We start from the raw sequence: 57224 nt of genomic DNA, 5'->3' as shown, positions 1-57224 counted from the left end.
ATGCTCGACGGCGATAGCCAGGTTGCGTGCCGCAGTCGTTCAGCGTCGTTCGCTTCGCCCCAACCGCAATTCGCTGTCGCGTGCCGATCCTGTCGTCGGGACGAGCGCGCCAGCAAGCTAGGGAACCTTATCTCTACGGCGCGATTTCCCGCTCAAACTCGGCTGTCGCACAACGCGTGGCTGCGGCCGCGGGGCGCTGCAGCAGCATCGCGGGGAGCTGACATTCTCACTTCGCAAACTGAGACAACTTTGCAATGGCCTATGGCCGTCATGCTTGCGATGCTGCGCAATTATCCGCTGGCGGCGCGCAAGCATGTGAGGCCCGATGAGTTGCGCGACACTTGCGTCGGAAGGGATTTACCCGCGGGAGGCCACTTAGTGCGCACCCGAATCTCGCCCTAGCACTGGTTCCCGACGGCATTATGTGCGTTCCAAAGCTCGTTACGGATCGCTACGTCAACGACGGTGTGCCGTTGGTCGCGACAGCAAGTTCCCGCTCGATCAAACTGGGCGGAATCTCATAGAGCGCTCCCTTGCCTCGATGGTCTCATCTTTGATGTTGCTCGATGCTCAGGAGCCTCGCTCGCAAAGCATCCACAGCGTCAGGTCTCGAATCTGATCGGTCGTGACGCGCTCGTGCAGGATCAGCGTGCGTAGATAAACGGCGCCGATCAGGCAATGAAGTAGGGGCATTGGATCCGCCCCCTGCGACCACTCGCCCATTCTTGCGGCGCGGTCGAAAATCTGCTGAACCGCCGAAAAGCGATTCGTCCACAACCTGCGCAGTTCGCCCGTCACGGCCGCGTCGTTGTACGTGGCCAGCACGAACTGAATGGCAGACCTGCCCACACCCGTTCGCAAGTAGCGCGCGGTTGCCGACAGCAGTGCGACGAGATCCGCGTGAAGCGAGCCCCGATCCGGTATCGCGATGTGCTCGGCAAAAAGCTCGAAGACGGCCTCCATCATCAGCCCTTCCTTGCTCTTCCAGCGGCGATAGATCGAACTCTCATGCACGCCCGCGAGCGCTGCGATGGCACCGATGTTGAGCCCCTCGAAACCGGCTGCCTGCAATTGGGCAATCGTTGCGGAGATCACGGCTTCACGGACACGTGCGCTGCGGCCGCCAAGGCGGCGACGTGGCGACGGCGATTCTTGTTCGGCTGACTTTGGCATGAGCAGATTTTACACATCGTTTCATCGACTGCCTGCCTCGTCACGGCAGTCCGGCCGCGACTACGACCACTCGACGGTCGACAGGCATGCGGTAAACACTAACGCAAGTTTACTTGCGTTAGTGGCGCGAGTCGGGAAACATGGCAACTCGTTCACCCGCGCTACGGAGGTTCAAGTGAAAGCAGTGACGTTTTTCAAGTCAGGTACAGAGGTGGCTTGCGAGGACATCCTCAGAATGGAAGTTAAAAGGGCGCGCTACATGATGGCCTTGCTCATGGAGAAACTGGGGGCGGACGGCATGGTCAGCCTGTTCGCGAAGGAGATCGCGGAGCATGAATCGAACGAGAAGGATTGGTCGCTGCGTGCGAGTGGTCGCTTCAGTTCGTCGGTTGCCGAAGCGCACGTCGCGGTGGGCACCAGCGCAGAATTCGTGAGTTGGTTCTGGGCGGGGTACGGCGGGCCGAACAGCCCGGCAATGCTCCGGGCCCACCCTGAGCATCTCGGTGCGCTACCACTCTCGGATGGGCGTGTCGGCATTCTGGAAGTACCCGGCCATACAAAGTCGCCGGCCCTCCTGAAGCTCCGCCATCTGGATGACTGGAGTGGAATCCCGATCGAACTGGCGCCCGATATGCCGCATCGGATGATGGGGCGCGTCGAGACGCCCGATGGCATGACCGTTGGTTACTTGCTGCACCAATTCAGGGACACGCTTCCAGGGTTCGATGCACGGTTGGAGATCTTCTGGCCATCGACCGCGCCCGAGGAACTCATTCATGGCCACTCGGACCACCTGATGGTCGAGTGGTGCAACTGGTTCGAGCTCTATGCCCTTTCGCGGACGCAAGCAAACGACTTGATGCCGTTGGCGCTTTCCGTGAATACATAACCGGCCCGTCGGTTCGCGTACTTCGCGCAGGCAAGTGCGGCGCGGGCCGCTTGTGCGGAGCGTCAAGCAGCGGAAACACGCTACTGTTTTGCCACGTCATCGAAGCCGTGGACCGATTGCGGCCGATGTGCGCTCAAATTTGCGATTCGAGCCCGTGGCAATGTCGCGAGGGACATCAATCCCGGACCGGCGGAGGTTCAAGAAAAACCAACGCCCCGGCGTGCACGCCTGGCAAGACTCCGAGGACAGAAGCCAAAACGGCCATCGGTCCGGTTTCATTTGATCGCCATACGTCGAGCGCCGCATAGAGGCAGACTCTTAATCAATTATTTTGTAGTCCTGCATGACTGGAGGAGACATTAAAACGTGAGCAAGATGCAAAAAATCCGCCCGATGCTGCTGATCCCTATCTCGATCGCAGTACTGGGCTTACCGCCAAAAGTGCATGCGCAAAGTAACGTCACACTGTATGGTGTCGTGGACTCCGGCGTGATGTACACGAGCCGCACCTTCGACGCTGGAGCGGGGGCGAGCGGCCCGCATCAGGTATCAGCAACGGATGGCGGGATCTCGGGTTCTCACTTCGGTATCACCGGTGCCGAGGATTTGGGAGCAGGTACAAAGGCGATCTTTACACTGGAAAGCGGCTTTACTACGAACAACGGGGCGCTGGGCAACTCAAACGGGAATCTCTTCGGGCGGCAAGCCTTCGTTGGTCTCTCCGGACACTTCGGTACCGTCAAGGCCGGCCTGCAATACTCGCCGTTCGGACTTGCGATCGTCGATACGGACGCGCGGCATGCGTCGTTCTTCGGGAGTCAGGCCGGGATTTACATGGGCAACTTTTTTGCGACCGGAATTTTCGTCGCCAATGCCGTGTCCTATACGAGCCCGACAATCGCCGGCATACAGGCGAGTGCATTGCTTGCACTGGGTGGCGATCCAAAGGGATTTCAGGCGGGGCGCCAATTTGCGGCTCGCGTGAGATACGAATGGAAAGATCTGGTCGTGAACGCGGCCCTGTTCAGTGGAAATCCCGGCGGGTCAGCCAGCATTTCTACGCCATTCCCGTCAACGATCGAATTCAGCGGTCGAATGATCGGCGCGAGCTATAGGTGGGGAGGCGCAACCTTCAAGGGATCGTACACAAGCTACAAGATCGCCGGTTCCTTCAATGAGAAAGTGTACGCTGCGGGCGGCGAATATCTGATCACGCCGACACTGTCCACCGACGTAGGCGTTTGGTACATGCGGGACAGCAACGACTCGGCGAATCACTCTTTTCTGACGTCTGCCGGGCTGGACTACTTTCTGTCGAAACGAACGACCTTGTACGGCTCCGCGGCATGCGTGAACAACCACGGGTTGATGCACACCGGGTTCACCGTGAATGGTGCGCTGTATGAGCCAACCGGTAGCAGTGTGGGCATCGTCGTTGGCGTTCGTCACCTCTTCTAGCGCGCCCGAGAAACATATGCCGTGAAAACGCCGTCAGTGTTAGTTGCTGGCGGCGATTTCACGGATGCTTCCTGGCATTGGGGGGCGGTGTTCAAGCACGATGCGCGGACACCGCGAGTCCACGGGATCGGTGCTTCAAAGCGCGAGGACCACGAATGTGGCCCTCGCATTGAATCAGTGGCCGGTTGCGAAATGACGTGCGGTCAATGAGCGCTTTCCCCGACCGGCACCTGCAAAACGGTTCCGTGGTTGGTGCCGAAACCGATTCGTGCAAAACCATCGCGTTCGCACCAGCCCCGGAAAATGACGGTATCGCCGTCGTCGAGGAACGTGCGGCTTTCACCATTGCCGATATCCACGGGTTGCACGCCGCCTGCCGTGAGTTCGATCAACGCACCGGCTTCGCCCGATGACGGGCCGGAGATGGTGCCGCTTCCTAGCAGGTCACCCGGCTGGAGGTTGCAGCCCCCCATTGTGTGGTGCGCGATCATCTGCCCCAGCGTCCAGTACTGGTGCCGGAAACTGGTGCGCGTCAACGTACGCGGTTGCAGCCCTTGCGTGAGCTGACGCGCGCTGAGGATCGACACCTCGAGCTGGATGTCGAACGCCCCGGCCGTGCTGTTGTCGCCTGAAGACAGGTAATCGAGTGGCTGCGGGCGTTCGGCGACGCGTGACCACGTGGTGCGGTAAGGCAACAATGCTTCGAGGGTTACCAGCCAGGGCGATATCGTCGTCGCGAAATTTTTCGCGAGGAATGGCCCGAGCGGCTGCATTTCCCACGACTGGATGTCGCGCGCGGACCAATCGTTCAGCAGGCAGAGTCCGAAAATGTGCCGTTGAGCCTCACGCAGCGGGATTGAAGTACCGCGTGGATTGCCGACCCCGATCACTGCGCCCAGTTCCAGCTCGTAGTCGAGCCGGCGACATGCATCGTGAACGGGAGAGGCGGACGGATTCGGGCGATATTGTCCCTTTGGCCGGTAGACCTGCTGACCGCTGACGCCAATCGACGACACGCGGCCATGATAAGCGATGGGTAACCAGTCGAAATTCGGGCTGATCGCCATGCCGAGCGGGCGGCTGCAGTTCACCGCATGATCGAGAGAGGTGTAGAAATCGGTGTAGTCGCCGATGCGCACGGGTACGGCGTACTCGGCTTCCGCTTGTGATACCAGCGTCTTCCGTACGCCCGGCTCATGCGGACTACCGGCCCGAAGCAGTTCGAAGAGTGAGTGGCGCAGTGCCTGCCAGGCAGCCGGCCCCATATCGAGCAGTGCATTCAGCGTGGTTGCTGTTGCCGCTCGCGCGGCCTCGACTGCCAGACCGTCCATGCAGCCCGCCTGCTGTAGCGCAGCGAGGTCAACGATCTGGTCGCCGATCGCGATCCCGCCACGCCAGGTCTCGCCGCCGCCTCGGCGGCGAAACACGCCGATTGGCAAATTCTGCAACGGAAAGTCGGTCCCCGCCACGTTGGCCGCTTCGAGCCAGCTGCGTTGAGTGACGTCGTGTGTGTGATTCAGTTCCATTGAGGCTCCTCGCCTATACGGTTCGATGCAGGTCGCAAGCTGTTGCATTGAGGGCGTCGTCGAAGATCGCGACTGCGCGAGTCCAGCCAGCGGAGGCACCCCGGATTTTGTGCGGGAAGCACGAGATGAAGAAGCCGTGAGGTGGCAGCACCTCGAGATTGTGGAGTTTTTCCAGATGGCAATAGCCGATCTTGCGGCCGGCCTTATGTCCTTCCCAGATCAGCGATGCATCACGCGTTTCGGCATATTTTTTTGCGGTATGTACGAATGGTGCGTCCCAACTCCACGCGTCGGTGCCAGTCAGGCGAACCCCTCGCTCGAGCAGGTACATGGTTGCGTCGAAGCCCATGCCGCAACCCGAGGAAACATAGTCGGGTTGTCCATAGCGCTTGCCTGCACGCGTGTTGATGACGACGATATCAAGCGGCTTGAGATCGTGGCCGATGCGCGCAAGCTCGAATTCGACGTCAGTAGCGGTCACGACGTAGCCATCGTCGAAGCCAGTGAAATCAAGCTTCACGCCGGGTTGGAAGCACCAATCGAGCGGGACTTCGTCGATGGTTGTCGAACGCTGCCGCTCGCCCTTCGAATCGTTCATCGTGCTGTGGAAGTGGTACGGCGCATCCAGATGAGTACCGTTGTGTGTGCTCAACTGAATGTGTTCGATGGCCCAGCCTTCGTTGTCAGGCAGGTCGGTTTCCTGTAGGCCGGGAAAGAAGGCCGTAACGGCTTTGGCCGTATTCCGGTGCGTCAGATACTGAATCTTGGGGCCGTAACCCGGTGGATCGGAAATGACGTCGTTTTCCAGATAGATCGAAAGATCGACGAAGCGTCGTGACATGTGCGGTTGCTCCTGGTTTGGGGGACTTACCACCGACGCCGCATAGCACCGTTCATGTTATGCAGACTGTACGATCGTACAGTCAGTATTGTGTTGGTGTAAACTGGCGGCGCGTAATGAACGGAATGGCATTCGCGGTAATCGAGTCACAGGACAGCGGAGACACCATGCAATCGAAGGAAGTCACGGGACGGGCGACCGGCGTCCGGCGCGGGAAGGGAGCGCAACAGGCGGTCGAGACGAGCAAGCGCGAGCGGGTGCTCGACGTGGCAGAGCGGCTGTTCGCCGAAGGCGGTTTCGATGGCGTTTCGATGCGGGATATTGCGTCGGCGGCAGAGGTTGGGCTGCCGCTGATCGTGTATCACTTCGAGACGAAGATGGGCCTGTACCGCGCCCTGTTCGAGCGCCGCAAGACGGTGCTCGACACCCGGTTGGCTTTGCTTCGTGAACCAGTCGCCGAAGGTGAAGACCCGCTTGAGCATATCGTGCGAGCCTTCGTGCTCCCGGTGATGCAAATCCAGAATACCGAGTCCGGACTTGCGTATGCCAAACTCGTTGCGCGCGAAGCTTCCGATCCACGCGAGGCCGAGCGCGGCATCGTTGCTGAATATTTCGATCCGTTTGCTGCGGAATTCATCAAGGAAATCAGGAGAACGCTGCCAGGCCAAAGCGCCAACTATGCGCACTGGGCTTACTTGTTCGCGGTGGGCGCGTTGGTGATGAGCGCGTTCGACAGTCGCATCGAGCGTATCTCGGGCGGCAAGATCAAGGCCGGCGCCCTGAAGCGCAAGGCCGAGCATCTGGTGACTTTCATTTCCGCCGGGATTCGCGCTGGCGCAACCTCTGACGCGCGTGCACCAGCCGCTTAGGCGGCACCTTGTTGTTAAACGCCATTTGCATCGATCGTGACGAAAGTTTGCGCTATCCCGCTGGGGTGATTGTGTGAGCCAGACACATCCCGTGCTGATTCGCAAACAGGGACACCTAGTCAAGTTGGTCCGCATTGAACCCGTCGAAAGGGGCCGCCGAAGTCGCGCGATCGCGGCCAGGCGGTCGCGGTATACGTCGGGGAGTCTGGCCGTTTCGTATCGACGAACCGTTACCAGCGGAGTTGGCCCACGTACTATCCCGCGATGAGCGCAGAACGCTCGCGTGCTGGATGTCCGTCTATCGATAAGATCAGGCTCGTGCCTGTGCCGCGCCGGTTCTTGCCAGCGCCCCCCGGCAATTCGAGGCGATTATCGCTGTGCTCGAAGGCAGCAGCGGATACCTTGTCGGTGGAGGATGCAGACTACCTTTGGGCGCAAAGGCAGGCGATCGCGCGCACGCTGAAACGGGCAGGGCGAACCTGCCTCCGGTTTGCCGTGCCATTCGATGTACGCTCGCGTTGCTTCGTGAACGGTCCCGGTTTTCAGTGCCAAAGGCAATGTTAGTCTTCGGCGTTCTGTTGGTCCGTCAGTTGGGCCTGCAGGCCCAACTGACGGACGTATTCGGCAGGCGGCACTTCACCGAGAGCCCTGTGAGGCCGACTCTCGTTGTATTCGACCCGCCATCGTTCAATCTGCTCCCTGGCATCGGCCAGCGATGTGAACCAGTGCACGTTCAGGCATTCATCGCGTAGCGTGCCGTTGAACGACTCCACGAATGCGTTATCCGTTGGCTTGCCGGGCCGGCTGAAGGCAATCTCAACCTTGTGATGGTAAGCCCACAGGTCCATCACCTGACTCGTAAATTCCGAGCCGTTGTCACAAAACAGCGTGCGGGGCGCTCCGCGTTTGCTCCTCAGTTCATCCAGTGCACGCACGACATCTGAAGCGCTCAATCGCTGACCAACATCGATGGCTAGTGCTTCGCGCGTAAAGACGTCGATGATGGTCAGCGCGCGGAACCTCTGGCCGTTCGAAAGCTGGTCGGCGACGAAGTCCAAGCTCCACGCCTGATTTGCCGCCGTCGACTTTGCACGTGCCGGGCGGCTCATCTGCGCACGTCGCTTGCGATTTGGTCTGTAGCGCAGTGACAGCCCTTCCTCACGATACAGACGGTACAGCCGATTCTTGCTGACCTGATAGCCCTCCCGTAGCAGCAGCACGCGTATCTTGCGGTAACCATAGCGCACCCGCGTCGCCGCGATTTCACACATGCGCTGCCGCAATGCAGTCTGCGGGTCGCGGTGGCTGCGATACTGGTACACCGAGCGCGATATGGCCACCAGACGACAGGCACGCCGCTCTGCTACTCCATAGGCGGACTTTAGATAATCCACGACGCGGCGCCGCGGCGAGGACTTCACCACTTTTTTTTCAACACGTCAGTCAGCATCGCCTTGTCCAACGTCAGCTCCGCGACCACCTTCTTCAGTTGGGCGTTCTCGTCTTGAAGCTGCTTGAGCTGTCGCACCTGGTCCGTCTGCAAACCGGCATACACCTTCTTCCAGCGATAGAAGGTTTGCTCCGAAATGCCCACGTGACGAATCAGTTCCGCTACCGGCATGCCTGCTTCGGCCTGTTTCAACACCGCCACAATCTGCTCGACACTGAAGCGCTTGCGTTTCATCGTACGGCTCCTTTCATACTGAAAAAGTCCGCCGAAAACTCGCTTACATCATGGCACTGTTTACTGGGGGGCCGCTCATCGATGAATGGCTAACAGCTCTGGCAACGGATAGGTTTGTTTCAGGACATCAACCAGCATCGTCTTCTCCCGGTTGCTCAGGAGATGCGGGGCGATGCCCATTCTTTTTTTACCAGTTCGTTCGCCTTCTCGAGGATGTCGCGCTCGAGCTCCAGCTTCCGGATGTCGCGTCGAAGCGATTCGACCTGCTGCTCCAGCTCCGCATGCTCAAGGTTCGACGCTGGCTTCTTTGGGCGCCTCATAGATGCTGGAACCTCCCGACCGAGTAGCTGGCTCTTCCAGTTGTGGAGCAAAGGCCTGCTCACACCCGCTCTTTGGGCAACTACGCTTGCGCTTTCATCCCTGGTGCACAGTTCAATGACCGCCGCTTGCCTGGCCTCGCGCGATTTTGGAACGCGATCAGCCACTCTGCCGACCCTACGCTTTCCGATCTCGGGGCACAATTCCTCGATCCATTTGGCAAACGTCCCGCGACTCGGATAGCCAAAAGCCTGCAAGGTCGCCGCAGCACATCGGTCATGACTCAGATAGTGATCGACGGCAGTCTGTTTCTGTGCGGCCGAATACCTTGGCGCGGTACGAACATAGCCGATTCGTAAATCATGACGCTGTTGGTATTCGCGATGCCGCGCCTTCAGCGAATTTTTTGTCGGGTAACCCAGCAGTCTGATGGTTGCCTTGATGCGCTTGCCCGACTTCAAATAAAGCTCAACCGCACGAATGCGATCTTCGTACGAGTACATGAACTACCTCCAGGTAGTCCAAGTTTTTGTCCGCACTCCCTATTCGACCTACTTCACGTCCCGGGCCACGCGAAACCCGTTCGCCGAGAAACGTACGCTGCTGTCGTATTTGAAGCGTGTCGAGACCGGCATGTAGGCCGTACCATCACGCCACGAGCCGCCGCGGATGACGCGTACCTGGCAATTCGGCTCGTCCCACGAGCGGCCGTCGGCAGGCGCATTCTTGTACGAGGTGTGCCAGCAATCGCTGACCCATTCCCACACGCCACCGGCCATGTCGTAGAAGCCGAGCGGATTGGCCGCGAACGTGCCGACGTTATCCGGTGCATCGGCACGCCACGGTGGACCGCAGTCCTTGCAGTTCGCATTGCCCGTGCGCATCTCGTTGCCCCACCAATAGCGCGTTGCGGTGCCGCCGCGCGCCGCGAATTCCCATTCGGCCTCGGTCGGCAATCGGTAAGACTTCCCGCTTATTTTCGACAGCCATTTCACGTACTGTTGCGCATCGTCCCAACTCAGATCGCGCGCAGGCGCGTTCGCTGCCGTATTGCTTTCGCTGGGCAGGCGCGGACAGGCGCCCGCATCACGGCACGCGTTCCATTGCGCGACCGTCACCACATACTTCGCCATTGCGAAGGAATGATCGAGCGTCACGCGATGCGCAGGTTTTTCCGACGGATCGCCAGAATTGCTACCCATTGCGAACGTCCCTGGACCGACCGCCAGCATCACGGGGCATGCAGGGCAATCCCGGATTTCATTGGCGGCCGTCGCGCCACCTTTCTGCGGTGGTGCCGATGGGTTCGCCACCGCAGCGGGAGGCGGTGCCTTCGGCGGTGATCCAGGCGTGTGCGCAGGTTGCGCCGCCGTCGATGCCGGCGCCGGAACGGGGGCGGGGGCCGGCGTGGGGATCGCCGTCCGTGCGGGCGCGGACGCCGCGGGCACCTTGGGCGCAGCCGCGCGCAGTCGTGCGAGACGGGCCTGCGCCAATTGCGCGAAGCGGCCGTTCGGGTAAGTCTTCAGATAGGCCTCGTAATCGCCGGCCTCCTTGCTGTCCTTGATCGACTCCCAGAACGTAATTTCGTACTGTTCGGCGCTGTCCTTGGGCATCACGCCCCGGCTATCGGGCGTGACGACGCCGATGTCGGCCAACACGTCGGATCGTTGCGCCGTACCGCCGCCGGCATGTACCACGCCGGTTCCTGCACGACGCGACCCGGTGAACGCAAACGTCGCTGCCGCATCGGAAAGGGAAGACGCGATCCAGGGCATCTGCCGATGCCCGGTGGCGCTTGCAACCATCGCGCCGGCACGGTCAAGGACCTGTTCGATACCGAGTCCCGGCATCGCGAGCGCCTGCAACAGCGCCGCCGTATAGACACCATGCGTTGCACCGTCGGCGGCGCCTTCGCCAGGCGCTGCCGCATAGGCGACGAGCGTATGCGGCGGTGGCTTTCGGGCCGACACGTTGCCGGCACCGGGAGGCGCGATCAGGCAGGAATCCAGAATGATCAGATCAATGCGGTCGCCGTGCGGCCGCGACGTCGCATCGAACACGGTCTGCAGGTCGATACCCGTTCGCGACAGGCCGGCCGGAGAACCGACGTCGGCGTCGACCGGCGCGAGCCAGGTCGTTCCGCCCGCGCTGGCACCGTGGCCCGCGAAATAGACCAGCCCGGTGCCGCTGGCCGCGATGCGGCGCTCGAAGGTGGCAAGCCCGTCGAGCATTTGCTGCCGGGTCGCGTTGCGCAACGTGATGACATCGAAGCCGAGCGCCTGCAGCGCATCGCCCATCGCATCGGCATCGCGGACGGGATTGGCGAGCGGGTGTTCGCGATATGCGCCGTTGCCGATCACGAGCGCGACGCGATGCGGTTCAATTGACGGTGCACGCGCGGAAGCTGCCGGCGGTACTGCAAAAGGATGCATGTCCTCGCCGGAGCAGGGGCCCGAGGCCACCGAGATCGACGCAAACAGGCATGCGGGCAAGAGTATTCGCCACATATTCGGGCCCCCAGGGTGCGCCGTCGGACGAGGTGCCGAAGGCGGAGCACAGCCGTTGCCGGGTGTCCTGTCGCGGCGAGCGCAATGCCGACGTGCGGCGGGCACTGGCAGGACACATTCAAGATAGCACGTGCGCTCGGCGGCGATCTCCGGATCCACCCGCGTGTTTTGCAAAAAACAGACATACGCGGACACGCATCGCGCTCGGCCCATTACCCCGGGACATCGTTATGTGTCTTCCTGTCGATTACGTCCTAAGCTGTTAGACACGCTCCACTGTCCGACGCCGCGCGCCGCCACCAACGCGAGGAGCAATACGATGCGAAGAAGGGCTACGTTGTTGGCTTTGGCCGCCACCGTCCTGGCGCCGAGGATCGCGTTTGCCGCCGGGCGTACGTCTTCGCCGCCCGGCGCCGAGGCATACATCATCTGGCCGTCGGACGGTGCGACGATCACGGGCGGCAAGTTCTGGGTGCGCATGGGCCTGCGCAACATGGGCATCTGCCCGAAAGGCATCGAGCGGCCCAACGTGGGCCATCATCATCTGCTCATCGATACCGATCTCCCGCCGCTGGACCAGCCGATACCGTCGGACCGGAATCATCTCCATTACGGCGCTGGTCAAACCGAGGCGCGCATCGAGCTTCCTCCCGGCAAGCACACGCTGCAGTTGCTGATGGGCGACCACGACCACGTGCCGCACGATCCGCCGGTGTACTCGAAGAAGATCACGATCACGGTCAAGTAGCGCGCCATGCCGCGCCCGCCGCACGAACCGGGAATTGCCGCTATGAACAAGCTCATCCTCTTCGCCGTTGCCTTGACGCTGCTATGGACAGGGTCGACGACCGCGGAGACCAGCACGCATCCCCCGAAGGCCATCGTCTACATCGGATGGCCCAACGATGGCCAGGTTCTGCCGGCGGGACGTCCGTTCCGGGTGTGGTTCGGCTTGCGCGACATGGGTGTCGCGCCGTCGCATGTGCCGTTTCCGAACACGGGCCACCATCACCTGCTGGTCGATACGGACCTGCCGCCGATGGACCAGCCGATTCCGTCCGACCGGAATCACCTGCATTTCGGCGCGGGCGAAACCGAAACCACGCTGGAGCTTCCTCCGGGCAAGCACACGCTGCAACTCCTGATGGGCGACGCCAACCACGTGCCGCAAAATCCCCCCATCTACTCGAAGAAAATCACGATCAACGTGAAGTGACGTCGCGCGCACCGAGCCACGGACGCGTGGCGTGCGCGTGCGCGAGCGGGCGCGCTCCGGACGGCAACGCTGCCGCCCATCGCGCGAGCACATGTGTCTGTGCATTCCCGACATCATGGGCCGGAACTGTCGGCGGCGACCCGCCATGCTTCCTTGAGCCGGGTATCGCGCACCGATCGCCGGAACCCCCGTCTTCGTCGCTCGAACCCGCGCCGGCAAGCCACCCGGCGAGATTTCCGCTGATCCTGCGCACGGCTGGCACGCCCCATGCGGTATGAGACGCGAGCGTGCCACGCAGCAGCATCAACACCAACACATCCACCCGATCCCGCATCGTCGCCGCGTTCCTTCCAAGGAGTCGATCGTGAACATCCACCTGTCGCCGACTGCCACGCGCAACCTCCGCGGTCTCACGCGGTCGCTTGCCCGCATCGCCGGTTCCGCCGGCGCATGCGCGGCGTTGCTGTCTGGCTGCATGGACCTGAACATGCCCGTCTACCAGCGCCCGGAGATGCCGGCAAAGACCACCTGGGCGCACGCGCACGGGCCGGTATCCGCATCGGACGCGGTCAATGCCGAATGGTGGAAGCGCTTCGACGATCCGACGCTCGACGCGCTCATCGACAAGGCCATCGCGGGCAACGTCGACATCAAGGTGCTGGCGGCGCGCATCGGTGTGGCCGGCGCACAGGTCGGCGAAGTCCAGGCGGGCGCGCTGCCGAGTGTCGATCTCGGCGCGGGCGTGGACTTCGAGAAGAACACGCATCAAGCGCCGTCGAGGACCTACAACCTCGGCAGCCAGGTGAACTGGGAGATCGACATCTGGGGCAAGGTCGAGAAAGGCGTGCAGGCGCAGAAGGCCGAATACCATGCGACCGAAGCCGACTGGCGCGCGGGCTACCTGACGCTCGTCGCCGACGTGTCGAGCACCTATTTCGAGATCCTCCGGTTCGACGACCAGATCGAACAGGAACAGCGCACGCTCGACAAGAACCGCCAGATCCTCGCGATCTACCAGTCAATGTTTGCGAACGGCGTCGCGCCGCAGACGGAAGTGCTGCGGCAGAGCGCGGAGATCAACGGCCTGGCGAACCAGCTGATCGAACTGCATCGGTCGCGCGACACGGCCGAGAACGCGCTCGCGACGCTGCTGGGCGTCCCGGCCGGCGAGTTCAGGATGCCTGCCGGCCATCTCCGGCAGCGCGTCAAGCTGCCGGACGTGCCGATGGGACTGCCCGCGCAACTGCTCGCGCGCCGGCCGGATGTCGTGGCCGCGCAGTATCGCGTGCTCGAATCGTATGACGAAGTGGGTGCGGCGAAGCTGGCGCAATTGCCGTCGATCAGCCTGACGGGGCGCGGCGGCACGGCGGCATTTGCGCTATCGGATCTCTTCAAGGCCTTCACGTTCAGCTTCCTGCCTAGCATCAACCTGCCGATGTTCGACCCGAGCGTGCACGCGCACATCAAGACGACCGAGGCGCAGACCCGGGTGGCCGAGCAGCAGTACCGGCAGACCGTGTTCACCGCGTTCAAGGAAGTGGAAAACGCGCTCGTCGATCTCGACGCGCACAAGCAGCAGCGCGTGCAGTTGCAGCAGCAGAGTGCGCGTCTGCGCACCGTCGCCGCGCAGGTGGAGGCGCAGCTCAAGGAAGGGCTCGTGTCGCAGCTCGAGGTGCTCGAATCGGAACGTGCGGTGGCATCCGCGGAACTCGCGCTGCTCGCGAATCATCAGCAGATTCTGAGCGACACGGTCACGCTCTACAAGGCAATCGGCGGCGGCTGGCGCGCGGTCGAAGTCTCGAATGCAAGCAGCGAGCCGGTCCGGCAAGCGATGCAATGAACACGCCAGCCCTGCGCAGCCGCGCGATCGGTGCCAGCCGATTGACTACCGCAATCCGTCGCCTAAACTTTTTTCACGATCGTGCCGCCGCGTGCCTTCGCGGCGCGGCTTCACACGGGTGGTTCGAAAGCGCGTCGCGTTTCCTGCGCCGCATGCCCATTGGCGGGCGCATGTCGATCGTTGGCCGAATCATGGTTCCAGACGCCGCTTCGATTGCCGAGAAACAAGCCGCGCTCGCCCGGCAGTTCGACATCGTGCTCAAGCCGGTTTCCCTTCCAGAGCTGAGCGAGATCCGGATCGACAAGGCGCTGTTCGCAGTCGGGCGGACCAACACGCCGTTCGCGTCCGCGCGGCCCGAACTGGTGGCCGATCTGTCGCGCCGGCATGCGCGCATTTTCTTTGAAGGCAGCGCGGCCTATGTCGCCGATCTCGGCAGCAAGAACGGTACGGCTGTCAACGGTGTCGATGTCGGCGACAAGCCGCACCTGCTGCGCGACGGCGACGAACTGCGCTTCGCCGGCGCGCTGGCGTATCGCGTCGCGTTCGTGCCGCGCGCGACGCATCAGCCGGCTCGGCCGGTCGTCGTCACGCTGTCGCCGGAGCGCGGCGATCTCGGCCTGCAACCGGTCATCATTACCGCCTTCCCGTTCCTCGTGAGCAAGACCGACGACACGTTCGCCTGCTACCGGAACGCGTATCCGCATCAGGTCAACTATCTGTCGCGACGTCATGCGCACATCTACGTGCAGGACGGCGACGTCTTCGTGGAAGACCTCGGCAGCACGAACGGCACGTTCGTCGACGGCCGGCGCCTCGATGAGCATGCGGTGCCGCTCGGCGACGGCGCGATGCTCGCGTTCGGCGGCGATCATTTCGTCTATCGCGTCGCGGTGCAGCGCGAGCCGGGGCCGGACTCGACCGTGACGGGCACGTCAGCGCCCGGCGCTGCCGCGAATGCGGTCGCCGCAGACCCCGACCGCACGACCTTCGTCGATACCGCGCATTCGTTCCTCGACATCTTCTGCACGGTGCCGGCCGTTCAGCAGGACGACGAGGTCAACCCGCACGCCGCGCATGGCGCCGCCGAAACCGCGCATGACGCGCGCCACCGGCGCGGCAGGGTCGAAGTCTTCCTGTCGGAGCTGAGCGAGGCGTTCGGCGGTAGCGGGCGCGTCAACCTGCGCCGGCTCGGCTGGTGGAGCGGCGGGTTGCTCGCGGCGGTCGTCCTGCTGTTCGCGACACTGTATTTCCGCGATGCGCCGCTGCGCGAGATGCATGCGTTGCTGGCGCGCGGCGACACCGCGCAGGCGGCGCAACTCGCCGACCGCCATCTCGCGAGCCATCCGGACGACCCGGCGTTCCTCGCGCTCGGTACCGAGGCACTCGTTCGGTCGAAAGTACCGGACTGGATCGCCGCAATGAACGCGCGCGCGTTCGACCGCGCCCGCACCGTCGTGCAGGAGATGCGCGCGCTTGCCCGTCATAACGCCGACGCACAACCGCTCGTCGACGAAGTGGCGTGGATCGGCGAGCTGCAGGCGTTCGTTGCCGGTCGCGGCGGGGCGGAAGCGCCGATCCGCATCTACCGCGACGAAGCGCCGATCAAGGCATTGACCGGCCGTTGGAACGACGACCCGGGTGCGCATCAGCGGCTGCTCGACCGGATTTCGTCATACGTTCCCGCGTTCGGCGTGCTGTATGCCGACGCGCTCAGTCAGTTGCGCAAGCTGCAGAGCGACAACTCCGTCTATGTGGCCGCGCTTGAGCGGTTGCAGCGCGCGATCGCGTCGGCGCTCGACGACGACCGGCTGGACGCGCTCCCGGCGCTGCTCGCCGATGACGAGCAGCGCTATCCGCGCCTCGGCGGCCTCGACGCCGTGCGTGCCGATCTGCAGCAGTACCTGCAGTTCGAGAGCGACGCGCGGGCCGGGCACGGACCGGCCGTACTGGATCGCCTCAAGCAGTTCCGCTTCGCGACGCCGCAATTCGCCGCGCATGTCCCGACCCTGGAACGGCTCGCTTCTTCGGGAGGGCGCGGTGAAGCTCGACAGTCTCCTTAAGCGCGCGCGGCAGGCAACGCCGCCGGAGCCGCCGCGCTCGCTGGGCGAGGCGCTGGAGGATCACAGCGTCGAAGGCATCGCGATCCTGACGGCGCGGCCATGGCGGCTCACGCAGGCGACCATCATCGCGATGGTCGGGCTCGTCGTGTGTGCACTGCTGTGGTCGTTCGTCGGCCGCGCCGATGTGATCGTGACCGCGCAGGGCGCGCTTGCGCCGGAGTCCGAGGTGCGCCGCATCTACGCGCCCGTCGACGGCGAGCTGGTGGACATCTATATCGCGGAAGGTCAGCCGGTCGAAAAGAACGACGTGATCGGCCGGATCAACGCGCGCGGCGCGATCGAGGCGGCGACCAACGCGCTCGATGCACGCCTCAAGCTCGACGACGCGGAGCGCGAATGGAAGCAGTTCCCGGACAAGAAGCAGCTGATGGAGCGCAAGGCCGACGCATTGAAGCAACAGATCGAGGTCGAAGAGCACCTGCACCAGAACCGCATTGCCGAAGGCACCAGCAAGCTCGCGCAATCGCAACGCGCGCAGATCGACGAAGCGCGCAGCAATATCGACAATGCGCGCCACGCACTCGATCTCGCGAAGGACGAACAGGACAAGTACGCGCGCCTGTTCGCACTGCCGGGCGGCGGCGGCGTGTCGCAGAGCCAGGTGGAACAGAAGCGCAGCGCGTACCTGCAGGCCCAGGACAGCTACCGCGTCGCGCAAGCGCGGCTCTCGCAGCTCGAGGCGCAGCAGAGCCACGAGTTCGCGCAGGCGAAGGCGCAGCTCGAGGGTAGCGGCGAGACGCTGACCGGGCTGCGCATCCAGTACGACGCGACCGTGCGCGACATCGCGAACACCGAAGAGAAGCTGCGTCTGCAGGTGCAGACGGCGCGCCTCGCCGCGGATGCCGCCGCTCGGATCCGCTTCGAGAACATCGACAAGGACAATTTCCTGCTCGTGCTGGCGCCCGTCTCCGGCGTGATCACCGACGTGACCACGACGCAGCCCGGCGACAAGATACTCGCCAACACGCCGCTCGGCAGCATCGCGCCGTCCGATGCGCGGCCGGTGGTGAAGGTCGCGATCGCGGAGCAGGACCGCGCGTTTCTGCATGAGGGCTTGCCCGTGAAGCTCAAGTTCAATGCGTTTCCGTATCAGCGCTATGGCGTGATCGACGGCACGCTGGAATACATCTCGCCGGCGACCAAGCCGCAGGCGCAGACGAAGGAACCCGTCTACGAAGGCCGCGTGGCGCTGGTGCGCAACGCGTACACGATTGCCGGCACGACCTACCCGCTGCGCTACGGGATGACGGCCACGGCGGAAATCGTGGTGCGCGAGCGCCGCCTGATCGGGTTCGCGCTGGACCCGTTCAGGCAGATCGCGGGTTGAGGGAGACTGCCACGGCGTCGTGGGGTGGAGCAGGTGGTGATGCGAGGCACCGGCGGCGAATCAGGGCGAATCGCCGCGTACAGGATCAAGGGGAACGAAATGACGGCAATAGTGCGTATCGACGACGAGGTGATCGGCACCGACGACTTCATCCGCGTGCTGAAGCTCACCGGGCAGTTCGAGGGCCTCGTCGAGCAGCAGGTTCGCGACCGGCTGACGGTGATCGCGGCGCGCAAGATGGGCATGCAGGTGACGCCGGCGGAAATCCAGGAGCGTGCCGACCAGTTTCGTCGCGTGCGCGGACTGCACCGCGCCGCGGACATGAACCGCTACCTGGACGTGTTCGGCGTTAGTCTCGACGAGTTCGAGCGATTCATCACCGACACGCTGTACCAGGAAAAGACGCTCGACACGGTGTGCAGCGATGCGGCCGTCGAAGCGTACTTCAAGCTCAATTCGCCGAAGTTCGACAGCATCGAGGTCAGTCACATCGTGCTGGATTCGGAGGGCAAGGCACGCGAAATGATGGCGCTTCTGGAGGACGACCCGGGCTGCTTCGGCGACATGGCGCGCGGGCATTCGATCGCCGACACGAGCGAGCGTGGCGGCGTGATCGGCAAGGTGCTGCGCGGCTCGCTGAAGACGGATATCGAGGCCAAGGTGTTCAACGCGCGGGTGGGAGACCTGCTCGGGCCGTTCGCGGCGCCCGACGGCGCGTTCTTCGAGATCTTCTCGGTGACCGCGAAACACCCGGCCGCGCTCGACGCCGACGTCGCGTCGGAGGTGCGTCGCCTGCTGCGCGAGGAGTGGCTCGCCGAGCGCGCGCAGGAACACATCATCGATGCACGCTGATCACGGAGAACCGCCGCGATGGACGCACAAGCCCCCGCCCCGGCCAGCAGCCCCCCGTCGCTCGCGGCGTTTCTCGCGTCGGTGGAGCCGCTGTCGCTCTTCTCGCCCGACGAACTCGATCGCATGGCCGCGCAGGCGCAGGTGCGCACCTACGCGTTCGGCGACACCATCTGCAATCGCGGTGAGCCGGCCGAGGGCCTGTATGTGCTGCGCTTCGGGTCCGTGCGCCTGATCGCCGACGAGCGCGGCAAGGAAACCAGCGTCGGTGTGCGCAAGGAACGCGAGGTGTTCGGTGAAATGGCGATGCTGCGCGATTACTGGCACGAGGTGTCGGTGCGCGCATCAACAAAGACCGAGATACTGTGCATCCCGCGCAGCGCGATCGAGCCGATCCTGCGCGACAATCCCGCCGCGCAGTCGTTCGTGACGAGCTATGTCGCGATCAGCTCGGCCGGCGGGTTCGTGACGCGGCTGTTCGACCTGCGCGGCAAGCTGACGCGCGCCGAACTCGAGGAGTACGTGTCGAGCGTCGGCGTGAAGCGCGTGGCGGCCGGCAAGGAGATCGTCCGGCAGGGGCCGGGCGGCGACCTCCGGCTGTATGTCGTGCGCCAGGGCGAGGTGAGCGTCTCGTGCCACGAGGACGGCAACGACTATCCGCTCGCGACGCTCGGCGCGGGCGAGATCTTCGGCGAGCGCGCGTGCCTGCTGCGGCAGGAGCAGGCGGCGACGGTCACGGCCGTCACCGATACGCGCCTGCTCGTCATTCCGGAAAAGACCGTGCATTTCATGCTCGAGCGCAACCCGAAATTGCGCGAGGTGCTCGAGGAGCGCATCCGCTTCGTCGATCAGGAGCTGAAGCGGCAGAAGAAGCTCGCCGAACGGCGCCGCCACCCGCTGCAGATCGATATCGGCGCCGACGCCGCGTTCGGCGAGCGCATGATCAAGCGCTTCGTGCTGGTCGAACAGGCCGAGGAAATGGATTGCGGGGCGGCGTGCCTCGCGATGATCTGCCGTCACTACGGCGTCGCGATGACGCTCGGCAAGCTGCGCGATCTGGCGAACGTGACGACGCAGGGCGCGACGCTCGACAGTCTCGCGCGCACCGGTGAGGCGGTCGGCTTCGCGACGCGCGGCGTGCAGTGCACGTACGAGGCGCTGCTCGGGTTCGACTTGCCGTTCATCGTGCACTGGGAGGGCTACCACTACGTCGTCGTATACGGTGTGTCGAAGTCGTGGGTGCGTATCGCCGATCCGGTGCTCGGCTTCAGGAAGCTGAGCGTCGAGGCGTTCGAGCGCGGCTGGAGCGGCACGTGCCTGCTGTTCACCGCGAGGGGGCCGGCCGCGGCGCCGGCCGAGACACGTTCGCCGTGGGTGCGCTTCATCGGCTATCTGCGTCCTTACAAGAAGATTCTCGCGCATCTGTTCCTGGCGACATTCGTGATCCAGGTGCTGGGCGTCGTACCGCCGATCATCATCCAGAGCATCCTCGACGGGGTGATCGTGCACCAGAACGTCAACCTGCTGCACTTGCTGATTGCCGGGCTCGTCATTTCGCACGTGTTTACCCAGCTGATGACGACGATCCGCGCCCACCTTTCCAACTTCATGGTGCGCAGTCTCGACTTCGCGATGATGTCGCAGTTCTATAAACATACGATGTCGCTGCCGTATTCGTTTTTCGCGCGCCGCAAGAGCGGGGACGTGTTCGCGCGCTTCCAGGAGAACCAGACGATCCGGGCGTTCCTGACGGAGTCCACCGTGACCACCGCGCTCAATCTCCTGATGATCTTCATCTACTTCACGATCATGTTTCTCTACAACGTGAAGATGACGCTGGTGCTGATCGCCTTCGTGATCCCGATCATGGCGCTCACGGCGCTCGCGACCCCGAAGCTGAAAGGCTATGCGCGCGAGGTGTTTGCCGCATCCACCGATGCGAAGTCGCTGCTGATGGAGACGCTCGGCGGCGTCGAGACCGTGAAGGGCATGGGGATCGAGCGGTCGGTACGGCTGAAGTGGGAGCGCAAGTATGCGAAGGCGCTCGACGTCCAGTACCGTGCGCAGGCATTCAATATCCTGGTGGCGCTGTGCAGCCAGCTGCTGAATGCGGCAACCACCATCGTGATCCTGTGGGTCGGTGCGAACCTCGTGCTCGTGCACGAACTCAGCATCGGGCAACTGATCGCCTTCAATGCATTCATGGGCAGCGTGCTGGCGCCGCTGATGGGACTCGTCGGCATGTGGAGCCTGATGAACGACGCGGCGGTGGCGATGGAGCGGCTCGGCGACGTCCTCGACATCGAGCCCGAGCAGCAGCCGTCCGAACTGGCCTCACGCGTGCTGCTGCCCGACCTGCAGGGCGACATCAGCTTCGACAGCGTGTATTTCCGCTACGGCGGCAACGAAACGCCTTACGTGCTCGAGAACATCAACTGCACGATCAAGCGCGGCGAGATGGTGGCCATCGTCGGGCGCAGCGGCTCGGGGAAAACCACGCTGGCGAAGCTGCTCGTCGGATTCTACGCGCCCACGGACGGCAAGATCGTGGTCGACGGCTACGACATGAGCGCGATCGACAAGGCTTACTACCGTGCGCAGATCGGTTACGTGATGCAGTCCAATCTGGTCTTTTCCGGATCGATTGCCGAGAACATCGCATGCGGTGACACGAGCCCCGACTGGCACCGCATGGAGGAGGTCGCCCGGATGGCCGACGCGCATGCATTCATCAGCAAATTGCCGCTCGGCTACGAGCAGGTGGTGGGCGAGCGCGGCGTCGGCCTGTCGGGCGGCCAGATCCAGCGGCTCTGCATCGCCCGCGCGCTCTATCACGACCCGCGCCTGCTCGTGTTCGACGAGGCGACCTCGTCGCTCGACACGCAGTCGGAGAGCAACATCCTTGCGAACATGCATGAAATCCTGCAAGGGCGCACCGCGGTGATCATCGCGCACCGGCTCAGCACGATCATGCGCGCGGACAAGATCCTGGTCCTGTACGAAGGCGCGATCGTCGAACAGGGCTCGCACGACGAGCTGGTCGCCCTCAAGGGCATGTATTACCAGCTCGTCCAGAAACAGCTGGGTGCCGCATGAAACTCTTCGACCCGCACGGATTCGGCAACTCCGCGATCTCGTATGCCGGCCTGCTCGAGAAGATCGAGATCCTGCGCTCGATGCTGCGCTGGGCACCCAAGCTCGAGCGTGCCGACATCGAGAAGCTGCTCAACCAGGCGAACGTGCTGCGCGACGAAGTCATGCAGATGTCGCGCAAGGAGCGCTTCGTCGAGGCAGCCGTGGCCGCGCCGCAGACGTCCGATGCGACCGATGCGCCGGACGCGCCCGCACCCCCCGTGCAGCGACGCCGGCAGGCGTTGATCGAGCGCAGTTTCATCTTCGAGGGTATTTTTGGCGACAATCCGAAGCTGCTCGCAGCACTCGAAATCGCCGAAAAGGCGGCACCGACCGATCTGCCGGTGCTGATCGACGGCGAGAGCGGGACCGGCAAGGAACTGATGGCGAAAGTCATCCACGCGAACGGGGGGCGCGCCGACCGCCCGTACATCTCGGTGAACTGCGGCGCGATTCCCGACAACCTGCTCGAATCCGAGCTGTTCGGCCATCGGCGCGGCGCGTTCACCGGCGCGTCGAACGATCGCAAGGGCAAGTTCGAGAGCGCGCACTCCGGCACGATCTTCCTCGACGAAATCGGCGAATTGCCGCTGTCGGGGCAGGTCAAGCTGCTGCGCGTGCTGGAGTCGCACGAGATCCAGCGGGTCGGCTCGGACGAGCCGATCAGCGTCGATACGCGCATCGTCGCCGCCACCAACAAGAATCTGCGGCAATTGAGCGAACAGGGGCTCTTTCGCGAGGACCTGTTCTACCGCCTGAGCGTCATTCATCTGACGCTGCCGGCGTTGCGCGAGCGTCGCGATGAAATTCCGCTGCTGCTCGCCTACTTCGGCGACGAGGCGGCAGGGGCACTGAAGCGCAGGCCCGTCAAGACGACGCCGAAGCTGCGCGACTTCCTGCTGACCTACGCTTATCCGGGCAACATTCGCGAACTGCGCAACCTCGTCTACCGTCTGTCGTGCCTGGCCGGCGAGATCGCGGATATCGAGCACTTGCCCGAGGACATCCGCCCGAAAACCGTGTCGAGCGCCGTGCGTGCGACGGATGACGGCCTGCCGGGCAGGCCGATGTCGCTCAGCGACGCGAAGCGGGCCGCAAGCGACGAGGCGGAGCGGGCGTTTCTCGAACGCGGGTTGCAGGAGACCGGCGGCACCGTGGCCGAACTGGCGCGCCGTTGCGAGATGAACCGGTCACACCTGCAGATGCTGCTCAAGAAGCACGGCATCCGCTCGAAAGCATTCCGTCATCAGGACGGCTCGACGCCTGACAAGGACGCGTGAGCGTCGCGCGGGTCCGCTCGATCGTTCAGCGTTGCACGGCAGGATTGGCGAGCGTCCGGTCCGACGCATCGGGATCGTCGGCGCGGATCACGACAGCGGTGATGTTGTCCCGGCCGCCCTCGCGCAATGCGAGGTCGACGAGCATGTCCGTTGCGCGCGCGCAATCGCCGCAGGCGAGGGCGGCCGAGATGTCGGCTTCGTCCATCTCGTTGCTCAGGCCGTCGCTGCACAACAGAAACATGTCACCGTCGCACACGTCGATGCGTCGTTCGTCGAGATGCAACTGCTCGGCGGCGCCGACGGCGCGCGTGATCAGATGCTGCGACGGGTGATGGCGCGCCTGCTGCGCGCTCAGGTGGCCCTGGGCCTGCAGTTCCGCGACGTGGCTGTGGTCGAGCGTGAGCTGCGTCAGGTGTGCGTCGCGGTACAGGTAGATCCGGCTGTCCCCGGCCCACAGCCAGCCGCACTGACGGCCGCTCGCCAACAGCACCGCCACCGTGCTGCCGATCAAGCGTACGCCGCGCTCGGCGGCCGACGCGCGCAAGTGCAGGTTGACCGCATCGAGCGCGGTGCGCGCCGCCTCGATGAAGTCAGCCAGCGTGGCCGGGGTGGCCAGCCGTTCCAGCGCCTGCACGATCATCCGGCTCGCGAGGTCGCCGGCCGAATGTCCACCCATGCCGTCCGCGACGGCCCACAGGCCGCGGTGCGGCAACGCGAGGCAATCGTCCTCGTTGATTTCGCGAACGAGGCCCACGTCACTGCGTGACGCCGAAGTCCATTGCAGTTCTGCGCTCACGGCGCGCCATTCCCTTTCGTCCAGTGCCTGCTCATGCCGGTAACGGGCTTGCGAACATGCATTGGCGGTTGGCGTGAAGACGCTAGACGAGCCGGTTCCTGCCGTCCGCACCCACCCCGACCGCAATGTTCGCGCCGGGCGCCGAGTTCGTGACGTCGACGTTCTGAATCTGGTTGAGGACCTGATTCGCGTAGAACGTGTTGTACGTCTGATAGAGGTTCACGACGGGCCCGAACGCCGGCGCCGGCGGCGCGTAGGGCTGGATCCAGCCGAATACCCACGGCGCGCCCGCGCCGCGGATGAACGACATCGTCTTGCGGTCGATGTCGTGCTGCATGTGAAGGTCGGTAATTGCGAGCGTGGTCATGATGAGTCTCCGAATGGGGCCTGCCGACGGACCGGGTAACCGATACGTGCAAACCTCGTGCCATGCGTGACACAACCCGCGTGCGTTGCCCGGGCGCGTACGTCGATCCGGTGAGCGCCGCACGCGGCAAGGCAAGGCGTCATCGACACGCGATGCTTGCATGCTAGTGCGTCGCGCCCGTGTCCTGCAATGGTTGTACGCAAGCCAACAGTTGCGCGCACGAACGTGGCCGCGAACCCGACACATGCCCCGGCAGACGCAAACGGCTGTCCGGCGCGCCGACTGGTGCTGTCACACCAACGAAATCCCCGGCAAATGGTTGGCCGCGCGGCGACAGCACGGCACCCGGCTCGCCGCGCATGGCCCGTAGAGCTTTGCGCGACGGGCTCCGGCTGATTGGCACGCTTGATGCAGGTTAGTTGGCAACCGGCTAACCCCTTGCGCAACACGGGCGGCCGCCAACCAGCAGACGGAGCCAGTCATGGAACGCGATCTTCAACCAGTGAACCGCGCTGCGTCCCGCACGGCTGTCGGTGCTGCGGATGCAATCGCGCACGCGGCTTCGCTGCCCGGCCGCGTCGACGCACTGCTGCCTGGCGCACACCTGGTTTCCGATCGTGCCGGTTACAGCCATCACGGCATCTACGTCGGCGACGGGCGCGTCGTCCACTACGCGGGGCTTTGCACGTCGCTGCATCGCGGCCCGATCGAGGAAGTCACGCTCGAACGCTTCGCCGCCGGTCATGCGGTTCGCGTCGTGCCGCATCCGTACGCGGCCTATGCGGGGCGCACCGTGGTGCTGCGCGCACGTTCCCGTCTCGGCGAAAACCGCTACCGCCTGCTGACGAACAACTGCGAGCACTTCTGCACGTGGTGCCTGGAAGGCACGGGCTACAGCGAGCAGGTTCGAACGTGCGTCATGCATCCGCGGACGGCGTTCCGGTTCGTGCTGTCCGTCTGCCGCGCGCTGCTCGTGGCGCGGCGTGCGGGCGGACGGTGCACCACGGTCGCCATCGCCGCCGCATGAGCGACGTCCCGGCGCGTTCGACATTGCCCACGAGAGGGCTCAAATGAACGGGATCGCATCATCACTGCGCATGCAGGTCGACAAGTGGCTCGCGCCGAGCGCGCGCGTGCCGGCGCGCATCGTGCGCTTCAGCCGCATGCCTGCGCAACGGCGGCGCTTTGTCTGCGTCGAGGCCGTGCATCCGGCTGGCACGATCGCGATCTTCTTCTTTCGTCACGACGACGGCTCATGGTGCGTGTTCCCGCCGGCCGACCGGCGGCCAGCGATGACGGTGCGAGCGGCCTGAGCGGGCACGCGGCGTGGTGTGTCCGTCAACGCAACAGCGTCGGACGCGCCGGCGACGCCGTTGCGTCGGCCACCGGTGCACGTGCCGACGCGGCATTGCGTGCGTCAGTGTGCAGATACGGGAACGGTTGCGGCGCGAGCATCGTCTGATGCGCACGTACCTTCGCGCCACCCGCGATGGCGGCCATCGCCTGTTTGTCGAGGTCGACGCTTTCGGGAAGATCGTTGATGACGAGCACGCCCATGGTTGGCTCCGCGAGATCGGATGGGAGAAGCGTGAGGCGGGCAGCCATGCAGCATCATGCGATGTGCCGATGTACCCGGGATCTGTCCAGTATAGGTTCCGCCGCACGGCCGCGCGGCCTGGGAATGCTAGTTCCGGCACCGATTGCACAGGGCGTTACCGCGGACTAGTATGATTTGTTAGACATCCTGTCAGAAGGCCGGCGGACGGTGCGTCGCGCGGTCGAATTCGTCTGACGATGGCGTGGCGGCGACCGCGAGGCGCCTAAGCGGGTCGGCAAGCTGAAGCTGAGTAGACGGCATACGAATGATGAGCTTTGCGCAGCTGATTCAGACATTCCAGAGCGGGGCGCTGTCGCAGGACGCGTTCTTCTCGGAGATCGACCGGGTGCTGGCGACCGATCAGGTCGATTGCGCACGTCTGCGCGAAGTACTCGACCAGACGCAAACCACGCAGCCGCTGTCGGACGCTATCTATGCGGAAGTGCTGAAGCGCATCGAGCGATGTCATGACAGGACGGCATCCGCGGGCGATGCAACCCGGATCCAGGAGAGCCCGCTTCGGCCGGAGGCGCGGCCAGCCCCACCGTCCGGTCCGTCGGGCGGCGCGATGCCGGTCGACGGCGAACGCGTGAAAGGCATCGGCGATACGCTGAACGGGCGCTTCGTGCTGGAGGAGTGCCTGGGCGTCGGCGGGATGGGTACCGTGTACAAGGCGCTCGACCTGCGCAAGCTGGAGGCCTCGGATCGCAAGCCGCACATCGCGATCAAGGTGCTCAATGTGCAGTTTCGCGGCCAGCCGACGTCGCTGATCGCGCTTCAGCGTGAAGCCCGCAAGGCGCAGACGCTCGCCCATCGCAATATCGTCACCGTCTACGACTTCGATCGCGACGGTCCGCTCGTCTACCTCACGATGGAGTATCTGTCAGGCCGGCCGCTCAGCAAGGTGCTGCGTGCGCCGGACTTCAAGGGCATGCCGCTCGATGCCGCGTTGCCGATCATCGCCGGCATGGGCCAGGCGTTGGCCTACGCGCATGAACGCGGCTTCGTCCACTGCGATTTCAAGCCCGCCAATGTGTTTCTCACCGACCGCGGCGAAGTGAAGGTGATCGACTTCGGGATCGCACGCGCGTTCCAGCGGCGCGACGAAGATCCCGACGTGACCGTGTTCGATCCGGCGAGCCTTGGCGGCATCACACCGGCCTACGCGAGCCCGGAGATGTTCGAGCATCTCGAGCCGGATCCGCGCGACGACGTCTACGCGCTCGCCTGTGTCACCTACGAATTGCTGACCGGACACCATCCGTTCAACCGGCTGTCGGCCACCCAGGCGCGTCACGACCACTTGCGGCCCGAGCGCCATCCCGGCCTGGATCGCACGCAATGGCGAACCTTGAGCGCCGCGTTGTCGTTCGACCGCGCGACGCGCACGCCCAGCGTCAATCTTTTCCTGGAAGGCATGGGCGTGTTCAGTCGCCCGACGCGGGCGTCGGGCGTACGAACAGGGGTGACCGTGGGCGCTTGCACGGCGGCGGCGATCGCCGTGCTCTGGTACGGCTACGAGGCGCTTTCGCGCAGCGGCGAAAAGCGCCCCGCCGCGGACACGGTCGTGCACGCGTCTGCCGGTGGCGGAGGTGGTGCGATGGCAGGCGCCGCGGCCGGCAGCGCACCCGCGGCCGTCGCGAACGCCGTGCCCGCTGCCGCCAGCGTGCCGCCGCCGGCACCGCCCCCGGCGATCTCGCTGGCCTCGGTGACGGCTGCGCTGTCGCGCATCCCGTGTTCGGCGCTGGACGCGTCGGTGCAGGATCACGTGCTGCAGGTGCGCGGTTACACGGAAGCCGGTGTCGGTATCGGACGCGTGCGAACCGCGATCAGCGGCATGGCGGGCGGGCAGACGGCCAATCTCGACGTGCGCCCGGTCGATGCCCACAATTGCGAGATCGTGAGCGCGCTTGCCCCGTACTGGCGATCGAATCGGGCAGCGTCACACGCCGCGTCGATCCGCACGCGCGCGCCTGATGCGCATCTCGCGGAAGGCAACCCGCTGGTCATCGACATCACGACACCCGGTTACGACTCGTATGTGAACGTCGATTACTACGTGCTGAACGGGAGCGTCGTGCATCTCGTGCCAAGCAACCGCGAACGCGACAACCAGGCGCCGCCGAATTACGCCGCGACGATCGGCAGCATGGGCGAGTGGGTGATCGGCAAGCCTTTCGGGACCGAGATGATCGTGCTCCTCGTCACGCCCGCGCCGCTGTTCGACGGGATGCGCCCACCATCCGAGCCGCGTGCCGCCTATCTCGCGGCGATCGAGCGGCAATTGAAGCTGTTCGAGGCCAAATATGGCGAGGGGCGCATTGCCGCCGATTTCGTCCAGATCACGACGCATGCCAACGGCAGCTGAGCGAGCGGGCTCGCGCGTATCAGCGGCCTAGCGATTCCGCCGCCTTGTGAATGGCCTTGCGGATGCGCGGAAACGTGCCGCACCGGCATGCGATGTTCTTCATGGTCTCGTTGATCTGATTGTCGTCGGGGCGAGGGCATCGCATGAGCAGGGCCGTGGCGGCGACCAGCTGTGCGCTCTGGCAATAGCCGCATTGCACGACGTCGACGGCAATCCACGCGTTCTTCAGTGCGCGCGCTTCCACGCTGTCCAGCCCTTCGACGGTCGTGATGCGCGCGCCGTTCAGCGTCCCGACCGGGAGTTGGCAGGCGGGCACGGCCTGATCGTTCAAGAGCACCGTGCATGCACCGCAGACCCCGACGCCACAGCCGAACTTCGTGCCGGTCAGCTTGCGTTCGCAGCGAATCACCCAGAGCAGCGGGGTGGCGGGCTCGGAATCGACATGAGCGGTTTCCCCGTTGATACGGACTGACACCATCGGTCGTCTCCTTGGTCGGGTGGGCTCGGCTTGACGAACGGCAGCGTGCGATGGCGCACGCCAGTGAGCGAATACAGCGCATTCGCCACGGCCGCCGCGATCGGCGGCGTGCCCGCTTCGCCGACGCCGTGCGGCTCGGTCCCGCCTGCCACGACTTGCGTGACGATCTCGGGACACGTCTCCATGTTGACGAGCGGATAGCTGTCGAAATAACGCTGTGCGACTTGCCCGTTCTCGATCGTGATCGCCTGCTCGAGCGCGGCCGACAATCCGAAGATGATCCCGCTTTCCATCTGCTGCTCGACGAGATTCGGATTCACGGCCAGCCCGCAGTCGATCACGCAGACCACGCGCGTCACGCGAAAGCCGTCACCTTCCTGCCGGACTTCGGCGACTTGCGCGACCACGCTGCCGAACGACTCATGCATCGCCACGCCGCGTGCGCACCGCGCGCCGGTCTTGTCACGCCATGCCAGCGGCGAACGCCAGCCGGACAGCGCGACGAGCGCCCGCAACACGGCCGCATGGCGCTGGTGCGCCGGCTGCTTGAGCAGGTCGAGGCGAAACTGGATCGGGTCTTTCCGTGCCAGCGCGGCCATCTCGTCGATGAAGCTCTCGACGAAGAATGCCTGATGCGAGTGCCCGACGGAGCGCCAGTAGCCAACCGGAACCGGGAGCGTCACCGTAGTGTGCTGGACGAGCATGTTGTCGCATTCGTAGGGCAGGTCGAACGCGCCTTCCGCCGTGGTGGCGTCGGGCAACCGTTTCGCGGCGAGGCTCGGCATGCCGAAAGTGCGAGGCATCGCCTGCGCGCTGATCGACTGGCTCGCCGACATGCCCTTCCAGGCCACCAGCCTGCCGCTCGCATCGATCGCGCCGCTGTATCTCGCCACACAAGCCGGGCGGTAGAAGTCGTGCGTCATATCCTGCGGGCGCGACCAGATCGTCTGTACCGGCCGCCCCTTCGCATGGAGCGCGATGGCGGCCGCCTGCGTGATGAAGTCGACCTCGAGCCGCCGGCCGAATGCCCCGCCGATCAATTGCTGATTCACGACCACCTTGTCTTCGTCCAGGCCCAGCAGCGCGGCGACCGCCTTGCGTGCCACCATCGGGACCTGCGTGCCGCACCAGATCGTTGCCGCGTCGTCGTCGACACGCACCGTGCAATTCATCGGTTCCAGCGGCCCGTGAGCCAGGTAGGGCACTTCGTACTGCGCGACGAACGGCTTCGCGCGGCCCAGCGCCGCATCGGCGTCGCCGATGGCGTAGAACACGTGGCGGCCCTCGTCGCCGTCGAGGGCGTGCGCCAACGCCGTGCGGACATCCACGCTATTCACGCCGGCAGCCGGCCCGTGATCCCATGTGATCGACAACTGGCACAACGTCCGCATCGCGATGAAGGGATTGTCGGCAATGACGGCAACGCCTCCCGTTCCACCGTTGGATGGCTCGATCCTGAAGATGCCGGTCACGCCTTTCAGGCTGGCGACCCCGGACTTGTCGAAATCCAGTGCATTTCCGCCGAGTGTCGGGCACATCGTGACACTCGCATACAGGAGCTTGTCCGGAAGCACATCGATGCCATAGCGCGCGCTGCCATCGAGCTTCGCGTGGGCCTCGATGCGGCCCAGCCGTTTCCCGACCAGCGTGAACGCCTTTGGGTCCTTCAGGGCGACATGTGGCGGGCGCGGCACGTCCCGCGCGAGCTCGACAAGTTCACCGTACGTCGCAGAGCGTCCCGACCGATGCAGCACCACGCCGGCTTTCGTCTCGCATTCCGCGACGGGCACCTGCCAAAGCTTCGCCGCGGCGCTGCACAACATGACGCGGGCCGTGGCGCCCGCCTCGCGCATGGGCCCCCACAGATCGATCATGCTCGTCGATCCTCCGGTGACCATTGACCCCAGGTAGCGTGCGCCATGGCGCGCCAATGCCGCCGCGCCGCGAGCGATCAGGCTGTCGTCGTCGGGGCGAAATGGCAGGCCCTCGGCGAGGGATTCACGGTCCTTGTAGATCGTGTCGAGCGGTGACATGACGATGCGGACCCGGGTCCAGTCCGCATCGAGCTCTTCCGCCAGCAACATGGCCGAGCCGGTATGTATCCCCTGGCCCATTTCGGATTTGCTCATGACGATCGTCACGTCGTTAGACAAACTGATCATCACCCAGCCGTTCAGCGGCACATCGACGCGTGACGTCTCCAACTGCGCGGGTATTTCCAGCCGATCGTCGGGGTGCCACCATGCCCAACCGACCACCAGCATGCCCGCCGCTCCCGCACCGCCCAACAGGAAGGTTCTGCGCTTCAACATGATGTGGCCGCCGACATGTGTTGGTCGAGTCACGGCGCATTCGGCGAACCACGCCCACGTGCCTCGACAATTCAATGTTTCAAACACAATCCGACATTTCATTGCTGCTGCAATCACCTATATTAGTCACTGATATCGGCAACCGAGAACCAGAAAGTGATGTTCGTTTGAAACAAGCGCTGAAGACGCGACCTGCTGTAGCCCGAGGGACGTCCGTGGCTTCCGGGACGCGAAGCGCATCGTGCCGATCGCTTTGCATGCACCACCCACCGGAGGTTGTTGATGCTTGTCGATGAGGTTCACGCTTTGCGGACCGGGGGGGCGCGAGTGCAGGCGCTGGCATCGCGTGCGACAGGCTGAGGGACCGGGCTATATCGTGTGCGGCGATGCGGCGGGCTATCTCGACCCCGCGACAGGCGACGGCTTGCGTTTTACCATCGCTTCCGGCCTGCGCGCGGGCGCGATTGCCGTCGCGGTTTCGCTCATCCCGATCAAAGAAGCCCGCCAGGAGACGGAACCTGGCGGGCTTGAAACGCCGCGGGACAAACCCGCGGCGGACTGGAGGACTTCGGTAGTTCGGTACCACGCTAGCGAATACGGCGACCACTGCGAGGCCGCATGGCGACACTTACAGGCCCATCTTCGCGACCACCAGACCGCCAAGGTTGTTGATCGAGTTGGTCACGCTGGTGAGATCCTGGTGGGTCGATGCATCGACCTGGGTCACCGGAGCCGTGATGGTATTCGGGCTGGCGAACGAGAAGCCACTGCCGGTAGCGATGTTGTTGATACCGGCGTTCTGGAACACGCTACCACCGCTGACGGCCGCCATTTCCTTGCGGCTGAGTTCGTGGGCGCGGGACAGGTCGTTGATCATCAGTGCGGACATGGTAAATCTCCTTGGGTTTGCTGCGGTTTGGAAGAGAGCACGTTTCGTTGCGCTCGCAGCTACAAATGCACGGGGCGTGCCAGCGTCGAATCATGCGCGCATGAGGAGCGCTTAACCTCATGAAAACAAAAGCGATTCCATCTGGTATCCGACGTTTCGCCGGGACCGCCGAGCACGATCGAAGCACGACGATGTCGGATTCTTCCAAACGATTTCCGTGGCGGCTGTCCTGTCTCGACCAACATGAAGCGAGGTGTTGCGCTCGCGATTCGCGTCGCGGGCATCCAAGTGCGGAAGCGGGGTGGACGCGTCGGCGCGAAAAGGCCGCCCACGCGTGCGCGATCGTGCGCGGCGGCCGGCAGTTGAGCGACACGCGCTTGCCGCCGGCGAACGCCGATACGACGATGCGCCGACGGGCGGCCGCAAGCGGAATCGACGCCAGGATCGGAAATCACGTATTTCGCATAACTGAATTCTCTGCGTATCTGCAGAGCGGCCAGACGCATCGGGAATATCGCGCCGATGGCCAACGGCGCATCGATGCGACGACGCAGTTCCTTGACTGGCACCGCGGTGTCATCAACCTCGACGAGGTGGAGCGAAACTGTGAGCAGGGAAGGGAAGCCGAAAGCGCGTCGGGATCAGCCCGGCCGCGGATGGGAGAGGGCGGCGCGGCTGACGGGGCGTCAGCCAATCTGCCTGTTTACGCCGGCTGCGTTTTTATCATGCAGGGAAGCCCGCCAACGGACACGGCTGGCGGGCTTTTGAACGCCGCGAGGACGACCCCGCGGCGGACTGGAGCGCTTCGGTACGACGCTATCGGATACGGCTGCCACTGCGAGGAAGGCTGGCGAAACTTACAGGCCCATCTTCGCGACCACCAGACCGCCAAGGTTGTTGATCGAGTTGGTCACGCTGGTGAGATCCAGGTGGGTCGATGCATCGACCTGGGTCACCGGGGCCGTGATGGTATTGGGGCTGGCGAACGAGAATCCGCTGCCCGTGGCGATGTTGTTGATTCCGAGGTTCTGGAACACGCTACCACCGCTGACGGCCGCCATTTCCTTGCGGCTGAATTCGTGGGCGCGGGACAGGTCGTTGATCATCAGTGCGGACATGGTAAATCTCCTTGGGCTTGCTGCGGTTTGGAAGAGAGCACGTTTGCGTTGCGCTCGCAGCTACAAACGCACAGAACGTACCAGCTCGACTCGTGCGTGCCTGATGAGTGCTCAACCTAATGAAAACAAAGGCAATTTAATCGGGATGACGACGTTTCGCCGGACCTGTCGAGCACGACCGGGGAAAGGCGGTGTCGGGTTTGCCCAAACGATTTCCCGGGCAGCTGTTTCACTTCAGCCAACACGAAAGCGGTCTGACGGGCCAGCCCCGTTCGGGATCGTGATGCCTTCGGAGCGTGGAGGATTCGTCAGGTTTTTCGCATCGGAACTGTGACGCACCTACGTCAGGAGATCGTCGTCATGAGCGCGATTGAATACGATGTCATCGTTGTCGGGAGCGGCTTCGGCGGAGCGGTGGCGGCCTGCCGCCTTGCGGAGGCGGGATGGAGGGTGCTGGTGCTGGAGCGTGGTCGCCGCTGGACCCCGAAGACGTATCCGCGCGACGAGACCGACCCGTGGCTTTGGGACCAGCAGAACCCGCAACGATTCCATGGCTGGGCCGACCTGCGGGTTTTTTCCCGAATGTCGGTGGTGGCTGCCGCGGGCGTGGGCGGCGGGTCGCTGATCTACGCCAACGTCTCCGTCGAGGCCAGGCCCGACGCCTTCGATCAGGGCTGGCCGCCCGAGATCACGTACGAGGCGCTTAAGCCATACTACCAGCGCGTGGGCTGGATGCTGTCGGTCCAGGAGGTGCCCGACAACCAGATCAGCGAGCGCACCCGCTTGTTGCGCGACGCCGCCGACGCCTGCGGCTGGGGCGATCGGTATCGCAAGTTGCCGCTCGCCGTGTCGTTCTCGCCGATCTACGATCCGTCCTTGCCCGGCGCGCGCGACGACCGGCATTCTGTCAGGCACGTCAACGTGCATGGAGTATCGCAAGGCACGTGCGTGCATTGCGGCAATTGCGACATCGGATGCCAGGTGTCGGCGAAGAACACGCTCGACCTCAACTATCTGGCCGTGGCCGAGCGCCATGGCGCAAAAATCCTTCCGCTGCACGTCGTGCAAAAGCTCGAGCCGCTCGGCGCGGGATGGCGCGTGCATTTCGACGTCATCGATCCCGCCGCCGGTAGTGTCATGCCCGGAACGGCCACGGCGGCCAGGGTGATCGTCAGCGCCGGATCGATCGGCAGTACCGAGTTGCTGCTCCGCTGTCGCGACGAACATCGCACGCTGCCGAATCTATCGCCGAGGCTCGGCTGGGGCTGGGCCTTCAACGGCGACTTCGTCACGCCGGCCTTCTACAGTCACCGGAAGATCTCTCCGTCGCACGGCGTCACCATCTCCGCTGCGATCGACCTTCTCGACGGGGCTGACGACAAGGGTCAGCCTCTGTTCGTGGAGGACGGCGGCGTGCCCAATCTTGCGCATGATTTCGTGCGCCGCCACCTGCAGCGCTCGCACGGTGGGGTGATGCACGCGTTCTGGCGCGCTTTCGCGCGCCATTTCGATTGCGATGACCCGGTCGAGAACATGATGCCCTGGTTCGGCCAGGCGATCGATCCGGGGGACGGGCACATGCGTCTCGGCCGCCGCTGGTTTGCGCCATGGCATCGCATATTGCGGCTCGACTGGTCGTACGCGCGATCCCTGGCTGTCGTCGATGCGATGATCGATGCGCACCGCCGCCTGTCGATTGCCACGGGCGGCGAACCCTTCGTCCCGCCGACATGGAGCGACTTCCACCGGCTGATCACCCCGCATCCGCTCGGTGGTTGCAACATGGGACTCACGCGCGAGGGTGGCGTCGTGAACGCGGATGGAAAGGTATTCGGTTACGACGGGCTCTACGTGATGGACGGTGCGACGATCCCGCGTGCGCTCGGGCTGAATCCGTCGCGCACGATCGCCGCGCTGGCCGAGCGCAATGTCGCCGTGCTGCTCGGCCGGCGTTCAGGGTAGGTGTTCCGGATCGGCGACGGTTGACAGGCAAGGGGAATGGCACCGCGGCTACCTCTTGTCTCGTGAATCCGTTTGTGTGCGACGAAACCGGGACCTCGAGCAACCCGCAGCCCCCATCTTCCTGTCGTCGTTGAAGATGACCCTGTTCCATCGTCAAGCGCGCGACTGATACGCCTGGCTCGCAAGCCAGCGTTGCCAGTTGCGGCCGAACGGCGACTCGCTTACAGGGATTGCGCAGCGATGGTGCTGGTTCGGACCAAAGTGCCGTGCGGCGCGCCTAGTGAATGTCATGAATGTACGCGACGCCGAGCTCACCAGCGAGCTGCGAAAGCCGTCTGTCCGGGGTCCAGATCGACGCGCCGGGAGTCATCAGAGTGGACGCAAGCAGCGTAAGATCGCTGATGCCACGGCCTCGCCCGTAAAATTGCGTTGCCTCGATCAACTCCATCACCTCCGCGATGCTGATGAGATCACAGTCTAGAAAATCCGTGAACTCAGTATCGACGAAGAGGTGCAAAGGCATCCCGTAGTTCTCCACCAAGCAGGCGCAGGGAGAGCTCCAGGCGCGTGCTCAAAGTGTACGGAAAAATACTATCTCTGGGACTGCGCATCAGTTGTGGAAGCAAAACACGCAACTTGACGTTTTTCCGCACCAATCAAATCAAATGGTTGTTGTCTGGGTGCCATGCCGGCGGGCTCGAGACATACCTTCAAACCAACCGTGAATAAGAAATGAAAGCCGGGAAAAAGGGCGCGCGAGTCGCCCGCAAGGTGATGCACCGTCGTCGCGGCGCATGTCGGCTCGGTTGCCCACGCGAACCTGCCGAACTTCGTAGCGGCAGTCGCGGTCGCGTGGCGCGTCTGCGGCATCGTCTCGGTGACGAACCAGGTGCAATTCGAGGATCAGCCTTTGCGATATGAACGCGGCCACTATCTTCTTGCAATGACACGTTCACGAAGGTTCATCAATCGATGCTATATCAGGATCGACGGCCGATCTGGAATGAGAGTCGGACTGACCTTCGCCGCGACCATCCCCGGGTTGTAACGTGGTGACGCGATTTCCGCCTCCTGCCCATGATGGAGTATTTGCAACAGTCTCGTCATCAAATCGTGGGTGTACCCCCGTTCTGGCAATGTCCGGGCGATCTGCGCAAGGCGTCTCGGGGGAGTGAATACCAGCTAGCGATTACGCCGTCGTCTTGAGCGCAGGCACCTGCGCCGGGCCCGCCGCGACATACCCGGCAACCGCAAGCGCGAGGCCGAGTACCGGATTCAGGCTGTCCACCATCGCACTGGGGATCAGGATCCTCGCGCCGCGTTCCTTAGTCGTTTTGTAGATGATGTTCATCGCCCGCAACTGAAGCGCATCCGGATGATTTTCGTAGACCTGCGCCTCGGTCGCGATCTCGGCCTCCGCCGAGCCGCGTATCACCCGTGCCTGCTTTTCGCGCTCCGCTTGCGCCTGGCGAGGCATCGAATCCTGCAGCGCGACTGGGATCGCGACATCGCGGGTCTCGACCGAGCGGACGGTCACGCCCCAATCCACGGTCTTTCTGCCTATCTCGTCGCGCAGGTGCATGTCAGCAGCCTTGCGATCCGACAACAATGCAGCCAGCATCTATGCCCCCGATCATTTCCCTCGGCGAAGTTTGCGCAACGCGGTCGATTGCTTGCCGATAGTCGGTGATGGCGAGCGCGGTTTTCTGCGCGTCATGAACGCGCCAGAAAATCACGGCGTCGACATTGACGGGAACGGTATCCTTGGTCAGCGCTTGTTCGGCATCCGGGCCGGTACGTTAGCGGACGGACTGCGCGCGATTCACCGCCCATCATGAACCGACGTCCTGAATTTCATCGGGATGTCAGCGCATGGGCTTCCGTGCGTCGTGCCGGATCGGACGGCGCGGCGGCAACCCGAGGGGATGATCATGAGAAAGCTACATTCCGTGGCAGTCGAGATGGCGATAGTCACGTTGACGATTGTCGTGCTGGCGGGTTGCGGCGGTATGTCTCGCCGCGGAACGGATACCGTGATCGGGGCGGGTGTCGGTGGCGTCGCCGGCGCGGTCCTGACGGGCGGCAGTGCGTTGGGCACGGTGGGCGGCGCGGCCGTCGGCGGCGTTGTCGGCAACCAGGTCGGGAAATAGGCCGGCCGAACGGTAGGGAATCGGCACGCGCACTCGCCGTCACGGCGAAGCGCGCGCGGATACGTGCGCGACCCGGAGTGCGACCGGTATGTCGGCATTTCTCCTGAACGACGAGCTGAGGCTGTCCTGGTGGCAGCTTGCGTGGGTCGTGTTCGCGCTCACGCATGTCACCATCATCAGCGTGACTGTGTACCTGCACCGCTGTCTGGCGCATCGGGCGCTGGATCTGCGCCCGTGCGTCAGCCACTTCTTCCGGTTCTGGCTGTGGTTGACGACCGGCATGCTGACCATGCAGTGGGTCGCGGTGCATCGCAAGCATCACGCGAGGAGCGAGACCCCGGAGGATCCGCATAGCCCGCGAACCCAAGGCCTCGCGACCGTGCTGCTTCGCGGCGCGGAACTGTACCGGGAGAAAATGCGGATTCAGATGATGTGAATTCCGTTCTGGGCCGGCGACGTGATCAACGGTTGCGGCCACTTCAACGGATACCGGAAAACGGTTCGCGGCGCAAGCGCCGCTCATCTCGCCCGATTGTCTGGACGCGAATAACGCCACTTGCTCGCATTGGAATTGATGCCGGCATCCTGGCGGATGCGCCTTTCGGCGCGTTCGACGTCGGCACGGGCCAGATCACCCCGCTGCTTTTGCCGGGTCGCGTCATCGCGCCGATCAGTTGCGCGGTCTGCGTAATATTCCATGGATCGCTCCTGATTGAGGTGTCCACGCGTCGCGAGATGCCGCGTCGAGTCGCATGCGGCAGACGGATCAGATCGCTGTGGGGGCGATCTTGCCGTCCACGATGTCCTTGCCGAATTGCATCGCCAGTTCGAGTGCGAGCGCCGCCGTTTGCGGAGCGCCGTGCTCGAAAATGGTCGAGTAACGCGGTGCCGTTGCCGAGGTCGCCGGAATCGTGTCGATGCGCACGATTGAAGCAAAACGCTTCGGGCCGGGGGCGTGGGGATCGCCGAACGGCGGGAAAAGCATTTGTGAATAGACGCGGAGTTCACGTCCGCGATATTCGAGAGTGGGGATGGTCATGATTTGCTCCTGACAGAGCAACCGTTGGCGCCGAAGGATTCAAGGGCGCCGATGCCTTGACAAAAAACCGGCAGGTCTGTTCAGTGTGCGCGCTTGACAATGGTTTCGCAAGAAAAACATCGGATGCCGAAACATATTTTCGATGCGAATGAATCATTGCGCTGCAATGCGGCAGTCAACTGCGGTGTCGGAAGAACCCGGCTGCAAATAGTCGATACCGTACAGACCAACGCGTGTCGTTCGGTTCACGATGAAATAAACACCGAGGAGGCTGCCATGTGCATCCCACTTTCACCCGAGGTCGTCGAGACCCTCAAATCGCTTGATCGAATTCCGGATTCCCAAGCCAATATTCCGCGCTCCATAGCCAATGAACTATTGACTCACGGGCTTGCATACGAGTCGCGCACCGGCGGCTCCATCCATATGACGTCAGCAGGCCGGCTGTGGCTGAATCGGTGCGCGTATTAGCGCGCACGGGTTGATCAGACGGGACCGGAGTTTTGTCCTGTACAGCGATCCATGAATCCATGAGGCAATGATGAAAATCTCATCTACACGATGGTTTAAGCTGGACCAATATGCGCCTGTTCGCAACGGATGGTATGAAGTGCGACTGGTGAGCGGCGACACGGCATTTGCGAAGTTCGGCGACGGCGAATGGACCGAAAAGCCGATGCTCACCTTTACGCGCTGGCGAGGATTGTGCTCCGATCCGGGCAAGTCGAGCGACCAGGAGACGATTACCGCGGATGCGACCGCAGCGAAAGGCGTCCGAGATGCGTGGGACGCGTTCTTTCCCGGCGTGGGAGACAAGCAGCACAAACCACGTGCCGCCGCGCACAGCGATCACACCCGACGCATTGCGGCATCGTGACGGTCAGTCGGGAAACGGGTATCGCCGGATGTTGCATGCACGCGCTGTCAACACCCGGTGAATCCGCGTCACGTTGCCCGATCGCGCGGCGCCATTGGCACTCTGGCGAATGCGGCTGGAATCGATTCTGGAATTCGGTGACCTGACGCCCGCGGAACGCAAGCATTTCGTCAGCATCATCGCCCTGATCCTCATGCTCGAGCGTCGAGCGGGCAAGCCGAACGCGCATTGAGCAGACGAGAATGTGGATGTCACCCATACAGGCGGCAAGTTGAAACCCACGCCATTCGACCCGCCGGGCGCGCCGGCCGCGATGCCCGTCAGTCCGCTGGCGGGCCAACTTGCGCCATACGCGCTGTGGATCGACGTCCCCCGCCTCGTGACCGCGTACTACACCGATATGCCCGACCCGTCCGTCCCGGCGCAACGTGTGACGTTCGGCACGTCTGGACACCGGGGCTCGGCGTTGACCCGCAGCTTCAACGAGTGGCATGTCCTTGCGATCGCGCAGGCGGTCTGCCGGTATCGACGTTCGCACGGCATCGATGGTCCGTTGTTTCTCGGCATCGATACGCACGCACTTTCCGAACCGGCGCAGGCGAGCGTGCTTGAGGTGCTGGCTGCCAATGGCGTCGAGGTCATGCTGGCGTCGCCGGGCGAATACACGCCTACGCCGGCCGTGTCGCGCGCGATCCTGAAGTACAACCGCGGACGCAGTGCCGGATTTGCCGACGGCATCGTGGTGACGCCGTCGCACAATCCCCCGGACTACGGCGGCATCAAGTACAACCCGGCTACCGGCGGCCCGGCCGAAGAGGCTGTCACCCGATGGATCGAAACAGCGGCGAACGATCTGCTCGAAGCGGGGCTCGCAGGCGTGCGCCACGTCTCGTTGTCGAAGGCATCGGATGCCGCCACGACGCACCGGTACGACTTCCTCGCGACGTATGTCGATGACCTGGCTAACGTCATCGACATGGACATCCTGCGCGGCGCGCCGATCCGACTCGGCGTCGATCCGCTCGGCGGAGCCGGGGTGCACTACTGGCGCGCGATTGCCGAGCGTTACCACCTGAATCTCGCGATCGTCAGCGAGGAAGTCGATCCGACTTTTCGCTTCATGAGCGTCGACTGGGACGGACGGATCCGCATGGATCCGTCGTCGCCGTATGCGATGCAGACCCTGATCGCGCGGAAAGACCGGTTCGACGTCGCGTTCGCGTGCGATACAGACCACGACCGGCACGGGATCGTCACGCGCAGCGACGGCCTGCTGCCGCCCAATCACTATCTCGCGGTGCTCGTCGATTACCTGTTTGCGCATCGGTCGAGGTGGCCCGCGCGCGCGGCGGTCGGCAAGTCGGTCGTCTGCAGCGGGATGATCGATCGTGTCGCCCGCGCATGCGATCGCGAAGTCTACGAAGTGCCCGTCGGCTTCAAGTGGTTCGTCGGCGGAATACTCGACGGCACGCTGGGCTTTGCCGGCGAGGAGAGTGCGGGGGCCACGTGCCTACAACTCGACGGGCAACCCTGGACGACCGACAAGGACGGCATCGTTCCCGCGTTGCTGTCCGCCGAAATGACGACCCGAACCGGCCGCGATCCGGCGGAGCTTTACCGAGGTCTGGCGCACCAATTCGGCGCGCCCGCCGAACGGAGGGTACAGGCCGCAGCCACACGTGAGCAGCGCGCATTGCTGGCGCGGCTGACGCCGCACCAATTCACGCACACCGAACTGGCGGGAGAAGCGATCGTCCAGATACTCGATCGGGCGCCAGGCAATCGGGCCGCGATCGGCGGCATCAAGGTTAAGACGAAACACGGCTGGTTCGTTGCGCGGCCGTCGGGTACCGAAGATCTCTACCGGATCTATGCGGAAAGCTTCAACGGAGAGGATCACGTGGCGCGCATCGTGTCCGATGCGCAGTCGATGGTCGACGCGGTGCTCGAAGCCGGCACGTGCGATGCGGGTGGCGGCTCGAACGCCTGATACGCGCACGGCCCGCCCAATGATCACGCCAGCAGTTTCAGCGCGCGATCGCAGACGTTCTCGACCGTGAAGCCGAAATCGCGCATCAGTTCGTCGCCCGGCGCCGACGCGCCGAAGCTCGCAATGCTGAGCACGTCGCCACGATCACCGACATAGCGGTGCCAGCCTTGCGATACCCCCGCTTCGATCGCTAGCCGCGCGCCGACCGACTTCGGCAGCACGGCGTCCTGATACGACTTGGGCTGCGCGTCGAATAATCTCCAGCAAGGTAGCGACACAACCCGAACCGCGACGCCGCGCGCGAGCAGTGCGGCGTGCGCTGCCAGTGCGAGCGCCACTTCCGAGCCTGTCGCGATCAGGATCAGCGTGGGGTGGCCGTCGGGGGCGTCGGCCAGCACGTAGCCGCCGCGCCGCAAGCCCTCGGCCGGCGCGAACCGAAGGCGATCGATCGTCGGGACGTCCTGGCGGGTCAGGACCAGCGCGGTCGGCCGCTCCCGTGCTTCGAGCGCCACCCGCCATGCGACGGCCGTCTCGTTGGCATCGGCCGGTCGAATCACCAGCAGGCCCGGGACCGCGCGCAGGCTGGCAAGCTGTTCCATCGGCTGGTGCGTCGCACCGTCCTCGCCGACGGCGAGGCTGTCGTGCGTGAACACATAGATCACCTGCAGGCGCATCAATGCGGCGAGCCGGATCGGCGGACGCATGTAGTCGGAAAAGATCAGGAAAGTCGCGCCGAACGGCAGGATGCCGCCGTGGGTTGCCAGGCCGTTCAGGATCGCGCCCATCGCGTGCTCGCGCACGCCGAAATGCAGATTGCGGCCGCTGCGGCTCCAGCCGCCGCCATCGGAGCCTTGCCGGTCGAGCGCGTTCACGCCGGTGGCCTCGAAATCGCCGAACCCGGTCAGCCCGGTGAAAGTGGAAGGATTCAGATCGGCGGAGCCGCCGACGAGCGAAGGGACGCGGGAGGCGAGGGCATTCAGCACCTTTCCGGATGCAACCCGCGTCGCAATGCCTTTCGGATCGGCCGGAAAGACCGGGATATCACGATCCCACCTGTCGGGCAGCGTGCCGCGCATCGTGTTCAGCAGCGCCTCGGACAGCTCGGGAAACGCGCGCGCATAGGCTGCGAACATTGCGTTCCAGTGCTCTTCCCGGGCTCGCCCCTCCGTCAGTGCACGACGAAAATGCGCGAGCGCTGGTGCAGGGATATGAAACGCGGGGTCGGGCGGCCAGCCGACGTTGTGCTTGGTCAGGCGCACCTCGGCGTCGCCGAGCGGCGATCCGTGAGCCTGGTAGGTATCTTGCCGGTTGGGCGAGCCGTAGCCGAGATGCGTGCGCACGAGGATCAACGACGGACGCAGTTGCTCGGCACGCGCGTTGACCAACGCCGCGTCGATGGCGGCCAGATCGTTGCCGTCGTCGACCGTTTCGGTATGCCAGCCGTAGGCGTCGAACCGTTGCGCGCGATCTTCGGTGAAGGTGATCGCGGTACCGGCGGACAGCGTGACCCGATTGTCGTCGTACAGGCAGATCAGCTTGCCGAGCCGGAGATGGCCGGCCAGCGATGCGGCTTCCGCTGCGACGCCTTCCATCAGGTCGCCGTCGCTGACGAGCGCGTAGGTGTGGTGATCGACGATCTCGAAGCCGGGGCGGTTGTAGCATGCAGCAAGCTGTGTCTCCGCAATCGCCATACCGACGGCGTTGGCGAAGCCCTGGCCGAGCGGGCCGGTTGTCGTTTCGACGCCGGGCGTCAGGCCGCGCTCCGGATGGCCGGGCGTGAGGCTGCCCGATTGCCGGAAGCGACCGATCTGGTCGAGTGGCAGGTCGTAGCCGGTCAGGTGAAGCAGACTGTACAACAGCATCGAGCCATGTCCGGCCGACAGGACGAAGCGATCCCGATCAAGCCACGCCGGATTGGCGGGATGATGCTTGAGATGGCGCATCCATAATGCATAGGCCATCGGTGCTGCGCCCAGCGGCAAGCCCGGATGACCGCTCGCCGCTTTCTGCACGGCATCGATCGACAGGAAGCGCAGCGTATTGATGCAAAGCGTATCGAGTGCCGAATCTTCGGTTGGCGGGAAAACGGCTGAGGTCATGCAGTTGCTCCCTGGCGTCCGGTCACGGGAAATCCCGTACGGCATGGTGGTTGCGTTGGCTACCCGTTGCGCGGGTCTGCGTTACCGGTCTGCGTCATCGGTCTCCGTGCCAATAGCCGTGCTTGCCGTAGAAGTCGTGCAACTCGATTTCGTAGCTGCGATGAACGAGCTGCGAATCGTCGTATAGAGGGCTCCGGCGGATTGCATCGCGCGTGAGCGTGGTCGATACCGTTTCCGTTGACCAGTCCACCTGGTCGAGCCAGTGGGTCGCGACCAGCACTTCCTTGCCGGTCGACCACCAGCTCGACGTGTCGATCGCCAGGTAGCGGATCACCCACGCTTCGTCGTCGTAAATGAAGTCCGACACGTGGCCGATATGTCCGTCCGTGGCGTCGAGCCGATATCCGTCGACCTCGCCGGTGCTGTGCAGATGCGTATCCGCCGCTGCGCTGGCCGGCGCGGTATGCGAGAAAAGCGGATCGCCCGCTTCAGGGTCCTGCGACGGCCCGGCAGGATCGAAAGCCGGGTACGCGCCCATTCCCCAAAGGTTCGGGCCGCCCCAGTAAGTCGGGTAGTTGTAGTAACGCAGGATCTCGATTTCGTGCTGGCGGGATACCGGCTTGTGCGTGTCCACGTTCGGGCTGTCTCTCACCTGCTGTTGCGTCAGGCTGACGTATAGCGTGCGAGTTTCAGGGTCGGCATGCGTGACGGAATACGGCGAAACCAGCACCTGCCTGTCGTGCAGCCAGTCGCCCGTCTCGACGACGAGGTAACGGATGCACCAGTTGTCATCGTCGAAGTAGGCCTGGTGGATGTGCCCGATATCGCCGTCCTTCGCTCGAACCGTGTCTCCGTGCAACCTTCGAATGCTTCGCAACATGATGTCCTCGCCAGAGCGATGCCCGGCGCTTCGGTGATCCGGCTGACATGCCTGCCATGCGGTGGTATCCAGCCGTTCGTCAGCCGATGCAGAGCGTTTCTTGCCGAGCGCGTTCCCTCGGATGGCCGGCATATTTGAAACGCTACACGCGACGAATGGCCGATGCGGTACGAAACCGTACAAAGCGTGCACCGGTTCGAGCACGGGGGGGCCATCCGGCGGCGAGCCGTCCTTCCCGGCACGTCGCGGAACATCCTCTCGGTCTTCGTCGTCAGGATCGCGAAGCAGTGGGGATCGCCACGTCGACGGGCTGCCGGGCGACCGAGGCTGCCGGATTCGGTTCGTGTCTCAACGCAGCCGCAGCGGTATGAACAGCGAGATGCCCGGTGCCGGTGCCGGCGCGTAAACCATCGGAGGCGCGCCATACGCATACTCCTCGTCGCCGTTATAACCGTCGTGGCCGCCGTTCCGGTAATGGTCGTAGTGGCGACCACCCTGATGTCTCATACGCGCGTGATTGCTCTGGTCCCAACCGTGATTCATTCTCTCCGCATGCAACTGCGGTGCGGCGAAAAGGCAGCCGATCGCGACGATCAGGCCGACGAGTCGCATGCCCGATCTCGGCGCCATTATGTTTCGACGTGCGTGTCCGATAGAAACGTCCATCATGTTCTCCTGTGTACGGTCGATCAGCGATCCGCTGGTCCGTGACTGACATGGATAGCCGGTATCAGCGGAAGGTCCGGAACTATTGTTTCTTGATCAGGTGACGACCATTGCCACGGAAAATCGCATCCGCGCTCCGCTTTTGCGTATCGGACATGCTGTCATATAGCGGTTGAAATGCCGTGGTCAGCTTTTTGACGCCATCGGCGTGCGCGTTGGCAACATCGCCATAGGAATGGAGGTCGTCCATCGCGCTCATGGTGCTCGCGTGATCGCTACGGATCTTCCTGAGCGATTCCATCGCGTTCGCGTTATCGCGCATGACCTGCGCGACCGGCTGCCACAGGGATTCCTGGCCAGGTGTGATGCCAAGTCGTTGGTGCAGGCTGTTGATGCGCCCGTCGACCGACTTTTGGGCCGCGACGGTCATGACGTGGGGCTGTGATTGATCCGGTGCGGGGCCGGCGGCAATCGAGAGCGGGGAGAAGACGGCTGCGCCGAGGGCGACTGTTGCCGCCACGGCGAACGCGCCGGCAATCTGTCGGGGGAGGGCGAGACGAGCGAGTGTCATGGCGGATCCTGGTAAAAAATCGGGAAGGAGTCGACGTACCGCGACGCATCCGGTCGGCGGCGGATTCGGCCCGGTAGCCCAGCTCTACGCGGGATGCGGGGGCTCAGTCTGTCCGATGCCGAACGGTTTGCCGGTCCACCTGGCGAGTGGAACCGGAATCGCCTTGCGCTTGCGCGGACCGGCATGCGCGCTTGTCGGCGCAGTCCGGATGAGTCGAGATCATGGCCGATCCGGCAGCGACGCAAGCCGCGCGCGTGCCCGGTGGAGCTTTCAAATCGGGCCTGTGCTGGCGTCGTGACCGGCGGCATTCCACGCTGGCGTGTTGCCGGCACGCAGCCCGTCGAATCCGGGCCGGCCTCGTCCGGCACTCAGCACCATGGAGGCGGTTATGCGCAGAGGTATCGAGAGCAGCATACGAATGGCGCCAAGAGCGAACGCACCGTCGACGAGGCCGTCTGGGGGACGTTCCCCGCCAGCGATCCGCCGTCGATAGGCGGTGTCACCGCGATGATTGCCACCCCGGCCCATCGAAAGCATCACCGGAAGTCGTCGCAGATCAAGCACCCGTTAACGCAGGTTGCGCGGCGCTGATTGGAGCCTTGCGTGACGAGGACCCATCGAGTTGTCACCCGTATTCAGCGATACCGATGAACGCAGTGGTATCTGTCAGAGCGACGGCAAGCCGATATTCCCGGTGTGTCCAGGTGCGGAACCGTACCGACTTCCGATGCCGGTGCGCGCAGCGTCTTCTCGTGCGTTGAGTGTCAATGTCGAGACTGTGTACACCATGGATATTCCCGGATCTTGTCCAAGGAGGACATCATGAGAATGCTCAACATCCCGAATCGATCTGGGGATGATAGCAACGGGGGCAAGCTTGTCGAATGCGATACCGGCGATGAATCCGGTCATATGGTGACGACCGCGGATGCGCTGAAGGGCAGCAGGATCATCGCGTCGGACGGCGAGGATATCGGGAATGTTTTCGACATCGTGCTCGACTTGCACCAACGCAAAATTGCCTACGCGGTTGTTTGCAGCGGAGGAACGGGCGAGATGCTTTGCGCCATTCCGTGGAGTGCGATGGAATACGATACCGACGACAAATGTTTCCATCTGGACGTGACCGCCGCCCACGTCAAGGGCACCCCGGGCTTCGACGACGAGCATTGGCCGGTGATGACGCAATCACAGTGGGGATTGTCGCTTCACCAGTACTACAACCGGACGCCGTACTGGGTGGTCGGATGAGACGAGGTCGGGCAGGACTTCCATCGCACCGGCAGTCGCATGGTCACGGAATCGAGCATTCGGAGTCGTTCGCGCCGCGCTGCGGTGCAGAGGCGGCTAGAGTCGCTTCAGATCGGGCAGCAGGCGATCGAATTCGCGCTTGACCACGCCGTAGCACTCGCACACGCGCTCTTCGAGCCCGGGCCGGTCCAGCACCTCGATATGGCCGTAGTTGTAGCGGATGAGGCCCGCGTCCTGCAGCTTCAATGCCGCTTCCGTCACGCCCGACCGGCGCACGCCCAGCATGTTGGCGATCAGTTCCTGCGTCATGCGCAGCTGATTCGAAGGCAGGCGGTCGAGGCTGAGCAGCAGCCAGCGGCACAGTTGCTGATCGATCGAGTGATGCCGGTTACATACCGCGGTCTGAGCCATCTGCGTGATGAGCGCCTGGGTATAGCGCAACAACAGGCGTTGCATCGCGTTGCCGCGCCGGAATTCTTCTTTCAGGATGCTCGCGTCGAGCCGGTAAGCTTGCCCCGCGCTTTGCACGACGGCGCGACTCGGGGTCGTTTCGCCGCCCATGAACAACGACACGCCAATCATGCCTTCATGCCCGACGATCGCGATTTCAGCGGACGAGCCGTCCTCCATCACATACAGCAACGAAACGATCGACGTGGTCGGAAAAAAGACGTGATGAAGCTGGCCACCCGACTCGTACAGCACTTTTCCCAACGGCATCTCGACGAGCGTCAGGTGTTCAGCGAAGTGGGCGCGCTCGTTTTCCGGCAGCGCGGCAAGCAGGTGATTTTCGGTAAGGGGCGGGTTGTCCTGCATGTGTGGCTCCTGCGCTTGCGTCCGGCTGACGAACGAGCATCCGGCAGACGTGGGCGCTGCGGGAATCGGCGGAAGGCGGCAATGTGTCCCTTTTATCGATGAGCGCGGGGTGGCCGTTCGAATACGAGCCTACCTTCGAAAATTATAGTGCCGACACATGTCTCATCAAGGTGCGCGCAATCGCGCGCGCTCGATACGGAACCAATATTTCACGGAGCGTTCGACGGGAAATCGCGGTCGCCAGGCCAACTCCGCGTCGACCGCGGAACGGTGTGCCGCGATGACTCGCGCGCGTCCGGTACGTTGCCGGACAAACTCCGCGCACGAGCACGCCGATGTGCGTATCAGGCGTGTTGAACTCTGATCTGCCGCCGCGCCATCGGATCGACGTGTTGGCCGGTTCGTTCACCCAGCAGGACTTGAGCGTGAGCGCTACAGCGCAGTCAGCTTCGTGATCTTCGTTCCCTCGAGCGTCACACCGGCCATCAACCCGCTGTTCGTCAGGACGAACGCTTCGATCGGCGCGGTCGCGGTGCTGGTGTCGACATTGCCGTTCGCGCCGACTTTCAGTACCGCCACCGATGCGTCGCCGCCCACCGACCAGCCTTCGCTGTTACGGAAGCGATCAAGCGCATCCGCGGTCATGAACAGGAAAATGATGGCTTTCGATTGCGCGCCGATCTGCAGCCCGATCGAGCCGGTCGTGGTGCTGTAGTACCCGACCGTGCTGCCGGCAACGCGCAGCGATCCTTCACCGTACTGGCCGCCGAGGACGAAGCCGGCCGCAATGACGGACGGGAATACCAGCACGCCGCGTGCCTTGCCGACGAGTTCACGCGACCCTTTGGCGGTCGTGTAAAGGCGTGCAAGGGTCGAGTCGACGCCTGCATCGATGGTGCGGCGTTTGTCGGCCTGGTGGCCGCTGGCGTCGGATGTGCCGGTCGTCGTGCAACCCGAAACCGCAAGGGAAATGGCAAGGATGGATCCCGGCGTACCCAATATGAATGTTCGTCTCAGCATCGTCGTCTCCTGGTTGTTGATGGCGTTTCCGACGCTACGCCAGGGCGGCTGCGGACGCGGTACGACAGCGTACAAAGACGCAAAATCCGCCCTGGCCCGCGTCTCGTTCAGCTTTGCAGCACGCGAGCCGTGTGGGCGGAATGTCGATCGTCGGCTCGCGTCACGTCCGGCATGTCGATTTTGGCAAGCCGACAACAAGGTTGGCCCGTGTCGGTCAATGTCGTGCAACCGGTCCGGCAACGTATGTCAAACCGCATTGCGGAGAACCACGATGGCGACAAAGCGCTTCCACCGGTCAGCCGCTACAAGCGTCCTTCATCGTACAGACACGCAACCTCGTCTACAGGAGGATGTTTCCCGCAACCATGCATTCGTGAGCGATCTCTTCACGAACATCGACGTGGTTCACATCTGTGGAGAATGATTCCGTCATTCGTCTCCGGTCGATCAAACGAAGCGCCACACTCGAATGCGACTGGTAAGGAGAGCAACATGCGTTCATCTATCTATGTCGGTCTTGCGGCTATTGCAACCATGCTTGCCGGATGCCTTTGGGTACCCGGCGACGGCTATCGTGGTGATCGAGGCGGGGGGTATGGCGGCTCGTACGGTGGTGGTCACGAAAGCGGGTGGAATCAACGCGGCCCTTCCCGTGACCACATGAATCACTCCGGGCGTGCCGATGACCAGGGGGCGCATGGGTCCGGGCAACGGGAAGGATGGTAGGTCGGCTGCGGTCATCACGTGAACCCGGCCGGCCAGGTTCCTTGAGGCTCGTTTCATCATGTCCGACGTTACGGCTTAGCAATGGAAAGCTGTCCCGGCACAGTTCAAGCGGCGGCACACCGCACGCGTTCGCGGTGGCGCCCTGGTCAATCACTGCGGGTGCCAAACCAAGACCGGTACGCGGCATGAATAGCGGATTCGCTCATGCAATCAACAGTTGGCGCGCCGCTTGGGACGGTTATGGAATACGACAAGGATCCGTCCGAAAAACTCAGCAGCGATGTCGATAGCCAGGCCGACTCGTGGCTGACGAAGCTCGGACCTGGACTGATCACCGGTGCGGCGGACGACGATCCGAGCGGCATCGCCACCTATTCGCAGGCGGGTGCGCAATTCGGCTTCGACATGCTGTGGACCGTCCTGCTGACCTATCCGCTGATGGTTGCCATTCAGGTCGTGAGCGCGAGGATCGGCCGGGTGAGCGGCCATGGTCTCGCGACGAATCTGCGACGTCATTACCCGCGGTGGCTGCTGTATGGCACCGTCATCCTCCTGCTGGTGGCGAACACGATCAATATCGCGGCCGACCTGACGGCCATGGGCGCAGCCGTCAACCTGCTGGTCGGCGGCCCCACGCGGGCTTACACGGTCGGGTTAGGCGTGTTTTCGCTGGTGTTACAGATGTTCGTGCCGTACCGCAGGTATGTCCGCATCCTCAAGTGGCTCACCCTGGCGCTGTTCGCCTACGTCGGCGTGATCTTTGCGGTCCAGATCCCATGGGCGACCGTGGCGCTGCACACGGTACTTCCGCACGGCTCGTGGAGCACCGGCTACATCACGACGGTAGTCGCCGTGTTCGGCACCACCATCAGCCCGTATCTGTTCTTCTGGCAGGCGTCACAGGAGGTCGAGGAACTGCAGGCTAAGGAGGGACAGCAGGCGCTGACGAAAATGCCGTCGCAAGGGCCGGCAAACCTGAGCCGCATCCGCCTTGATACGTCGATCGGAATGGCATTTTCCAATCTCGTTGCGTTCTTCATCATTCTCACGACTGCGGTCACGCTGCATGCGCACCATATCACCGACATCCAGACGTCGGCGCAGGCCGCCTCCTCATTGAAACCGATCGCAGGGCAGTTTGCGTTCCTGCTCTTCAGTCTCGGCATCATCGGCACGGGGCTGCTCGCGCTGCCGGTGCTGGCCGGCTCGGCGGCCTACGCGATGGCCGGCACGTTCAAGTGGAAGAACAGCCTCGCGCTCGAGCCGCAACTGGCGAAACGGTTCTACGCGATCGTCGTGCTCGCGACCGTCGTGGGCCTCGCGCTCGATTTCACGTCGATCGACCCGATCAAGGCGCTGTTCTGGAGCGCGGTCATCAACGGCGTCACGTCGGTACCGATCATGGTGCTGATGATGCTGATGGCGTCGAACCCAAAGGTCATGGGCGCCTTCGTCACGCCCGTGCTGCTGCGGTGGGTGGGATGGCTTTCAACCGGTGTGATGGGCGCCGCCGTGATCGCGATGTTCGTTTTCATCTGAGCATCGGCTCCGATCGTTCATTCTCGCGGCCCGGTACGGCGCCGTACCGACTTCGTATCCCGGCACCGCGCATCGTTGCAACTCGCTCTCCCTTTACGATGCACCGGGCGCTCAGCGTGAGCGGCAGGTGCGCAACGGGTAGGGCGGCCAGAGGCGACACCTGTCCGGCACGTAACCGTTCATATCGCGTGACCGGTGTGTGCCGTCCATCACGGCGAGCCGGCGATCCGCTCCGGCGTACCGCGAAATGAAACCAGGAGGGAATCATGACGATACTAGACCCGACCCATCGGCCATCGACCAGCGATACGGGTGCGGCGATTGTCGGCAGCGGGGCCGGCGACGGGCCCGGCCCCAACGTGATGGAAGCCGATACGCTCAAGGGAAACAAGCTCTTCACGTCCGACCGGCTGGAGATCGGGAAGATTTCAGACATCATGCTGGACGTACGCAGCGGCCGGGTTGCCTATGCCGTGCTGTCAAGCGGGGGCTTTCTCGGCATCGGCGGCAAACTTTACGCCATTCCGTGGAGTGCGCTGACCCTGGACACGGACGAAAAATGCTTCCGGCTCGACGTTACCGCGGACCACGTGAAAAATGCCCCCGCGTTCGACAAGGACCATTGGCCGTCGATGGCGGATGAGCAGTGGGGTTCGTCGCTTCACAAGTTCTACAATCGGCAGCCGTACTGGTCAGCGACCCGAGACGTCGCCATGAATCGTCCGCCCGCACATTGAAACGCCCTCGCCAGCCGGTAAAAATATGGATATCTGATGATTTTTATCGAATATAGATTCACCGGTCGGACGGTGTCATCACCTGACGGCAATAGATAGCAGCAGCATCCACAGATCAGTTACGTATTGGAGCTTTACCATGAACAAGGATCAAGTCAAGGGAACTGCGGAGAAGGTCAAAGGCAAGGTGAATGAGGTCATTGGCCGTGCCACGCACAACACGAAACAGGAAGTCAAAGGCGATCTCCAGCAAGCAGCCGGCCAGGCGCGCAAGAATCTTGGCGACGCCAAGGAAGCTGTCAAAAAAGCCTGATTGGACACGGAGGCTTCACGAGGGGGGCTATTCCCCTCTCGCACGGTGCTTCCGCATCGTGCAACCTCACTGCGGCTACTACCGTACAGACATCCGCTATCGGATGCGAGAACGTCGAGTTGCGTCCTTCGCGCATCGGGTTCCCGGCCCCCGTCGCGAGGCGCGCCTTCGAACCGATAACCGGCTCAATCGCGCAAGTCTTTGCTGCGGAAAAACGTCGGGTATCGCTGGAAGCTTCGCCCGCGTGGCTCCGTGGCCCACAAGCCGCGCAGCAGATCAGGTCGGCGTCTAACTTGAGGGGAGTTGCCATGTACAACATTGTCTGGCTCGTTGGAGCCGTGGTCATCGTTCTGTTCGTCCTCGGCTACTTGGGATTGAGATAGGGCATCGCGTTTACGTGCTCGTCACGCGATGGCTGGTCAACGACCGCGATCAAAACGATCCAGGTCGCGACAGCCATCGTTTATCGCAGGAAGCAAAATGAAGACGCTCAAGATCATCGGCTATGCGGGACTCGTGGCCGTCGCGATCATGCTGCTCGTCGCAATGTGCGCGATCCTGGAGGACGGCATGATTTCTCACGATGCGCAGCGACCGGGACTGACCGGCAACACGCTTTCCATCCCCGAATCGCCGAATCACTTCGGTTAAGTCGCCCGCTACCGGCTGACCGTTCCCGACTTGTCTTGAGTGACCCCGGCATGCGGAGGGTGGAGGCGCATACGCCATTGTCGATGTCCGCATGGATCGAAAATCGGCATGCCGTTTTCAATCGACGCTTGAGACCAAGGCAGCGTGTCAACAGGCGATCTGTGACCGCTCCCACGATGCGACCGCATCACTGCCGTTCCCGCATGGGTACGGCAGCGTACCGACTCCCGGGCTGCTCGCACATAGGGTAGGTTGAGTTGACTGGTACGCATGCCACGACAGTTCGGATGTGTTCTCCAGCCGCATGCCCGGTACGCGCACCGAGCACACATCGACACAGGGGGAGCCTCGGCACGGCACGTCGACGCGCATCATACATGCGTCGCGCTTCCAATGTCATCTCGCCGACAGCAATGGATACCAGGGCAGAAAGCCGGTGCTGCTCGAGGCGATGCGCAGTGTGATACGGCAATGATCCAGGCTGGGCATAGCGCGGAAACCAGCGCGCATTTCAGCCCGAAACGCTGCTCGAATCGAGAATGTTTCGGCCCGAATGACGGCGGGCGATTGCAGGCGAAGCGCGCATCGTCCCGGCTCGGAACAGAGCCCGATCGGCGCGCGCTTCGCACCGTCACGCTGGCCGGCGACGCTCGCCGGCAATTCGTGCAACGAATACCGGAGCTGATCATGACACCTGTTTCTCCCAGCAATCCACTTCCGAGCAACGGCAGCGGCGCCCGCATCATCGGTCGCGCAACCACCACAGGCGGGCCTGGTCCTGATGTCATGGCGGCTACCACGCTGACCGGCGATAACGTCTTGTCATCCGATGGCAAGGAGATCGGGAAGGTCGTAGACATCATGCTAGACGTTGGCAGCGGCCGGATCGCGTACGCCGTGCTGTCGTGTGGCGGTTTCCTCGGGATAGGCGACAAACTTTTCGCAGTGCCGTGGAGCGCGTTCACCCTCGATACCGGCAAGAAATGCTTCCGGCTCGACGTAACAGAAGAACGGATGAAGAGCGCATCCGGATTCGACAAGGACCATTGGCCTGCGGTGGCGGATTCGCAATGGGGCGGGGCGCTTCATTCGGGTAATACGCCGCCGATGTAGCGGCACGTCAGCAGGAGGCTCGGCCGGCATTCCGCCATGCACGCGCCAGCGTGACTGCGGAATGCGGTGAGCGATTGCTGCTTTTTCAGATTCTGCCGTATCGCGTGCATCGCTCGATGCGCTCATCGCGACGGGCGGCAGGTCATCCATCCAGCAGCTGTGACCGGAGCATTCGCAATGAACAAGGATCAAGTCAAGGGCGTCGCGGAGAAGGCAAAGGGCAAGGTCAACGAGGAAATTGGCCGAGCCACTGGCGACACGAAGCAGGAAGTCAAAGGCGATGCCCAGCAAGCAGTCGGAGAAGTGCAGAAGAAGTACGGCGACGCCAAGGAAGCGATCAGGCAGCAGGCGAAGCAAGCGAAGAAGACGCATTGATCGCTGTGTCGGCCGCGACAGATGGATGCCGCGATACTGCGGCATCCATCGCCGCACAATCGCCGCAGTCGGGCGTTACCTCGTATCGCAGATTGCAGGACAGAACGTAGAGGCGCGGATCCTGCGCAGGTCTTTCACCCAATGTATTGGCGCCGGGCATGCCCGTGCGCGCCGCGACGCGCGGCGACATCCGCCAGCCGCGTCGACGAAAGAAATGTCTCGCGTTCGATCAGCCTAACGTGCATGCCGTCGCGAGCCGGAGCAAATCGATGAGTGCATCTGCCGGAAGCCCAACCAGCCACGCGCTACGCAAGGTGGCGCTGATGGCGTCGATGTTGATGGCGTGCAGCCTGCCATGCCTGGGAGGGACGCCTGCGGACGGTGCGGACAAGGCGGCCAACTTGCGAGAGGCTTACCGGCAACTGATTCCCCGGCTCGATCACAACCAGTTCGAGCGCCCGTTGTATCTCGACTCGGAAGAATCGTCTTCCACGCTCAAGGGTGAGGTCTACGCGGTGACGGCCTACCCGTTCGCGACCGTCAACGGCGCGTTCAATGACCCTTCGCGAGGCCCGTTGAACTGGTGCGACGCATTAATCCTGCACCCCAATATCAAGTATTGCCGTACTACCGACGCCGGCGGCGGCAATATGCTGATCGTGAACGTCAGCAAGAAGGAAGTTGCCGAGGAGCTCAGCACGACTTACCGGGTGCAATTCGAATACGACGCGGCGACCACCGGCCCGGGATACCTGCAGGTCAAGCTCCATGCGGACCGGGGACCATTGAACACCCGCGATTATCGGATTGCGCTGGAAGCGGTGGCGCTTGGCGACAATCGCACGTTTCTGCATCTGACCTATGCCTATAGTTACGGCATGATCGGTCGTCTTGCGATGAAAACCTATCTGGCCGCCTTCGGTCGCGGCAAGGTTGGCTTCACCAACATCGCCGATCCGTCCGCGGCTCAGGCGGAATACATCGGCGGGATGCGCGGCCTCATGGAGCGCAACACGATGCGCTACTACCTGGCCATCGATGCGTATCTCGGCGCGCTGTCCAGCCCGCCCGGCAAGCGACTCGAGCAACGCCTGACCGACTGGTTCGACGCCAGCGAGCGATATCCGCGACAACTGCATGAAATGGATCGGCAACAGTACATGCAGATGAAATATGACGAATACTTGCGGCAGCAGACCGAGCAGTAGCGCTGGGGATGAGCCTGCGAGATACGCGCGCGCCGGCGCCGGCGCACTGCGATTCGTCATGGAAATCGTTTCGCAAATCGGAGGTTGGCGGGTGCGGTTCGGCTTCGAGTGATCGGGCGCACGTTCGGATCAAGCGCCGGGGTCCATGTGGCCATAGCGCGCAGGACGACTCGGGATGCGACGCGTTACATCGCTTACGGTCGGGCCGTCGTCACCGAAACGGAGCGCCACCATGAATGCAATCACACGGGTTCTATCCGCCGCGCTTGTCGCCGCGGCATCAGCCTCGCTGTTGTCGGATCGCAAGGCGGTCGGCATGCACCTGCGCGACAAGATCGGCAGAAAGATCGCGGATTGGAGCGTGCCTGTCCAATCGGGGCACGTGGTACGGGTGACGAGCACGGCGGACCTATCAGGTTCGCGCAAACTGCCATGAGAAAAATCATCCTCAATGCACTGGCCGCATTCTTTGCGGGCGGAGTCTGGCTCGCCCCCGCGCCGAGCCACGCGTATGCGCTAGACGCGCAGTTCGACTGTAAAACCAACGCGCACGCGTTCATCGTGCGCCTGTTCAATCACGGCTATATCGATCGCGATCCGATGCGGGTCGAACAGAATTCGATCAACGCATTTCGGCCTACCAGTGACGCCGCGCTCACGGTGTTCGGCTTCAGCGTCTATGCCGTATTCGCCTATGAGCAGTATGACGCGCTGTTCAGGCAAGGAAGCGGCCACCCTCTGCCGGGCTCGATTTACGGCGTCGTCGTCAAGGCGCCGATCGATTCGGTCGAAGAGCATTCTCGGCTTGCGGGCAGCAAGGCCGTCGCGCATCAGGTCATTCCGTTCATTCTCACCGCCATCGTCTGCGCAAGGCCCTGAGACTGGCGCTGCACAAGCCGCGCTAACGGTGCTTGATGTCACGTGGGGAAACCCTTGACGGCGATTGCATGGAGCATCCGTTCGTCACGCGCGGGTTCGCCGCAACCGCGCCGAACCTTTAGATCGCAAACTCGGACATCGTCGTCGAGCGAAACGCGCACCAGAACACGCCGGTAGGTCGTGGGACGGTACGATCGACAGCGTCAACGACGTGCGATCTGTCCACGAGAGATGGTTCACCGAGATCTGGTTGCCAGTGTCAGTGCTCGAGTTCCATACGGCGCGTCATGGAGCCACATGGTTCGCATTCCTCTTCGATTTTACATAAGCTAAATCGTCGATGGGGCGCACGTCCCCGTGGTGGCCTGGATGCAACGTGCAGGGAAAGATGGCGAACACGTCTCGGTACCCTGTCGCGGCCCACGGCAGCTCCCCCTGTTTTAGTAGCTGCGCAGCTCGATTCAGTCCGAAGTGTGGTTCCAACTCGACGCATGTGTATTGGAAAGCGTGCGCAGGATATTCGCACCCCGGCCTCAAGAACAGGAGCAACTCTTCCGTTGGCTTCCGTTCCGACCACCTTTTACGCGTCTTTCAGCCAGGGCATTTCCACGGGTGACACGACCAGTTGCCGGAATTCGCGTTTCAGATCGAAGATGAACCCGACCAGGATCATGGAGTCGGCGTAAGGAATCGGAAAGACCTGCGGATTCTCCGGAGTCCGCAGGGGGCGCTCGGGCGTGTCCGCTGTCGCCGCGGCATTCTCGCGAACGCTTTCCAGTTCGTCCGCCATGGCCAGGCCACCGACTTTCAGCACACGGCTACGCAGGTCGCTGAAGGGTTCGATGCGCGCGGCGTCTTCGTGGTATTCGGGTACTTCGTAAACGAACCAGGACATTTTGATCTCACATGAGAAGGGGCGATATTCTAACGCTGCGCGAGAATCTGCCGAAAATCGGCCATGTTGTGTGATGGCCGTGGTCGCTGCGGGGCAGGCTATAGGGGCGATTACGATCCGCTGCCTGCATTGTGGCCGTCTAGCGCTTGCTAGTGCGAGCAAAGGAATTTGGTGGCATCACTGCAGAAGCCGGCAACTGCTTCGCTCAATGCAGGTCTGGCTGTAGGTAGTGAACCCCGAATTGCTCCGCCAGTTGCACGAGCCGACGATCGCGCGTCCAGAGCTTAGTGCTCGGGGTCAGCAGCACCGACGCCAGCAGCGTGCAATCCACCGCACCGCATCCGCGCCCATACAGCTGTTCCCGCTCAATCCAGTCCGCTACCTCGCCTGGCGTCGCGAGGCGCGTTTGGCGCAATAGCGCGAGATATCCTAGGGTTCGGGCCCGCGGTTCGGGCGGCGTCCCGCACGTGAGCTCGAGCATCACTAATGGATGCGTCAAGACATCATCGACGC

At 63.3% G+C, this 57224-nt stretch carries 53 protein-coding genes and 5 pseudogenes (1 of these 58 running past the window's edge); 31 read left to right on the top strand and 27 right to left on the bottom strand.

Features of this window, described 5'->3' with window-relative positions; all coding sequences use genetic code 11:
* Positions 1–570: 570 nt before the first annotated feature.
* Positions 571–1173: a TetR/AcrR family transcriptional regulator gene (locus tag LGM71_RS23405; RefSeq protein WP_226116613.1), complete on the bottom strand. Its 603-nt coding sequence runs from the start codon at positions 1171–1173 to the stop codon at positions 571–573.
* A 175-nt stretch (positions 1174–1348) separates the two neighbouring features.
* Between LGM71_RS23405 and LGM71_RS23400 the strand changes: the two genes are divergently transcribed.
* Positions 1349–2062, top strand: coding sequence for a hypothetical protein (locus tag LGM71_RS23400; protein ID WP_226116611.1), 714 nt, complete (start codon positions 1349–1351; stop codon positions 2060–2062).
* A 375-nt stretch (positions 2063–2437) separates the two neighbouring features.
* Positions 2438–3520 (top strand): porin, encoded by a 1083-nt coding sequence (locus LGM71_RS23395; RefSeq protein WP_226117052.1) that lies wholly within the window; start codon positions 2438–2440, stop codon positions 3518–3520.
* Between the two features lie 203 nt (positions 3521–3723).
* Here LGM71_RS23395 and fahA read toward each other — a convergent pair whose 3' ends face one another.
* The gene (gene fahA, locus LGM71_RS23390) at positions 3724–5046 is read right to left on the bottom strand and encodes a fumarylacetoacetase (protein ID WP_226116609.1); all 1323 of its coding nucleotides are present in this window, start codon (positions 5044–5046) and stop codon (positions 3724–3726) included.
* A gap of 13 nt (positions 5047–5059) precedes the next feature.
* On the bottom strand, positions 5060–5887 hold the full coding sequence (locus LGM71_RS23385; protein WP_226116607.1) for a cyclase family protein: 828 nt from the start codon (positions 5885–5887) through the stop codon (positions 5060–5062).
* Between the two features lie 167 nt (positions 5888–6054).
* Between LGM71_RS23385 and LGM71_RS23380 the strand changes: the two genes are divergently transcribed.
* Entirely contained in the window at positions 6055–6756 is a 702-nt protein-coding gene (locus tag LGM71_RS23380; protein WP_226116606.1) for a TetR/AcrR family transcriptional regulator, read from the top strand.
* A gap of 560 nt (positions 6757–7316) precedes the next feature.
* On the opposite strand, the gene LGM71_RS23375 is transcribed toward LGM71_RS23380, so the two are convergent.
* The 4 genes and pseudogenes from LGM71_RS23375 to LGM71_RS33445 form a co-directional block, all read right to left on the bottom strand.
* Positions 7317–8440, bottom strand: a protein-coding gene (locus LGM71_RS23375; protein WP_226116604.1) for an IS3-like element ISBvi7 family transposase whose coding sequence is annotated in 2 segments (ribosomal slippage) — positions 7317–8179 and positions 8179–8440 — 1125 coding nt in all. Because the reading frame shifts where the segments join, the coding sequence is not laid out codon by codon here.
* Positions 8441–8524: 84 nt separating this feature from the next.
* Positions 8525–9261 (bottom strand): annotated as a pseudogene (locus tag LGM71_RS23370) (transposase); the annotation flags it as partial.
* A gap of 48 nt (positions 9262–9309) precedes the next feature.
* Positions 9310–10533, bottom strand: coding sequence for a formylglycine-generating enzyme family protein (locus LGM71_RS33450; RefSeq protein ID WP_413226911.1), 1224 nt, complete (start codon positions 10531–10533; stop codon positions 9310–9312).
* A 30-nt stretch (positions 10534–10563) separates the two neighbouring features.
* Positions 10564–11190 (bottom strand): annotated as a pseudogene (locus LGM71_RS33445) (caspase family protein); the annotation flags it as partial.
* 394 nt (positions 11191–11584) lie between these two features.
* Here LGM71_RS33445 and LGM71_RS23360 point away from each other — a divergent pair.
* The 8 genes from LGM71_RS23360 to LGM71_RS23320 all read left to right on the top strand — a co-directional run bounded on the left by LGM71_RS23360 (position 11585) and on the right by LGM71_RS23320 (position 23029).
* Complete coding sequence (locus tag LGM71_RS23360; protein WP_124615301.1) at positions 11585–12013, top strand: DUF4399 domain-containing protein; 429 nt, start codon at positions 11585–11587, stop codon at positions 12011–12013.
* Positions 12014–12055: 42 nt separating this feature from the next.
* On the top strand, positions 12056–12481 hold the full coding sequence (locus LGM71_RS23355; RefSeq protein ID WP_124629207.1) for a DUF4399 domain-containing protein: 426 nt from the start codon (positions 12056–12058) through the stop codon (positions 12479–12481).
* Between the two features lie 364 nt (positions 12482–12845).
* Positions 12846–14321 carry an efflux transporter outer membrane subunit gene (locus tag LGM71_RS23350; protein WP_413226905.1) on the top strand — a complete coding sequence of 492 codons (1476 nt, stop codon included), beginning with the start codon at positions 12846–12848 and terminating at the stop codon, positions 14319–14321.
* 191 nt (positions 14322–14512) lie between these two features.
* Positions 14513–16381 carry an FHA domain-containing protein gene (locus LGM71_RS33195; RefSeq protein WP_319000398.1) on the top strand — a complete coding sequence of 623 codons (1869 nt, stop codon included), beginning with the start codon at positions 14513–14515 and terminating at the stop codon, positions 16379–16381.
* On the top strand, positions 16359–17768 hold the full coding sequence (locus LGM71_RS23335) for an HlyD family efflux transporter periplasmic adaptor subunit (RefSeq protein WP_124629211.1): 1410 nt from the start codon (positions 16359–16361) through the stop codon (positions 17766–17768). The genes LGM71_RS33195 and LGM71_RS23335 overlap by 23 nt, the downstream gene beginning before the upstream one ends.
* 99 nt (positions 17769–17867) lie before the next feature.
* Positions 17868–18620, top strand: a complete 753-nt coding sequence (locus LGM71_RS23330) for a peptidylprolyl isomerase (protein WP_226116602.1) — start codon at positions 17868–17870, stop codon at positions 18618–18620.
* Between the two features lie 18 nt (positions 18621–18638).
* Positions 18639–21713 (top strand): peptidase domain-containing ABC transporter, encoded by a 3075-nt coding sequence (locus tag LGM71_RS23325; protein ID WP_226116600.1) that lies wholly within the window; start codon positions 18639–18641, stop codon positions 21711–21713.
* Positions 21710–23029, top strand: coding sequence for a sigma-54 interaction domain-containing protein (locus LGM71_RS23320; protein WP_226116597.1), 1320 nt, complete (start codon positions 21710–21712; stop codon positions 23027–23029). Before LGM71_RS23325 ends, LGM71_RS23320 begins: the two co-directional genes overlap by 4 nt.
* A gap of 25 nt (positions 23030–23054) precedes the next feature.
* Here LGM71_RS23320 and LGM71_RS23315 read toward each other — a convergent pair whose 3' ends face one another.
* Together LGM71_RS23315 and LGM71_RS23310 are read right to left on the bottom strand one after the other, a co-directional pair.
* Entirely contained in the window at positions 23055–23825 is a 771-nt protein-coding gene (locus LGM71_RS23315) for a PP2C family protein-serine/threonine phosphatase (RefSeq protein ID WP_174913264.1), read from the bottom strand.
* Between the two features lie 82 nt (positions 23826–23907).
* A complete protein-coding gene (locus LGM71_RS23310) occupies positions 23908–24192 on the bottom strand; it encodes a hypothetical protein (protein WP_124617921.1) in 285 nt (94 codons plus the stop codon).
* A gap of 481 nt (positions 24193–24673) precedes the next feature.
* On the opposite strand from LGM71_RS23310, the gene LGM71_RS23305 reads away from it, so the two are divergent.
* Complete coding sequence (locus LGM71_RS23305; protein ID WP_226116594.1) at positions 24674–25219, top strand: lecithin retinol acyltransferase family protein; 546 nt, start codon at positions 24674–24676, stop codon at positions 25217–25219.
* Positions 25220–25262: 43 nt separating this feature from the next.
* Positions 25263–25505: a hypothetical protein gene (locus tag LGM71_RS23300; protein ID WP_226116592.1), complete on the top strand. Its 243-nt coding sequence runs from the start codon at positions 25263–25265 to the stop codon at positions 25503–25505.
* A gap of 25 nt (positions 25506–25530) precedes the next feature.
* Here the strand turns inward: LGM71_RS23300 and LGM71_RS23295 are convergent, their stop codons facing one another.
* A complete protein-coding gene (locus tag LGM71_RS23295; protein WP_226116589.1) occupies positions 25531–25797 on the bottom strand; it encodes a hypothetical protein in 267 nt (88 codons plus the stop codon).
* A gap of 257 nt (positions 25798–26054) precedes the next feature.
* Here LGM71_RS23295 and LGM71_RS23290 point away from each other — a divergent pair, with 257 nt between their 5' ends.
* A complete protein-coding gene (locus tag LGM71_RS23290) occupies positions 26055–28157 on the top strand; it encodes a serine/threonine protein kinase (protein ID WP_226116585.1) in 2103 nt (700 codons plus the stop codon).
* Positions 28158–28176: 19 nt separating this feature from the next.
* Here the strand turns inward: LGM71_RS23290 and LGM71_RS23285 are convergent, their stop codons facing one another.
* The 5 genes from LGM71_RS23285 to LGM71_RS23265 all read right to left on the bottom strand — a co-directional run bounded on the left by LGM71_RS23285 (position 28177) and on the right by LGM71_RS23265 (position 32954).
* Positions 28177–28635, bottom strand: coding sequence for a (2Fe-2S)-binding protein (locus tag LGM71_RS23285; RefSeq protein WP_226116582.1), 459 nt, complete (start codon positions 28633–28635; stop codon positions 28177–28179).
* Positions 28563–30947, bottom strand: coding sequence for a xanthine dehydrogenase family protein molybdopterin-binding subunit (locus LGM71_RS23280; RefSeq protein WP_226116571.1), 2385 nt, complete (start codon positions 30945–30947; stop codon positions 28563–28565). Before LGM71_RS23280 ends, LGM71_RS23285 begins: the two co-directional genes overlap by 73 nt.
* 628 nt (positions 30948–31575) lie before the next feature.
* On the bottom strand, positions 31576–31836 hold the full coding sequence (locus tag LGM71_RS23275) for a hypothetical protein (protein ID WP_175816862.1): 261 nt from the start codon (positions 31834–31836) through the stop codon (positions 31576–31578).
* A gap of 59 nt (positions 31837–31895) precedes the next feature.
* Positions 31896–32405, bottom strand: coding sequence for a hypothetical protein (locus LGM71_RS23270; protein WP_226116569.1), 510 nt, complete (start codon positions 32403–32405; stop codon positions 31896–31898).
* Between the two features lie 288 nt (positions 32406–32693).
* Positions 32694–32954 (bottom strand): hypothetical protein, encoded by a 261-nt coding sequence (locus LGM71_RS23265; RefSeq protein WP_226116568.1) that lies wholly within the window; start codon positions 32952–32954, stop codon positions 32694–32696.
* A gap of 360 nt (positions 32955–33314) precedes the next feature.
* On the opposite strand from LGM71_RS23265, the gene LGM71_RS23260 reads away from it, so the two are divergent.
* Entirely contained in the window at positions 33315–34916 is a 1602-nt protein-coding gene (locus tag LGM71_RS23260; RefSeq protein WP_226116566.1) for a GMC oxidoreductase, read from the top strand.
* 277 nt (positions 34917–35193) lie between these two features.
* Here the strand turns inward: LGM71_RS23260 and LGM71_RS23255 are convergent, their stop codons facing one another.
* The gene (locus LGM71_RS23255; RefSeq protein WP_226116564.1) at positions 35194–35439 is read right to left on the bottom strand and encodes a hypothetical protein; all 246 of its coding nucleotides are present in this window, start codon (positions 35437–35439) and stop codon (positions 35194–35196) included.
* 666 nt (positions 35440–36105) lie between these two features.
* Positions 36106–36712, bottom strand: a pseudogene (locus LGM71_RS23250) (SPFH domain-containing protein); the annotation flags it as partial.
* 66 nt (positions 36713–36778) lie between these two features.
* On the opposite strand from LGM71_RS23250, the gene LGM71_RS33330 reads away from it, so the two are divergent.
* Both LGM71_RS33330 and LGM71_RS23240 read left to right on the top strand, forming a co-directional pair.
* A complete protein-coding gene (locus LGM71_RS33330) occupies positions 36779–37066 on the top strand; it encodes a glycine zipper 2TM domain-containing protein (RefSeq protein ID WP_311768951.1) in 288 nt (95 codons plus the stop codon).
* Positions 37067–37154: 88 nt separating this feature from the next.
* Positions 37155–37499, top strand: a pseudogene (locus LGM71_RS23240) (fatty acid desaturase); the annotation flags it as partial.
* An 86-nt stretch (positions 37500–37585) separates the two neighbouring features.
* On the opposite strand, the gene LGM71_RS23235 reads toward LGM71_RS23240, so the two are convergent.
* Positions 37586–37765 (bottom strand): hypothetical protein, encoded by a 180-nt coding sequence (locus LGM71_RS23235; RefSeq protein ID WP_226116555.1) that lies wholly within the window; start codon positions 37763–37765, stop codon positions 37586–37588.
* Positions 37766–37832: 67 nt separating this feature from the next.
* A complete protein-coding gene (locus LGM71_RS23230) occupies positions 37833–38105 on the bottom strand; it encodes a hypothetical protein (RefSeq protein ID WP_174911998.1) in 273 nt (90 codons plus the stop codon).
* A gap of 123 nt (positions 38106–38228) precedes the next feature.
* On the opposite strand from LGM71_RS23230, the gene LGM71_RS23225 reads away from it, so the two are divergent.
* From LGM71_RS23225 to pgm, 4 genes are all read left to right on the top strand, one after another.
* Complete coding sequence (locus tag LGM71_RS23225; protein WP_226116553.1) at positions 38229–38576, top strand: hypothetical protein; 348 nt, start codon at positions 38229–38231, stop codon at positions 38574–38576.
* A gap of 70 nt (positions 38577–38646) precedes the next feature.
* Entirely contained in the window at positions 38647–38982 is a 336-nt protein-coding gene (locus LGM71_RS23220; RefSeq protein WP_226117036.1) for a hypothetical protein, read from the top strand.
* 73 nt (positions 38983–39055) lie between these two features.
* Positions 39056–39214 (top strand): hypothetical protein, encoded by a 159-nt coding sequence (locus tag LGM71_RS23215; RefSeq protein WP_226116551.1) that lies wholly within the window; start codon positions 39056–39058, stop codon positions 39212–39214.
* Positions 39215–39295: 81 nt separating this feature from the next.
* Positions 39296–40972 carry a phosphoglucomutase (alpha-D-glucose-1,6-bisphosphate-dependent) gene (pgm, locus tag LGM71_RS23210; RefSeq protein WP_226117034.1) on the top strand — a complete coding sequence of 559 codons (1677 nt, stop codon included), beginning with the start codon at positions 39296–39298 and terminating at the stop codon, positions 40970–40972.
* 23 nt (positions 40973–40995) lie between these two features.
* On the opposite strand, the gene tkt is transcribed toward pgm, so the two are convergent.
* The 4 genes from tkt to LGM71_RS23190 all read right to left on the bottom strand — a co-directional run bounded on the left by tkt (position 40996) and on the right by LGM71_RS23190 (position 45188).
* Positions 40996–43071: a transketolase gene (gene tkt, locus LGM71_RS23205; protein WP_226116549.1), complete on the bottom strand. Its 2076-nt coding sequence runs from the start codon at positions 43069–43071 to the stop codon at positions 40996–40998.
* Positions 43072–43165: 94 nt separating this feature from the next.
* Entirely contained in the window at positions 43166–43951 is a 786-nt protein-coding gene (locus tag LGM71_RS23200; protein ID WP_226116547.1) for a PRC-barrel domain-containing protein, read from the bottom strand.
* 348 nt (positions 43952–44299) lie between these two features.
* Positions 44300–44617 (bottom strand): hypothetical protein, encoded by a 318-nt coding sequence (locus LGM71_RS23195; protein WP_105801294.1) that lies wholly within the window; start codon positions 44615–44617, stop codon positions 44300–44302.
* A gap of 82 nt (positions 44618–44699) precedes the next feature.
* On the bottom strand, positions 44700–45188 hold the full coding sequence (locus LGM71_RS23190; RefSeq protein ID WP_175868027.1) for a Spy/CpxP family protein refolding chaperone: 489 nt from the start codon (positions 45186–45188) through the stop codon (positions 44700–44702).
* Positions 45189–45584: 396 nt separating this feature from the next.
* Between LGM71_RS23190 and LGM71_RS33325 the strand changes: the two are divergent.
* Both LGM71_RS33325 and LGM71_RS23185 read left to right on the top strand, forming a co-directional pair.
* Positions 45585–45779: pseudogene (locus LGM71_RS33325) on the top strand (hypothetical protein); the annotation flags it as partial.
* Positions 45780–46010: 231 nt separating this feature from the next.
* Positions 46011–46439: a PRC-barrel domain-containing protein gene (locus LGM71_RS23185; protein WP_226116545.1), complete on the top strand. Its 429-nt coding sequence runs from the start codon at positions 46011–46013 to the stop codon at positions 46437–46439.
* Between the two features lie 96 nt (positions 46440–46535).
* On the opposite strand, the gene LGM71_RS23180 is transcribed toward LGM71_RS23185, so the two are convergent.
* Both LGM71_RS23180 and LGM71_RS23175 read right to left on the bottom strand, forming a co-directional pair.
* Entirely contained in the window at positions 46536–47255 is a 720-nt protein-coding gene (locus LGM71_RS23180) for a Crp/Fnr family transcriptional regulator (RefSeq protein WP_174911959.1), read from the bottom strand.
* A 432-nt stretch (positions 47256–47687) separates the two neighbouring features.
* Complete coding sequence (locus LGM71_RS23175; RefSeq protein ID WP_175033139.1) at positions 47688–48275, bottom strand: YSC84-related protein; 588 nt, start codon at positions 48273–48275, stop codon at positions 47688–47690.
* Positions 48276–49241: 966 nt separating this feature from the next.
* Here LGM71_RS23175 and LGM71_RS23170 point away from each other — a divergent pair.
* The 8 genes from LGM71_RS23170 to LGM71_RS23135 all read left to right on the top strand — a co-directional run bounded on the left by LGM71_RS23170 (position 49242) and on the right by LGM71_RS23135 (position 55816).
* Complete coding sequence (locus tag LGM71_RS23170) at positions 49242–50540, top strand: NRAMP family divalent metal transporter (protein ID WP_226117032.1); 1299 nt, start codon at positions 49242–49244, stop codon at positions 50538–50540.
* Between the two features lie 266 nt (positions 50541–50806).
* Positions 50807–51277 (top strand): PRC-barrel domain-containing protein, encoded by a 471-nt coding sequence (locus LGM71_RS23165; protein WP_226116543.1) that lies wholly within the window; start codon positions 50807–50809, stop codon positions 51275–51277.
* Between the two features lie 139 nt (positions 51278–51416).
* Positions 51417–51590: a CsbD family protein gene (locus LGM71_RS23160; RefSeq protein WP_012328521.1), complete on the top strand. Its 174-nt coding sequence runs from the start codon at positions 51417–51419 to the stop codon at positions 51588–51590.
* A 480-nt stretch (positions 51591–52070) separates the two neighbouring features.
* Positions 52071–52241, top strand: coding sequence for a hypothetical protein (locus LGM71_RS23155; protein WP_170296387.1), 171 nt, complete (start codon positions 52071–52073; stop codon positions 52239–52241).
* 687 nt (positions 52242–52928) lie between these two features.
* A complete protein-coding gene (locus LGM71_RS23150; RefSeq protein ID WP_124906028.1) occupies positions 52929–53354 on the top strand; it encodes a PRC-barrel domain-containing protein in 426 nt (141 codons plus the stop codon).
* Positions 53355–53531: 177 nt separating this feature from the next.
* A complete protein-coding gene (locus tag LGM71_RS23145; RefSeq protein ID WP_124906022.1) occupies positions 53532–53729 on the top strand; it encodes a CsbD family protein in 198 nt (65 codons plus the stop codon).
* Positions 53730–53998: 269 nt separating this feature from the next.
* Positions 53999–54937, top strand: coding sequence for a hypothetical protein (locus tag LGM71_RS23140; protein ID WP_413226910.1), 939 nt, complete (start codon positions 53999–54001; stop codon positions 54935–54937).
* 432 nt (positions 54938–55369) lie between these two features.
* Entirely contained in the window at positions 55370–55816 is a 447-nt protein-coding gene (locus LGM71_RS23135; protein ID WP_124906032.1) for a hypothetical protein, read from the top strand.
* A gap of 580 nt (positions 55817–56396) precedes the next feature.
* Here LGM71_RS23135 and LGM71_RS23130 read toward each other — a convergent pair.
* Together LGM71_RS23130 and LGM71_RS23125 are read right to left on the bottom strand one after the other, a co-directional pair.
* Complete coding sequence (locus LGM71_RS23130; RefSeq protein ID WP_059602377.1) at positions 56397–56711, bottom strand: hypothetical protein; 315 nt, start codon at positions 56709–56711, stop codon at positions 56397–56399.
* A gap of 205 nt (positions 56712–56916) precedes the next feature.
* Positions 56917–57224, bottom strand: the 3' portion of a protein-coding gene (locus tag LGM71_RS23125) for a type II toxin-antitoxin system VapC family toxin (protein WP_226116539.1). Its footprint extends 76 nt past the window's final position; the window shows 308 of its 384 coding nt (coding positions 77–384); its start codon lies beyond the right edge, outside the window; its stop codon occupies positions 56917–56919.

The organism is Burkholderia sp. AU33545 (genome assembly GCF_020419685.1).
GTDB lineage: Bacteria > Pseudomonadota > Gammaproteobacteria > Burkholderiales > Burkholderiaceae > Burkholderia > Burkholderia diffusa.
Note: the sequence above shows the minus strand (reverse complement) of the source record. Positions and strands in the feature narration are given on the sequence as shown.

Excerpts from the sequence above, each read along its gene's own strand:
- LGM71_RS23405 (WP_226116613.1), bottom strand. The coding sequence starts at position 1,173 with ATGCCAAAGTCAGCCGAACAAGAATCGCCGTCGCCACGTCGCCGCCTT.
- LGM71_RS23265 (WP_226116568.1), bottom strand. The coding sequence starts at position 32,954 with ATGTCCGCACTGATGATCAACGACCTGTCCCGCGCCCACGAATTCAGC.
- LGM71_RS23175 (WP_175033139.1), bottom strand. The coding sequence starts at position 48,275 with ATGCTGAGACGAACATTCATATTGGGTACGCCGGGATCCATCCTTGCC.
- LGM71_RS23380 (WP_226116606.1), top strand. The coding sequence starts at position 6,055 with ATGCAATCGAAGGAAGTCACGGGACGGGCGACCGGCGTCCGGCGCGGG.
- LGM71_RS23280 (WP_226116571.1), bottom strand. The coding sequence starts at position 30,947 with ATGTTGAAGCGCAGAACCTTCCTGTTGGGCGGTGCGGGAGCGGCGGGC.
- LGM71_RS23225 (WP_226116553.1), top strand. The coding sequence starts at position 38,229 with ATGCCGAAACATATTTTCGATGCGAATGAATCATTGCGCTGCAATGCG.
- LGM71_RS23355 (WP_124629207.1), top strand. The coding sequence starts at position 12,056 with ATGAACAAGCTCATCCTCTTCGCCGTTGCCTTGACGCTGCTATGGACA.
- LGM71_RS33450 (WP_413226911.1), bottom strand. The coding sequence starts at position 10,533 with ATGCCCTGGATCGCGTCTTCCCTTTCCGATGCGGCAGCGACGTTTGCG.
- LGM71_RS23285 (WP_226116582.1), bottom strand. The coding sequence starts at position 28,635 with ATGGTGTCAGTCCGTATCAACGGGGAAACCGCTCATGTCGATTCCGAG.
- LGM71_RS33195 (WP_319000398.1), top strand. The coding sequence starts at position 14,513 with ATGGTTCCAGACGCCGCTTCGATTGCCGAGAAACAAGCCGCGCTCGCC.
- LGM71_RS23385 (WP_226116607.1), bottom strand. The coding sequence starts at position 5,887 with ATGTCACGACGCTTCGTCGATCTTTCGATCTATCTGGAAAACGACGTC.
- LGM71_RS23200 (WP_226116547.1), bottom strand. The coding sequence starts at position 43,951 with ATGTTGCGAAGCATTCGAAGGTTGCACGGAGACACGGTTCGAGCGAAG.
- LGM71_RS23145 (WP_124906022.1), top strand. The coding sequence starts at position 53,532 with ATGAACAAGGATCAAGTCAAGGGCGTCGCGGAGAAGGCAAAGGGCAAG.
- LGM71_RS23330 (WP_226116602.1), top strand. The coding sequence starts at position 17,868 with ATGACGGCAATAGTGCGTATCGACGACGAGGTGATCGGCACCGACGAC.
- LGM71_RS23230 (WP_174911998.1), bottom strand. The coding sequence starts at position 38,105 with ATGACCATCCCCACTCTCGAATATCGCGGACGTGAACTCCGCGTCTAT.
- LGM71_RS23395 (WP_226117052.1), top strand. The coding sequence starts at position 2,438 with ATGCAAAAAATCCGCCCGATGCTGCTGATCCCTATCTCGATCGCAGTA.
- LGM71_RS23135 (WP_124906032.1), top strand. The coding sequence starts at position 55,370 with ATGAGAAAAATCATCCTCAATGCACTGGCCGCATTCTTTGCGGGCGGA.
- LGM71_RS23170 (WP_226117032.1), top strand. The coding sequence starts at position 49,242 with ATGGAATACGACAAGGATCCGTCCGAAAAACTCAGCAGCGATGTCGAT.
- LGM71_RS23140 (WP_413226910.1), top strand. The coding sequence starts at position 53,999 with ATGAGTGCATCTGCCGGAAGCCCAACCAGCCACGCGCTACGCAAGGTG.
- LGM71_RS33330 (WP_311768951.1), top strand. The coding sequence starts at position 36,779 with ATGTCAGCGCATGGGCTTCCGTGCGTCGTGCCGGATCGGACGGCGCGG.
- LGM71_RS23180 (WP_174911959.1), bottom strand. The coding sequence starts at position 47,255 with ATGCAGGACAACCCGCCCCTTACCGAAAATCACCTGCTTGCCGCGCTG.
- LGM71_RS23195 (WP_105801294.1), bottom strand. The coding sequence starts at position 44,617 with ATGGACGTTTCTATCGGACACGCACGTCGAAACATAATGGCGCCGAGA.
- LGM71_RS23360 (WP_124615301.1), top strand. The coding sequence starts at position 11,585 with ATGCGAAGAAGGGCTACGTTGTTGGCTTTGGCCGCCACCGTCCTGGCG.
- LGM71_RS23185 (WP_226116545.1), top strand. The coding sequence starts at position 46,011 with ATGAGAATGCTCAACATCCCGAATCGATCTGGGGATGATAGCAACGGG.
- LGM71_RS23305 (WP_226116594.1), top strand. The coding sequence starts at position 24,674 with ATGGAACGCGATCTTCAACCAGTGAACCGCGCTGCGTCCCGCACGGCT.
- LGM71_RS23260 (WP_226116566.1), top strand. The coding sequence starts at position 33,315 with ATGAGCGCGATTGAATACGATGTCATCGTTGTCGGGAGCGGCTTCGGC.
- LGM71_RS23325 (WP_226116600.1), top strand. The coding sequence starts at position 18,639 with ATGGACGCACAAGCCCCCGCCCCGGCCAGCAGCCCCCCGTCGCTCGCG.
- LGM71_RS23290 (WP_226116585.1), top strand. The coding sequence starts at position 26,055 with ATGATGAGCTTTGCGCAGCTGATTCAGACATTCCAGAGCGGGGCGCTG.
- pgm (WP_226117034.1), top strand. The coding sequence starts at position 39,296 with ATGCCCGTCAGTCCGCTGGCGGGCCAACTTGCGCCATACGCGCTGTGG.
- LGM71_RS23235 (WP_226116555.1), bottom strand. The coding sequence starts at position 37,765 with ATGGAATATTACGCAGACCGCGCAACTGATCGGCGCGATGACGCGACC.
- LGM71_RS23255 (WP_226116564.1), bottom strand. The coding sequence starts at position 35,439 with ATGCCTTTGCACCTCTTCGTCGATACTGAGTTCACGGATTTTCTAGAC.
- fahA (WP_226116609.1), bottom strand. The coding sequence starts at position 5,046 with ATGGAACTGAATCACACACACGACGTCACTCAACGCAGCTGGCTCGAA.
- LGM71_RS23150 (WP_124906028.1), top strand. The coding sequence starts at position 52,929 with ATGACACCTGTTTCTCCCAGCAATCCACTTCCGAGCAACGGCAGCGGC.
- LGM71_RS23320 (WP_226116597.1), top strand. The coding sequence starts at position 21,710 with ATGAAACTCTTCGACCCGCACGGATTCGGCAACTCCGCGATCTCGTAT.
- LGM71_RS23295 (WP_226116589.1), bottom strand. The coding sequence starts at position 25,797 with ATGGCTGCCCGCCTCACGCTTCTCCCATCCGATCTCGCGGAGCCAACC.
- LGM71_RS23190 (WP_175868027.1), bottom strand. The coding sequence starts at position 45,188 with ATGACACTCGCTCGTCTCGCCCTCCCCCGACAGATTGCCGGCGCGTTC.
- LGM71_RS23160 (WP_012328521.1), top strand. The coding sequence starts at position 51,417 with ATGAACAAGGATCAAGTCAAGGGAACTGCGGAGAAGGTCAAAGGCAAG.
- LGM71_RS23155 (WP_170296387.1), top strand. The coding sequence starts at position 52,071 with ATGAAGACGCTCAAGATCATCGGCTATGCGGGACTCGTGGCCGTCGCG.
- LGM71_RS23300 (WP_226116592.1), top strand. The coding sequence starts at position 25,263 with ATGAACGGGATCGCATCATCACTGCGCATGCAGGTCGACAAGTGGCTC.
- LGM71_RS23275 (WP_175816862.1), bottom strand. The coding sequence starts at position 31,836 with ATGTCCGCACTGATGATCAACGACCTGTCCCGCGCCCACGAACTCAGC.
- LGM71_RS23165 (WP_226116543.1), top strand. The coding sequence starts at position 50,807 with ATGACGATACTAGACCCGACCCATCGGCCATCGACCAGCGATACGGGT.
- LGM71_RS23310 (WP_124617921.1), bottom strand. The coding sequence starts at position 24,192 with ATGACCACGCTCGCAATTACCGACCTTCACATGCAGCACGACATCGAC.
- tkt (WP_226116549.1), bottom strand. The coding sequence starts at position 43,071 with ATGACCTCAGCCGTTTTCCCGCCAACCGAAGATTCGGCACTCGATACG.
- LGM71_RS23220 (WP_226117036.1), top strand. The coding sequence starts at position 38,647 with ATGAAAATCTCATCTACACGATGGTTTAAGCTGGACCAATATGCGCCT.
- LGM71_RS23130 (WP_059602377.1), bottom strand. The coding sequence starts at position 56,711 with ATGTCCTGGTTCGTTTACGAAGTACCCGAATACCACGAAGACGCCGCG.